The 44870-nt window shown below is 43.6% G+C and carries 40 protein-coding genes and 2 tRNA genes; 12 read left to right on the forward strand and 30 right to left on the reverse strand.

All coding sequences use genetic code 11. The annotated features are described in order from the left end of the window. Positions 1-240: 240 nt before the first annotated feature. Complete coding sequence (locus tag ACTQ53_RS11715) at positions 241-765, reverse strand: hypothetical protein (protein WP_441933112.1); 525 nt, start codon at positions 763-765, stop codon at positions 241-243. 331 nt (positions 766-1096) lie between these two features. Here ACTQ53_RS11715 and ACTQ53_RS11720 point away from each other — a divergent pair, with 331 nt between their 5' ends. The 3 genes from ACTQ53_RS11720 (at position 1097) to ACTQ53_RS11730 (ending at position 6589) form a co-directional block, all read left to right on the forward strand. After that, positions 1097-2170, forward strand: a complete 1074-nt coding sequence (locus ACTQ53_RS11720) for a metallophosphoesterase (RefSeq protein WP_441933113.1) — start codon at positions 1097-1099, stop codon at positions 2168-2170. Between the two features lie 142 nt (positions 2171-2312). Beyond that, entirely contained in the window at positions 2313-5144 is a 2832-nt protein-coding gene (locus tag ACTQ53_RS11725; RefSeq protein ID WP_441933114.1) for a TonB-dependent receptor domain-containing protein, read from the forward strand. A 50-nt stretch (positions 5145-5194) separates the two neighbouring features. Then, on the forward strand, positions 5195-6589 hold the full coding sequence (locus ACTQ53_RS11730) for a hypothetical protein (protein WP_441933115.1): 1395 nt from the start codon (positions 5195-5197) through the stop codon (positions 6587-6589). A gap of 302 nt (positions 6590-6891) precedes the next feature. On the opposite strand, the gene ACTQ53_RS11735 is transcribed toward ACTQ53_RS11730, so the two are convergent. Both ACTQ53_RS11735 and ACTQ53_RS11740 read right to left on the reverse strand, forming a co-directional pair. Beyond that, positions 6892-7755 carry an SDR family NAD(P)-dependent oxidoreductase gene (locus tag ACTQ53_RS11735; RefSeq protein WP_441933116.1) on the reverse strand — a complete coding sequence of 288 codons (864 nt, stop codon included), beginning with the start codon at positions 7753-7755 and terminating at the stop codon, positions 6892-6894. 99 nt (positions 7756-7854) lie between these two features. Further along, entirely contained in the window at positions 7855-8076 is a 222-nt protein-coding gene (locus tag ACTQ53_RS11740; protein WP_441933117.1) for a hypothetical protein, read from the reverse strand. Here ACTQ53_RS11740 and ACTQ53_RS11745 point away from each other — a divergent pair. Together ACTQ53_RS11745 and ACTQ53_RS11750 are read left to right on the forward strand one after the other, a co-directional pair. After that, complete coding sequence (locus tag ACTQ53_RS11745; RefSeq protein WP_441933137.1) at positions 8075-8782, forward strand: hypothetical protein; 708 nt, start codon at positions 8075-8077, stop codon at positions 8780-8782. The two genes, ACTQ53_RS11740 and ACTQ53_RS11745, sit on opposite strands and share 2 nt — an antisense overlap. Next, positions 8673-8900 carry a helix-turn-helix domain-containing protein gene (locus ACTQ53_RS11750; RefSeq protein ID WP_441933136.1) on the forward strand — a complete coding sequence of 76 codons (228 nt, stop codon included), beginning with the start codon at positions 8673-8675 and terminating at the stop codon, positions 8898-8900. The genes ACTQ53_RS11745 and ACTQ53_RS11750 overlap by 110 nt, the downstream gene beginning before the upstream one ends. Here ACTQ53_RS11750 and ACTQ53_RS11755 read toward each other — a convergent pair. Beyond that, a complete protein-coding gene (locus ACTQ53_RS11755; RefSeq protein WP_441933118.1) occupies positions 8857-11289 on the reverse strand; it encodes a hybrid sensor histidine kinase/response regulator in 2433 nt (810 codons plus the stop codon). The two genes, ACTQ53_RS11750 and ACTQ53_RS11755, sit on opposite strands and share 44 nt — an antisense overlap. Before the next feature lie 194 nt (positions 11290-11483). Between ACTQ53_RS11755 and ACTQ53_RS11760 the strand changes: the two genes are divergently transcribed. From ACTQ53_RS11760 to ACTQ53_RS11770, 3 genes are all read left to right on the forward strand, one after another. After that, a complete protein-coding gene (locus tag ACTQ53_RS11760; RefSeq protein ID WP_441933138.1) occupies positions 11484-11753 on the forward strand; it encodes a hypothetical protein in 270 nt (89 codons plus the stop codon). Positions 11754-12303: 550 nt separating this feature from the next. After that, positions 12304-14559 (forward strand): TonB-dependent receptor, encoded by a 2256-nt coding sequence (locus tag ACTQ53_RS11765; RefSeq protein ID WP_441933119.1) that lies wholly within the window; start codon positions 12304-12306, stop codon positions 14557-14559. Positions 14560-14572: 13 nt separating this feature from the next. Further along, positions 14573-17734: a glycoside hydrolase family 2 TIM barrel-domain containing protein gene (locus ACTQ53_RS11770; RefSeq protein WP_441933120.1), complete on the forward strand. Its 3162-nt coding sequence runs from the start codon at positions 14573-14575 to the stop codon at positions 17732-17734. Between the two features lie 418 nt (positions 17735-18152). On the opposite strand, the gene ACTQ53_RS11775 is transcribed toward ACTQ53_RS11770, so the two are convergent. Together ACTQ53_RS11775 and ACTQ53_RS11780 are read right to left on the reverse strand one after the other, a co-directional pair. Continuing rightward, positions 18153-18359: a hypothetical protein gene (locus tag ACTQ53_RS11775; protein WP_441933121.1), complete on the reverse strand. Its 207-nt coding sequence runs from the start codon at positions 18357-18359 to the stop codon at positions 18153-18155. A gap of 232 nt (positions 18360-18591) precedes the next feature. After that, the gene (locus tag ACTQ53_RS11780; protein WP_294970225.1) at positions 18592-19989 is read right to left on the reverse strand and encodes a sigma-54-dependent transcriptional regulator; all 1398 of its coding nucleotides are present in this window, start codon (positions 19987-19989) and stop codon (positions 18592-18594) included. Between the two features lie 375 nt (positions 19990-20364). Here ACTQ53_RS11780 and ACTQ53_RS11785 point away from each other — a divergent pair, with 375 nt between their 5' ends. Then, the gene (locus ACTQ53_RS11785) at positions 20365-20943 is read left to right on the forward strand and encodes a GNAT family N-acetyltransferase (RefSeq protein ID WP_295346196.1); all 579 of its coding nucleotides are present in this window, start codon (positions 20365-20367) and stop codon (positions 20941-20943) included. A gap of 242 nt (positions 20944-21185) precedes the next feature. Here ACTQ53_RS11785 and ACTQ53_RS11790 read toward each other — a convergent pair whose 3' ends face one another. From ACTQ53_RS11790 to ACTQ53_RS11800, 3 genes are all read right to left on the reverse strand, one after another. Beyond that, the gene (locus ACTQ53_RS11790; protein ID WP_294970219.1) at positions 21186-22568 is read right to left on the reverse strand and encodes an alanine/glycine:cation symporter family protein; all 1383 of its coding nucleotides are present in this window, start codon (positions 22566-22568) and stop codon (positions 21186-21188) included. Between the two features lie 128 nt (positions 22569-22696). After that, positions 22697-23275 (reverse strand): DUF4230 domain-containing protein, encoded by a 579-nt coding sequence (locus tag ACTQ53_RS11795; protein ID WP_218416505.1) that lies wholly within the window; start codon positions 23273-23275, stop codon positions 22697-22699. A 3-nt stretch (positions 23276-23278) separates the two neighbouring features. Next, positions 23279-24001: a DUF4230 domain-containing protein gene (locus ACTQ53_RS11800; RefSeq protein WP_441933122.1), complete on the reverse strand. Its 723-nt coding sequence runs from the start codon at positions 23999-24001 to the stop codon at positions 23279-23281. Between the two features lie 371 nt (positions 24002-24372). Here ACTQ53_RS11800 and ACTQ53_RS11805 point away from each other — a divergent pair, with 371 nt between their 5' ends. Next, positions 24373-24969 carry a DUF4738 domain-containing protein gene (locus ACTQ53_RS11805; protein WP_441933123.1) on the forward strand — a complete coding sequence of 199 codons (597 nt, stop codon included), beginning with the start codon at positions 24373-24375 and terminating at the stop codon, positions 24967-24969. Between the two features lie 63 nt (positions 24970-25032). Here the strand turns inward: ACTQ53_RS11805 and ACTQ53_RS11810 are convergent, their stop codons facing one another. The 3 genes from ACTQ53_RS11810 to ACTQ53_RS11820 are packed head-to-tail and all read right to left on the reverse strand — an operon-like array spanning position 25033 to position 26684. Beyond that, positions 25033-25413, reverse strand: a complete 381-nt coding sequence (locus tag ACTQ53_RS11810) for a DUF6557 family protein (RefSeq protein ID WP_441933124.1) — start codon at positions 25411-25413, stop codon at positions 25033-25035. A 53-nt stretch (positions 25414-25466) separates the two neighbouring features. Continuing rightward, positions 25467-25943 carry a 6,7-dimethyl-8-ribityllumazine synthase gene (ribH, locus tag ACTQ53_RS11815; protein ID WP_441933125.1) on the reverse strand — a complete coding sequence of 159 codons (477 nt, stop codon included), beginning with the start codon at positions 25941-25943 and terminating at the stop codon, positions 25467-25469. A gap of 45 nt (positions 25944-25988) precedes the next feature. Then, a complete protein-coding gene (locus tag ACTQ53_RS11820; protein WP_295347082.1) occupies positions 25989-26684 on the reverse strand; it encodes a tetratricopeptide repeat protein in 696 nt (231 codons plus the stop codon). 147 nt (positions 26685-26831) lie between these two features. On the opposite strand from ACTQ53_RS11820, the gene recF reads away from it, so the two are divergent. Both recF and ACTQ53_RS11830 read left to right on the forward strand, forming a co-directional pair. Further along, the gene (recF, locus tag ACTQ53_RS11825; protein ID WP_153122650.1) at positions 26832-27935 is read left to right on the forward strand and encodes a DNA replication/repair protein RecF; all 1104 of its coding nucleotides are present in this window, start codon (positions 26832-26834) and stop codon (positions 27933-27935) included. Positions 27936-27993: 58 nt separating this feature from the next. After that, positions 27994-28284, forward strand: a complete 291-nt coding sequence (locus ACTQ53_RS11830) for a DUF721 domain-containing protein (RefSeq protein WP_153122652.1) — start codon at positions 27994-27996, stop codon at positions 28282-28284. Positions 28285-28312: 28 nt separating this feature from the next. On the opposite strand, the gene ACTQ53_RS11835 is transcribed toward ACTQ53_RS11830, so the two are convergent. The 18 genes from ACTQ53_RS11835 to ACTQ53_RS11920 form a co-directional block, all read right to left on the reverse strand. Further along, a complete protein-coding gene (locus ACTQ53_RS11835) occupies positions 28313-28849 on the reverse strand; it encodes a 5-formyltetrahydrofolate cyclo-ligase (protein ID WP_441933126.1) in 537 nt (178 codons plus the stop codon). A 1-nt stretch (position 28850) separates the two neighbouring features. After that, on the reverse strand, positions 28851-30584 hold the full coding sequence (locus ACTQ53_RS11840) for a S41 family peptidase (protein WP_441933127.1): 1734 nt from the start codon (positions 30582-30584) through the stop codon (positions 28851-28853). A gap of 27 nt (positions 30585-30611) precedes the next feature. After that, positions 30612-31058 (reverse strand): deoxycytidylate deaminase, encoded by a 447-nt coding sequence (locus ACTQ53_RS11845; RefSeq protein WP_153122659.1) that lies wholly within the window; start codon positions 31056-31058, stop codon positions 30612-30614. Positions 31059-31105: 47 nt separating this feature from the next. Beyond that, positions 31106-33205 carry a M3 family metallopeptidase gene (locus tag ACTQ53_RS11850; RefSeq protein WP_441933128.1) on the reverse strand — a complete coding sequence of 700 codons (2100 nt, stop codon included), beginning with the start codon at positions 33203-33205 and terminating at the stop codon, positions 31106-31108. 47 nt (positions 33206-33252) lie between these two features. Further along, the gene (locus ACTQ53_RS11855; RefSeq protein WP_294970197.1) at positions 33253-33930 is read right to left on the reverse strand and encodes a Crp/Fnr family transcriptional regulator; all 678 of its coding nucleotides are present in this window, start codon (positions 33928-33930) and stop codon (positions 33253-33255) included. A 1-nt stretch (position 33931) separates the two neighbouring features. Next, positions 33932-34948 (reverse strand): FAD:protein FMN transferase, encoded by a 1017-nt coding sequence (locus tag ACTQ53_RS11860; protein WP_441933129.1) that lies wholly within the window; start codon positions 34946-34948, stop codon positions 33932-33934. Positions 34949-34951: 3 nt separating this feature from the next. Beyond that, positions 34952-35671 (reverse strand): DUF6048 family protein, encoded by a 720-nt coding sequence (locus tag ACTQ53_RS11865; protein ID WP_299400800.1) that lies wholly within the window; start codon positions 35669-35671, stop codon positions 34952-34954. Next, positions 35622-36104: a DUF6452 family protein gene (locus tag ACTQ53_RS11870; protein WP_441933130.1), complete on the reverse strand. Its 483-nt coding sequence runs from the start codon at positions 36102-36104 to the stop codon at positions 35622-35624. The genes ACTQ53_RS11865 and ACTQ53_RS11870 overlap by 50 nt, the downstream gene beginning before the upstream one ends. Then, positions 36092-37063 (reverse strand): glycosyltransferase, encoded by a 972-nt coding sequence (locus tag ACTQ53_RS11875; protein ID WP_153122669.1) that lies wholly within the window; start codon positions 37061-37063, stop codon positions 36092-36094. Before ACTQ53_RS11875 ends, ACTQ53_RS11870 begins: the two co-directional genes overlap by 13 nt. 39 nt (positions 37064-37102) lie before the next feature. Beyond that, complete coding sequence (locus tag ACTQ53_RS11880; protein WP_294970181.1) at positions 37103-37708, reverse strand: DUF4199 domain-containing protein; 606 nt, start codon at positions 37706-37708, stop codon at positions 37103-37105. Between the two features lie 240 nt (positions 37709-37948). Beyond that, positions 37949-38022, reverse strand: a tRNA-Thr gene (locus tag ACTQ53_RS11885). A 285-nt stretch (positions 38023-38307) separates the two neighbouring features. Continuing rightward, positions 38308-40890: an endonuclease MutS2 gene (locus ACTQ53_RS11890; RefSeq protein WP_295347101.1), complete on the reverse strand. Its 2583-nt coding sequence runs from the start codon at positions 40888-40890 to the stop codon at positions 38308-38310. A gap of 29 nt (positions 40891-40919) precedes the next feature. After that, complete coding sequence (locus tag ACTQ53_RS11895) at positions 40920-41600, reverse strand: thiamine phosphate synthase (protein WP_441933131.1); 681 nt, start codon at positions 41598-41600, stop codon at positions 40920-40922. Between the two features lie 16 nt (positions 41601-41616). Next, on the reverse strand, positions 41617-42438 hold the full coding sequence (thiD, locus tag ACTQ53_RS11900; RefSeq protein ID WP_441933132.1) for a bifunctional hydroxymethylpyrimidine kinase/phosphomethylpyrimidine kinase: 822 nt from the start codon (positions 42436-42438) through the stop codon (positions 41617-41619). A 69-nt stretch (positions 42439-42507) separates the two neighbouring features. Beyond that, complete coding sequence (locus ACTQ53_RS11905; protein ID WP_441933133.1) at positions 42508-43461, reverse strand: glycoside hydrolase family 5 protein; 954 nt, start codon at positions 43459-43461, stop codon at positions 42508-42510. 110 nt (positions 43462-43571) lie between these two features. Next, positions 43572-44444 (reverse strand): radical SAM/SPASM domain-containing protein, encoded by an 873-nt coding sequence (locus ACTQ53_RS11910; RefSeq protein WP_441933134.1) that lies wholly within the window; start codon positions 44442-44444, stop codon positions 43572-43574. 80 nt (positions 44445-44524) lie between these two features. Continuing rightward, positions 44525-44609, reverse strand: a tRNA-Ser gene (locus tag ACTQ53_RS11915). 32 nt (positions 44610-44641) lie between these two features. Beyond that, on the reverse strand, positions 44642-44870 hold a 229-nt coding region (locus tag ACTQ53_RS11920; RefSeq protein WP_441933135.1), incomplete at its 5' end, for a hypothetical protein.

The raw sequence follows: 44870 nt of genomic DNA on the forward strand, positions 1-44870 counted from the left end.
ACGCAACTGCTGAGCAGCTTTCTTGTAATCAATTTCTAAGTTGTCCATAATATAAAAACTGTGTTAAACTACTTTTATTGTAGCTTGACACAGTTTAGTTTACACTCTCAAGCCAGAGAATGATCTCTAGCTTGGATTTCTTCTGTTTTATCATCGAATGTTTGTCTTAATCTCATCTTAATCTCAATCATCAACCCAGTCTTAATCTCAATCATCGTCATCTTCATCATCGTCATCATCCTAATCTCTATCGTGCTTCCACTTCTTGTCGTGCTTGTGATGCTTGTCGTGCTTGTGATGCTTGCCCGGCTTTCCTGGTCCGTGAGTTTCATGGGTTCCGCCTGGCCATCCCGGTCTTCCGTAGCTGCACTCAGGGCGAGGGCGGCGCTTGTCGTGTCCCCAGTTATGCTTAGGATACTTGGTGTAAATATGGTGAACATACACATGATTCTCCCAGCCGATAGGGCGATAGAAATAGTAGGAGTTCTTGAATCTCTTCCATTGTCTGGCGGTCATCATGCGCTTGAGCTGCTTGTTGCGGTAATGCCAGCCGTAGGCATCAATGTCGCGATAGCTTCGGATGCCATTGAGATAATTGAGATTGATGTTCAGGATGCTGTTGCGCTGGGCGCTGCTCAATCCCAGTTCTACCACCATCTTATCTGTGATAAAACGGGCTTCTGCCTGAATATTTGTCAGTCTCTGAGCATTCATAGATGTAATCATCATCCATGCTGCTACGATTGTCATCATTATTCTTTTCATAACGATTTTCTCTTTAAAGGGTTATTACTGCATTTCTTTTTGTTTTCTTGATAGAAGAGGCTACTTGGTGCCGCTATCAACTTTTTGATGGTGCAAAGATAGGGAGAATAGCTGAAAACAACAAAGGGAAAACCATAATCTGATGTATGATTTTCCCTAAAAGCATCGGGGAGATTCCTGTAATAAAATTGTAGTATCTTTTATCTGCTAATTCAAATCCTTGTAACCTCATTGACACATAATACCCCTACCTTTGCACCCGAAATTTAACAGATACAACCCCGGAAGGGGAAAGGTATCATCATAATGTATTATAGTCAGATAAAGAAAAATGGAAAAGAAAGTATCGGGTAAGCATAGCTGCATGAATGGCTTTGCTATGATGAAAGGTAGAGTTGCTACTGTAGTTTTGGCTTCGGCTTTATTGTTGGGTGGAGGCTTGACTGCACAGGCTCAAAACGCAGCATTAACAACCTGTTCTCAGAGTGCAGCAACCGCAATTCCGCAGAATCCAAACTGGAAGGCGAATGCTGCCGAATGGCAGAAACTGAAGGGCGAAATCACCCTCTACATGACCAATGACATGGGCCGAAACGGCTACTACGACCAGAAGCCTATCGCCGAACTGATGGGCGAGATGGCGGGCACGGTAGATCCGGAATGCGTACTTGCCGTGGGCGACATCCACCATTTCAATGGCGTGGCTTCCACCCAGGACCCTCTGTGGCTTACCAATTACGAATATGTTTATTCTCATCCCGACCTGATGCTCGACTGGTTTCCGGTTTGTGGAAACCATGAGTATCGTGGTAATACTCAGGCTTTTATGGACTATGGTAAGGTGAGCCGCCGCTGGATGATGCCAGCCAAATATTACACCAAGGTGTTCGACCACAAGGGAACTGCCATCCGTGTCATCTTCCTCGACACCACACCTCTTATCGATTCTTACCGCAAGAATTCAGAAATCTATCCTGATGCCTGCAAGCAGGATGCTGAGGCTCAGCTTTCATGGCTCGACGAAACCCTGAAGAATGCCAAGGAAGACTGGGTCATCGTGGTAGGCCATCATCCTATCTACGCCTACACCACGAAGAAGGAGAATGAGCGCCTCGACATGCAGAAGCGCCTTCTGCCTATCCTCCATAAATATAATAATGTAGCGATTTATGCCTGCGGTCACATCCACAACTTCCAGCACATACAGAAGAAGGGCGACAACATCGACTACGTAGTCAATTCCTCTTCATCTCTGGCTCGTCCTGTGAAGCCTATTGATGGCACCGTGTTCTGCAGTTCTGCCGATGGCTTCTCTGTATTTACAGCAGATAAGAAGCAGCTCAGAATGTCGATGATTGACAAGGATGGAAAAATCATCCACACGGTTTTAAAGGTAAAAAAGTAAAAAGGTAAAAAAGTAAAAAGAGCTTTAACTCCTTTGCACCCCCGTTCCCAGCTATTCCATCGCTGGTCTCCAAGCTTTTATATTAAAGGTAAAAGAAGCTTTTTTGCGAAAAGAAACGAATGAAGAATCAATAGCGATATAGATGAAAAGATTTTTACTGAGTGCGGCGCTTCTTGCCGCTGCGACTACCGCCATCCAGGCACACACGCTGGATGGTATAGTCAAGGATAACAAAACGGGCGAGCCCCTCATCGGAACCGTAATCCGGGTAAAGGAGCTGCCCAACGTGAGTACCACCACCGGACTTGATGGTACTTTCACCCTGCATGAATTGCCTGATAAAGGCAAGGTGACCATCATCGTTTCCTACATGTCGTACAAGACCAGGGAGATGGTGGTGGATGTGGCTAAAGACTTCTCCAAAGATGGAAAAGAGGGAAAGGATGGACAGTTGACCATCGCCATGGAAGAAGACCTGAAGCAGTTGGGCGAAGTGGTGGTTACCGGTCATCGTGAATACCGTAGCGACCGCAGCGCCATAGAATCCGTGAAGAATGCCGGCAACGTGCTCAACGTGATGAGCCAGCAGAGCATCCAGCTTTCGCCTGACGTCAACGTGGCGAGCGTTCTGCAGCGTGTATCAGGTGTAACCATGGAGCGTGATGCATCGGGCGAGGCTTCCTACGCCATCCTCCGAGGTATGGACAAGCGCTACAACTACACCCTGGTGAACGGCGTGAAGATTCCTAGTCCGGATGATAAAAACCGTTACATCCCATTGAATATCTTCCCTTCAGATCTGATGGACCGCCTCGTGGTTTCCAAGTCTCTTACTGCTGATATGGAAGGTGATGCTGCCGGCGGCGTAGTGGATATGGTGATGAAGGATGCCCCATCCCGCTTCCAGATTCAGGCGAATGCAGCCATCGGAGCAAGTGATTATTTCTGGAAGGATGGCAGAGATTATCTTACCAGCAATCGCTCTGATTATACAAAGAAATCTCCTTACGAGGCTTTCGGAAAAGACTACAAGGCGCAGATGAGCGATTTCAAGAACGGTCCTGTTCAGTTGAAGAGCCATTCTCTTCCTGCTCCTAACTTCATAGGAGGTCTGAGCATCGGCAACCGCTTCTGGAACGATCGCCTGGGTGTGATGCTTGCCGGAAGTGTGCAGAATGTTTTCCGTGGCACCGAGCGCACCTATAATTCCGTAAAGATGGCATCGGGCGAGCAGGCCATGTACATTTCCAATCTGCAGCATCGCTACTACAGCATCCACGACCTTACTGCGGGTGCTCATGCCAAGATAGATTTAACCCTGCCTGGCCATAAACTGGAATGGTACAACATGTATGTGCACACCAATTCCAAGGGCATCAGATACAACAATAGCGTCAATACCGAATACATCGGATCCGACAGCTACACGCAGGACGATGAAGTGCGCTCTCTTACAACCACCCAGAGCATCTTCGCCACCAACCTGAAGGGTACGCATCATCTTGCCAAGGATTTTACCGTAGATTGGTCGGGCGTGTTCTCGCAGGCTAAGGAGGAAGATCCGGATAGAACTTACGTTACCCTGACGAATACCGTGAGCAGAAAAGCCGAGAATGGCGGCGATGCCGTTTCGGGTTCCATCTGGGAAGGCGACAAGAACATCACCAAAACCCTGCCTAAGAGTGCTGAGCGCCGATTCCAGCACAACAAGGATACCGACTGGGCGGGTTACATCAACCTCTCTTACGATACCCATTTCGCCAACTCTGTGGAGGCTCTCTGGAAGGCGGGTGCGCAGTATCGCAGAAAGGAGCGCAGCAACAGATATTATTCTTACATCTTCAATCCTGCCGACATCTCGCAGCGATTGGATGGTAACGGAATAGACCAGTTTGCTCACATCGATTGGGTTTGCAAGACTCCTTATTCTCAGGCTTCGCAGCTCAACTACGATTCCAAGGAGCACATCGGCGGAGCCTATGCCATGGTAACCCTGAAGAGCGAGGTGGGCGAACTGAATGCCGGTTTCCGTGCCGAGCACACCAACCAGATTTACACCATGCTCCAGCATTTCCGCAACATGGGACAGGTGGGCGAGCAGAGCTACTGGGATTATCTGCCATCGGCATCCATCAAGTGGACACCAACCAAGAAGATGAACGTGCGTCTCTCTTACTATCGCTCCATCAACCGTCCGGGCTTCTACGAGATAGTGCCTTATCAGATTCTGGGCGAGGAGTATCAGGAAAAGGGTAATCCAAACCTGAAGCGTGCCCGCATCGACAACATCGACCTGCGCTGGGAGTGGTTCCCAAGCAAGACCGAACAGATTCTTGCCGGCGTATTCTATAAGTATCTGAAAGACCCTATAGAGCAGGTGTTCGTAACATCGGATGGCAAGATTGGCGCCGGAACCGATGCCTATTACATGCCTGATAACCTGGGTAATGCCAAGAACATGGGCTTCGAAATCGACGTAATCAAGTACATCCGCCACTTCGGAGTGAAGGCGAATTATACTTACACCCATTCTGAAATCACCACCTCGAAGCGTGAGTACCAGGAGGGTAGTGCTGAGTATAAGACGGGCGTAACCCAGACCCGTCCGCTGGTTAACCAAGCTCCTCATACCGCCAACATCTCCTTATTATATAAGGATACGGAGCATGGCTGGAATGCGCAGCTGGCCTCTTCCTTTACGGGCACCAAGCTCGCCCTGGTTTCTCCCTTCAAGGATGCCGACCAGTGGGACAAGGCGATGTTCGGTCTCGACCTGAGTGCCGAGAAGCAATTCAAGAACGGCATCTCCATCTTCTTCAAGGCAAACAATCTGCTCGATGCCAAGCGCGAGAGATACTTGAAGACCGTGAACAAGAGCAACCTGGAGTATGAGGGCCAGAAGAGCGATAAGACCATCGTGGGAACTTATCAGTATGGCAGAACCTTCCTGCTGGGAGTAAGATATAAACTTTAAAAGGTAAAAAGGCTTTTAAAGGTAAAAAGGTAAAAAGGTAAAAAAAAGAAATGAAAAAGATAAGTACTTTTGCTGCTTTGCTGTTGATGGCAGCAGCTGCAATGTTCTCCACATCTTGCGAGAACGATAATATCAATCCATACGATTACGTGAATAATGGCAGTAATGGAAGTGATGGCAATGAGAACCAGGGTTCTAAGGATGTCATCACAACAAAGGTGGCAGAATATCCCGTAGGTTCTGTGGTTTGGACCAAGGATACTACCCTGAGCCAGAGCGTTGAGATTCCTGTAGGAGCATCGCTCTACATCGAGCCGGGCGTAACTGTTACCTGCAAATCTGAGGTTCAGGTGCCGGTAGAAATCGTGGTATTGGGCAATCTCTATTGTATGGGAACCGCCGAAAAACCGGTAGTCTTTACTTCTGATACCAGGAAGCCTGCTGATTGGGGCGGCATCATCTGCGGATATAATTCTGAGGAGGTAGTGCTCAATCACGTGGATGTGGCCTATGCCGGTGCTACTCCTACCGAGAGTTCAGCTTCTTTCCAGAACAAGCTTTTCAAGACCACCATCGATGGCGGTGTGCCAGCCTTTCACTTCTGTAATGTAAACGGCAAGTTTGTGATGACCAACAGTTTCTTCCATGACAACTACAACGACCAGACTTACTTTACCGGTGGTAACGGCGTGATTATCAACAATATCTTTGCCGATAGCGGAAATACAGCCGATGGTGGCGAGGCCATCAACGTAAAGGCAGGTTGCAAGCTCGATGTAGCCAACAACATCATCTACAACGCCTGCACCAACGCCTTCAAGCTTTCTAATGCCGGAAATAGCGAGGTAATCCCTCTCTCTGAGATGACCGTCTATAACAACACCATCATCAATTGCGGTTGGCGCCGTTCCAAAAACAAGAAGGGTGGTTCTGTCTGGGTAGAGAAGGCAGCGAAGCCAGTCTTCGTGAACAACCTCATCTACGATTCCCGTTTCGGACTGAAGCAGCCAAAGAAGGATGGTGCTGATATGGAGCACAGTCGTCTTACACCAAACTACTACTTTGCATCTACAGAGACAGGCGTAGCGCAGATGGCGAAGGATGCAGAGCTCGGCATCTGGTTTGATACCGATATCAAGAGCAGCGTGGCTGGTCAGCTCAATCCTCTCTTCAAGAGTTTCAAGCAGAGCGAGAAGATGAATATCAATTGCGAGATTGATGATGTAGCCCAAGGTGCTCCATTGGCATTCGACAAGGGTTGGAATTTCGATTATCAGGCAGGCAGTCCTGCCCTCTCAGGAGGTGTAACCGATTTTGTCCGTCTCTTCCCACAAGGTCTGCCATTCTTCGGCATGAAGCAGGTGAATTTTCTGGATAAGAATAACGACCAGAACTATTACTTCGCCGCCCCATTGCCAAGCGCAAGATTCGGAGCAAGATTGTAAACAGTAATTATAAAAAAGAAAAGCATGCAGGCTATAGAAATGTAGCTTGCACGCTTTTCTTTTCTTCATGTTTCTACTCTCCTTTTAATGTTGATCTTGGGAAAAGTTTAGGTTGTTACAGAAAAAGTATTGATTTTAACAGGAAAAGATTTTCTTTAATCCTTTTGAAATCTCCGTTCATAGACGTTGAATGTCGGTTCAGCGTCTTTGAACGGCGGTTCAACGTCTTTGAACGGACATTCAACGTCTTTGAACGGAGATTTTATCTAGGTATAAAATCAAATGCAAGTATAGTTTCTATATTATTTAATGGTAAGTCTTGTCCAAATCCATCTGGGAATCATTCGCCAGAGCGAAACGAGGATGCTGTATTTCCAGTCAATGGTTTTGACTGTTTTTCCCCGTTCTATAGCATTTACAATCTGCTGAGCCACTTCCTGAGGAGTTAATTGCAGGGGATAGTTGCTGCCAGCTATCAGGTCAGTCTTTACGAACCCCGGGCGGATATCTGTGATGGCGATAGGAAGATGGCGCATGTGAGCCTGCTGGGTAAGGCACTCCAGATAATGATTCTGGAAACGCTTGGTGGCAGAATAGGCAGGAGCAGCACCGAGCCCTTTCGTTCCGGCAATAGAGGTAATGCAGGCGATGCGGTAAGTATCATTGCCCTTTCCTTTATCTGATTTTTGCTCTAGTCTTAGCTCTTGCCCTTTATCTTGCTCTTGACTCTGTTGGGCAAACCAGTTGAAAGCCGTATCCACCATTCTTACAAATCCCAGCCCATTGGTCTCAACGGTCTTCATTTCCTTTTCAAAATCAAGTGAATAGTTTTGCCATCCGATTCCTGAACTATGGAAATATAAATCCATCCCACCGAGTTTTTCGATGAGTTTCTGAAGAAGAGTAGGGGCGTCAGCCGAAGTTACATCTATCTGCTGATAGCAGATGATTTCTCCCCTGGATGCTTTCACGCCTTCTGAAATGTTCCCCTTCTGAGATACTTTTGTTTTCTCAGAAATAATCTGGTTTGTATTTCTTTTTACTTCTTCAAGTCGCTCTACTCTTCTTCCGGCTATTCCCACCTGCCAACCTCTCTGCGCTAAGAGGCTGGCTACTTCCATTCCTATTCCTGAGGTTGCCCCCATCACAATCGCTTTCTTTGCCATAGTTTTTTCTTTGATGTTTTTCCTTATTCCTTTAAAAAAAGGAATATTTCATTTTGTTAAACTAAATGCAAAGATAATGTTTTTCTTTGAATGTGCGCATTATCTGCTTGCTTTTTTCATCTTTCTGCCTACAAAATTCCATGCTGGCATTTTCTTCAGGGTACTTCTTACCGGCAGAACATCCCATAGCAGGAAGATGAGCAATACGGCAAGACCGATGATACAAGTAATGCCATAGAGGTTCCGGATACTGAGCATCAGAAGATTGGTGGCATCGTAAGGCAATCCGCGCGACATGTTGCCTGCCATCGTCAATTCCATGAAGAGCAGTTATCAGAAAGCAAGCCTTTCCTGCTCTGGTTTGGAGGAATGGCAGGAGGGTCCGCAAGTATTGACTTACGGAGCAATATTGATTTGCCGGAAAGGAAAGGCGAGGCTGAATGTGAATTATAAGGATTGGGAACTTTATGAGGGGGCGGTGATTACGCTGTTCCCGAATGATGTAGTAGAATTGAAGATTGACGGGGATTTCAAATCCCCTCAAACAGAAAATGGGGATTGCAAATCCCCTGAAACTGAAAATGAGGATTGCAAATCCCCTGAAACTGAAAACGGGGATTGCAAATCTCTTCAAACAGCGAACTGCTTCCAAGCCGAAATCCTGAAATATAATCCTTCCTTGCTTCGTGAAGCAAGTCTGCAACTGGAACAGACGGTTTATTCTTCCTTACGGGAAGACAGATGCAGACAGGATACTCCCGTGGTGACAAACATCATCAATGGTATGTTTGCCCTATTAAAAGTTTATTTCGACCAATCGGAGTGTACTTGTATCTCCCAATTGGTATTGTGCCAGTTGAAGGCGTTCTTCATCGGTTTTCATGAGTATCTTCAGCGCAATCCGCAATACCGACCAGATGAATATCTCCTCGAAATATCTCACCAACATCGTGAACCAGGTGACGGGGCATACCCCCAAGACCATCATCGATCAATATGTGATTCTGCAGCTCAAGCTGCATCTTAAGCGAAGCACGCAAAGCATCAAGGAGATGGCTTGGGAGTTTCATTTTGCCGATGTCAGTTTCTTCTGTCGTTATTTCAAAAAGCATACAGGGCTGACGCCGCAGCAGATAAGGTCGTAATCACAACCTTCAGTTTTTCTCTGATCTCGGCTTCTTCTATCTCGCCGATGTGTTCTGGGGAGAGAACCTTGAGTTCTTCGAGGCATCCCATCTGCATCATAGTGGCGATAGGGAGGAGCTTATGTGCCGCCTTTCCTATGCGGTCGGTAGATAAGGATTCCTCTTCTACAGCCTCTTTCAGATTCTCAAGGTGTGCGGCAAGTTCCTGCTTCACGGTATCGAGAATCTCCTTTGCCGCCTCTTCATCGCCTCCGGCAAAAGCGAGGAGAGCATCCAGTTGAGGGTTGGATTTCTGCTGGGATGATAAATCTGGCTGGGATGGAGTTTCAGACTGGGCATCCAGTTGAGGCTGGGACTCTATTCCCAGGATATCAGACAGTTTCTCCATGCTGAATGGCTTGAACAGGCAATCGTCGAAGCCTGCTTTCTGGAGCTGTTCCAGGATGCTTGTGTCGTGAGCCGTCATAGCCACCACCATCATATTGGTATGGTTGATGTGGGCAATCATATCCATGCCGTTCATCTCGGGCATTTCGATATCCATCAGCATCAGGACTGGCTGCTCGTTATGCAGCGTGGTGAGGGCATCCATCACATGGTTGCAGGCGAAAACCTGCCAGGTATTGCCTACGATGCGGCGCAGCATTTCCTGGAGAAGCTGGAGCTGCAGCTTGTCATCATCCAGAATCAGAATCTTGTGGTTTGCAAATTCCGGTTTCTTCTTCTTTTCTACAGAAACCTGAGGGCTTACTGAATCATTTTCTTTCTCTTCCGGATTGGAATCTAGTGCCTTGTCATCGCCAACTCCAGTCTGTTTTTTATTCTGTATCTCTTTCTTTGGCGCAGGCTCTATAGGGATGGTGACGATGAAGGTGGACCCTTTTCCCTGGGTAGAGTGGAGAATGATTTCTCCGCCGAGCAGCGAAACCAGTTCCTGGGTGATGGACAATCCCAAACCGGTGCCTTCAATGCCTTGGGCACTCTTCAATCTTGTGAAAGCGTGGAACACCTTCTGTTTTTCCTCGCTGGTCATTCCCTTGCCCGTATCCTTTACGCTCAGGGTAAGCATCGGCTTGCCCATGACTTTCGAAACCTGTGCCTGGATGGTGACGCTGCCCTGGTCGGTATATTTGATGGCGTTGCTTACCAGGTTATCCAAAATCTGACGAATGCGGAAGGCATCGGCACGGAAGAATTCCTTCTTCATTGGAGAATCCGAAGTTCCCATTCCCTTCATCTTGCATTCGAATGAAATCTCCAATCCTTTCTCTTCAGCCCGCAATCTCATTCCCTCTACCGATTCTGCTACCAGTTGCGCTGGCGAGAACGAGGTAGGCTGCACTTTCATCAAGCCATTCTCCAACTGGTGATAATCGAGCAGGGAGGCAACGAGATGAGATAGATGTGCGGCAGAATTCTTGATGTTCTGGAGGCATTCGATGCCCTGAGGATTGCTGACGTAGTCTTTCATCAGGTCGATGAAGCCCGAGATGGAGGCTGCTGGTGCCTTGATATCGTGGGTGATGGTAAGGAGCAGGTGCTCGCGCTGGTTCATGATGCGCTGAATCTCCTCGTTGGCAGCCTCCAGGTTTTCCTGATAGATGCGCTCCTTCTTGGCATCGCGCCAGATGAGCCAGATCATGACAACGATGGCTAGGAAGGCTACGATGGCGAGTAATTCCATCTGCCACAACAGATGCTTTCTGGCTTCCATCGCCTTGCTTATGGATTCCTGCATAGCATCTTTCTCCCGCTGGTGTACATCGCTCAGGTGCTTGGCTGAGCGGAGGGCGAGTTTGGCGCTCACCATCTTCAGCTCTTCCATCTCCCTGTTGATGTGCTGCTTGTGGTCTTGCGTTTCCACTTTCTCCTTCTTGTCTATCTGTTCGAGGATGTTTGCCACGTTTCCTGCCACGTTCACTGGGGTGGTGACGGAATCGATGACAGCCCGGTTGCTGTCTTGTTTCACGCTCAGGGTCTCGGCGTGCTCTTTCTTGAAGGCATCGGCAAGTCGGCGGAAGAATCCTTTTCGGGTTTTCAATACTTCTACCGTTGTCTTCTTCGCCTCGTGGGTTTGTGGCGCCTTGGAGTGGACGAGGATGGAATCCTTGCCCGTATTCAGACTCTTTACCTTATCGTGCAGATAATTTTTGTTTGGTTTCCCCGCCATGGCATCGGATAGTTGCTTCAGGTTTTTCTGTTCCTCTTTGAGCAGAGAAGATATGGTGCTGTCGGCAGCACTTCTTTTCTGTATATAATCGCGCGATGCCTCATTGACGGCGATGATGCTCTTGGTGTTGCTATACACTAGACTGATGGCCAGAATCATAATGATGGCAATGGCACTATATCCGAGGGCTACCTTGATAGGAATGTTATTCTTGTGCATGAGAAATCTATTTTATTAATTACCTTATTTATTTTGCAAAGATACAACAAAAAGTTGAAAATCAGTAATAATTAAAGCAAAATAGTTGAAAATGACAGAATTATGTCGGTGAATGGTTTTTTCCATAAAGACATCAGAAGACAGGAAAATGCCAGTTTAAGACAGACTTTCACATTGGCAAACTGCTTCAAAGGGTGGCAAAAACGGAAAGGACAGATGGGGAATACAAGGAAATAGCTTCCAAGGTTTGGAAGAGAGAAGAAGAGCTGAAAAGTCTGAAAGCGGAACTGGCTGCATTGGACCGAAAAATACAGCTTGAACTTGCGCCGCAGGTTGAGAAAGAAAGCAGAGAAGAAAACAAAGAAGCAACAAATAACGTAAAAACAGATGTTACTTCTAAAGGGTTGCGGATTAAATATCCGTGCCAACAAGCAAGAATATATTGGAATCTGATAAACGCTTAGATTATTATTGTTAAAGTTTGATAATATTGTTTTTTTTTTTGATTTTTAAGATTTGAGTCTTATCTTTGCAATCGTTTTCACGCCTTACCTTAATTGACGAATGCCGAGTGAGAAAGACGGGAAGTACAAGCATATTGGAAATGGCGTTTACAAGCGCACTTGGTTGTACACACACTTGAATGCTATAATATCAAATCATGATCAGGATCAGGAATATACAAGGCAGTTACGGACTGCCCAATAGATTATTAAAATAGAAAACTTATTATTAGCTACACTAGAATAGTTCCATTAGTAGTATATAACGTATAGTAAAATTTCATAATTATCTTAGAGGTAACAAAGTGTATTCCACTACTGGCTTGTATAGGATGTTTTAGGAGTTCAGGACTGTTTGACTGAGTAGCTCGTACTGCACCAACACCGTTCCCCTTATGTATGTGTTCAGTAGTTTTTTGGGTCCGTATAGGTGCAACGGACATAAAGTGTAATTGCATGTATGGTTGAAATAAATCCATTATGTATTTAGCGTTTTTAATGTTTTAAAGTTATGAGAAGAGAACTTTTGCTCTTATCTTGTTGCGTGGTCATCCCAAGCATTTGTAGTGCTCAAGAGAAGTCAGACACTACAATGGTAGAAAAGAAAGCAGAACGCAATGTGATGCTCAATGCATCCGATGCCAATGCACCTCGTTACATTCAGATAGGTCTTCCAAGTGAAGATGTAAATGTGTACGAGAACGGATTACCTGTCGTTTATTCTTCTTACATCCATCCTCTATCTGCTCATTGGAGAAGTGACGGAAGCTTGGCTGAAGTAGGATTGATGAACCCGCAGGAATCAGCCATAGCTACAGGAAACATTGCTTATTCAGTAAACAGTTTCAGCGACTTAGGCAGTAATACGTTCAAGGGTATTTTGAATTACAAAGGCAACCATTATGGTATGCATCAGTTTGATTTGAACGTTTCAGGACCTCTGGCTAAAGGCTGGACTTATGCCTTGAATATGTATCAGAACTTTGATCCGGGAACCTTTGACTTGAAGTTTACCAACTATAATGACCGTACCCAGATTTATAAGGGTGCCCTGGCAAAGCATTGGGGAAACAGAGGTCAGTTGTCTTTTCTCTACAAGTTCTCAAACAGTCAGCGTATGGGTACCGTAACCTGTTTTGCACCATTTATCTATCACACTGATGGTAATGTGACAGAATTGGATGGCTTTAAATTGGGTACATCTTCATACGTTCCAGCTTCTCAGAACTTCATGTACCGTGATATGAAGACAGGTGAAGTGAAAAACACTACTATCAATGATTGGAACAAGAACAAATCTCACGAATTTGCTGTATTATTCAAATGGGATTTAGGTAATGCATGGAACTTGGATACAAAGGCTAAATATACCTGGGTTGATGCTAACTATGCCGACTTTGGCGGCAGTTCTATCATGAATGTCAAAGATGGAAAGGTTGAGGGTAATACGAATACGTATTATGACAAGAATGGAAAGCTTTATACAGGTATGATGGATGGTCGAAGAATCTGGTTTCATACTGCAAAGGCAAAATCTTTCCTTCTCACCTCTGAGGTGATGAGAAACTATGGCCAGCATAATCTTAAAATAGGTCTCAACGAGTGGAACTTTGACTTAAACTACTGGTCTGCGTCAACACAATGGGATGCCAGTGTAAAGGAGTATCCAGAGTTTCTATCACATTCCACGGTTTCAGACCCGACTGCAAGAACAACTTATTATGGGTTCAATGAGATTTCTACAGACTATGCTATCGGTAATGAGAATAAGTTAGCAGGATATTTTACAGACGAATGGCGTCCTATTGAAAGCCTTCGTTTCTTCTATGGCGCACGCTTAGAGTGGTGTCGTATGTCTGTTGACCAGTTGCCTTATGCACGATTTGCAGACATGTATGTCGGTGCAACCAATGCAGACGGTGTAACCATTACACCACAGCACAGAACAAAGAATAAGCTCAATTATGCATTTACAGTTTCGGCTACATGGTCCTTTTATAAAGGTATGGGACTCACCGCTGACTTCACTCAAATGGAACGCTCTCCTCGCATGACAGATTATGCCAATATGGGACCACAGGACCTGCGTCTCCGCATTCCATTGCTCCGTGGCGGTATATACTATCGCAATAAGTGGATTGATGTCACATCAATGATTACCTGGATTCAGAAGACGAACAATACTGATCAGCAGGATATAACCAAACCTGGTACCAATATTTCAAAAACAACGTCTTTGAATTACAGCATCCAGACAGTGGGATGGACAACCAATGTGGAACTTGATCCATTCAAGGGTGCGCATCTTCATGCCCTCTTTACCTATCAGAAGCCAACATATAAGGACTATTCTGTGACAGTAAAGTTTGATGATGGTGAGACCGCAGACTTAAATGCCACTGGTAACATTGTCAAGGAAATACCACAGATACTGATTGAGCTTGACCCAAGTTATACCTTTTACAAGGATAAGATGACTGTATGGGGCAGTTTCAGATATTTTGGAAAAACGTATGCTAACCTTTCAAATGCCCTTTGGTTTAACGGCCATTGGGAAACTTTCGCAGGTGTGAAATGGAATGCTACCAACAAATTATCATTCAACCTTGGTGTAGTCAACTTCCTGAACCAAAAAGGTGCCAGCGGTACAATATCCGGCTCAGAGCTTATTGGTCCGGAAGAAGCCAAGCGATTCAATGGCTACGTAATGTCCGGACGCTATCTTCGTCCTTTCACTGTTGAGTTTGGAGCAAGTATCAAACTATAAATACCAATTGATTATGAATAAATTATGCAATTTTATGGTACTTTTTATGGCTTTGTCAGGTAATGTATATGCCCAGAAGACAGAACCATGGAATGACCCTTTGGTGAACAACATCAATCGTAACGAGCCTGTTTCTGATTTCTTCGGCTATGAGAATAAGGAACTGTCTGACAGAAATGACAAGACGCTTTCAAAGAGATTCTTGTCTATTGAAGGAAATTGGAAATTCAATTGGGTGCAGAATGCCAATGAGCGTCCTTTAGATTTCTATTCTCTCAATCTTGATGATTCTAATTGGGGTAAGATGCCAATTCCTGGATGTTGGGAGTTGAATGGCTATGGCGTGCCAGTCTATACCAACATAAAATATGAGTGGGAAAATGAATGGGAATCAAATCCTCCTTATGTGCAGGATCTTGGCAACTACGTCGGATCTTACCGACGTAAGATTGTAATTCCTGAGAATTGGAATGGTGACAATATAATACTGCACATCGGCGAATTTTCCAGCAATATCAACCTATATGTAAATGGAAAGTTTGTTGGCTATGCTGAAGACAATAAGGTTGCTGCGGAATTTGACATCACTAAATATGTAGAACCAGGAAAAGAGAATCTGATAGCCATGCAGCTGATGAGATGGTGCGATGGCTCTTATTTTGAGGATCAGGACTATTGGAGACTTCGCGGTATTGCCAGAGAGAACTATATCTATGCTCAGCCGAAGTCACATATTAACGACTTGAACGTAACCTCTTCCTTGTCCGATAATTATAAAGACGGTATCTTTGCCATTCATTTTTCTACAGAATCATGTGATGGAAAGAATGTTCTGGTAGAATTGATAGACAAGAAAACTGGCAATACGGTTTTTGAAAGAAAGCAACAGTTACAGGGTGGCAGTTCAACAGTAGAGTCAACCATTCAGAATGTAGCCAAATGGACAGCAGAAACACCGAATTTGTACACACTCAGAGCGACACTGATGGATGGAGATAAAGTATTGGAAGTCATTCGCCAGAATGTCGGTTTTAGAAAGATCGAGATCAAGGGAAAACAGCTCTTGGTAAATGGACAGCCTGTTCTTATCAAGGGTGTGAACCGTCATGAGATAGATCCTGATGGAGGATATGTTGTCAGTGTTAAGAACATGATTCGTGACATAAAGGTTGCCAAGCAATTAAACATCAATGCTATACGCACCAGCCACTATCCAAATGACCCACGCTGGTATGATTTGTGTGATGAATATGGTATTTATGTCATGGCTGAGGCAAATCTGGAAAGCCACGGAATGGGATTTGGTAAAGAGACTCTGGCTAAAAATGAGTTGTTCAACAAGACACACATTGAGCGTAACATGCACAATGTGAAGGTTCTCAAAAACCATCCTTGTATCATTATGTGGAGTCTTGGTAACGAAGCAGGTTATGGCAAGAACTTTGAGGATGCCTACGATTGGGTAAAGGCGTATGATAGTTCTCGTCCAGTACAATACGAAATGGCATGTTCAACAGGCAAGCATGATGAAACCCGTCCTGTTGAGTCATACGAGTTGGCTGGTCTGAAGGCTGGCAAGACTGACATTTTCTGTCCTATGTATGCTGATTACGACAGTTGTAGAGCATATCTGGAAAAGGACTATTGTGACAAACCACTTCTTCAGCAGGAGTATGCCCATGCCATGGGTAATTCTATGGGTGGATTCAAGCAGTATTGGGATTTGGTCCGTCAGTATCCTCAGTATCAGGGTGGTTTTATCTGGGATTTTGTTGATCAGGGTCTGCGCGACAAGAGCAAGATAACTGGTAATCAGATCTATGCCTATGGCGGTGATTATGGTCGTTTCCCTATGTCTGACGAGAACTTCAACAACAATGGCTTGGTTAGTCCGGACAGAAGACCAAATCCTCATGCTTACGAAGTGAAATACTTCCATCAGAACATCTGGAGCAAACTTGAGAACAAGGTCAAGGGTACTGTCTCTGTATTCAACGAGAACTTCTTTGTTCCATTGAATAACGTAAATCTCGTATATTCAATAGAGGTAGAGGGAAAAAGTATGGCAAACGGTTTAATCAACCTTGGCAAATACAATATTCTTCCTCAGACAAGCAAGACCATTGCAATTCCTGGATATGCAAAGATAGTTGCAGACAAGAAGTACAGAGGAAAGGAAAAGACACTGACTCTTTCGTACAAATTGAACAGTGATTCACTTCTTCTAAGTAAGGATGAAGAAATCGCCCACCAGCAGTTTGTGATTAGCGACTATAAGTTCCCTGTATTGAATTCCTCTGAAATAGCCAAAGTCAAGGCTGTAGATCATGCCAAGTATCTCGTTCTTTCTGCCAATGGTGTGGATGTTACCATCAGTAAGGCAACAGGACTTGTTTCTTATTTGGATGTTGACAAAACACCTATGCTTGTAAGAGGATTTGATTTGACTCCAGACTTCTGGAGAGCATGCACAGACAACGATTTTGGTTCACATATGCCTACATTAAGTGCAGCATGGAATAAGCCAAGTATGGAACTGAAGAATTTTACCCGTAAGGAGAATGGTTCTGTTGTTGCCGAGTTGTATCTCAAAGAAACAGAATCTACACTGACTCTTACCTATACATTGAATAATAATGGAGAACTGACTGTTGAACAAGATCTGAAGGTAAATCCTGATGCGGAGAACAAGCCAAATCTTCTGCGCTATGGAATGGAATTGCAGATGCCTAAGGAGTTTGATAGAGTTGAATTCTACGGAAAGGGTCCTAACGAGAATTATGCAGACCGTAACAATTCCGACAGATTGGGCATTTTTACCCAGTTGGTAAAGGATCAGTATTATCCATACGTCCGTCCACAGGAGTCTGGCAACAAGACGCAGGTAAGATATTGGAAGGTTCTGACAAAAGACAATAAAGGTCTGGAGTTTTTCTCCAATGAGCCAATGGAGTGTTCAAGTCTGAACTATCTGACTTCAGATCTTTACCGCGGACCGGTAAAGAACCAAGAACATTCTGGAGACCTTGTACCACGAGACTTTACCTCTGTACACATTAGTCAGAGACAGATGGGATTGGGATGTATCAATACATGGGGCGCATTACCTATTGAGAAATATATGCTTCCTTATCAGGACTATGCATTCAAATTCGTGATTCGTCCTGTAAGATAACCAAATAGTCCTCACTCTGAGAAATCAGAGTGAGAACGCAATCTATAACATCATTAAATATCAAATTTGAAAAAACGTGAATAGACTTAATGTCTGTCCACGTTTTTTTGGCGTTATCAAATAAATACCATATCTTTGCAAGCGCAAGAGTTGTTTGAACCATTATGCAAAGTAAAGCAGGCAGAAGTAGTCTGACTTTCGCTAAATCGTTACCATAAATAAAACAGTCGAAACAACTATGCTGATTATTAGACTGATACAACAAAAAAATGATTCCAAGAAAAGAAAGGGCTAAAAACAAGTCAGGAGACCAATGAATTTTATCATTAGTCTCCTGCCTAATTGAAAGCGAAGCGTAATTACTGATATTTAATGTCTTTCTATTTCTTCTGTTTATTACTGTTTTTTGAAGGTGATATTACTTAGCTACAGTTGTATCTGTTGTTGAATCAGCTGGAGTCTCTGCTGGAGTTGTCTTCTCTACTGTTGTGTCTGCTGGTTCTGCAGGAGCAACTGTGTCTACTGGAGCTACTGATGAAATACTTGCCATCTTGTTGTTGGCGAATACATTACTAACTGATACCATTACCATGGCAGCGATAGCTGCGAATACGAACTTTTTCATAATCTTTTTATTTTTTATTGTGAATATTATTTTTACTTTAATGAACCGTCTTACTTGCATTGTTGCTTGTTTGCGAGTTCACAATCTAATATCACAATCTGCGTGCCAAAAGATTCCTCCTTTTAGTAAATGATTGATAATCAGTTAATATGCATTTTTGTGCCAAATCTTAACTTTGTGGAAGTTGTGGAACAAGTGTGGAATTTTTCCCCAAAATATTGGGGAAAGTTCCTCAGATGCCGTACTTCTTCATCTTGTTATACAGCGTCTTTCTATCCACAGCAAGCAATTGTGCAGCTTTACTCTTGTTACCTCCTGCCGCTTTTAGTGCTGCTTCTATACGCTGCAGTTCTGTTTCCTCATCATGCAGGGTGGTAGGAGCTTGTGGTTGAATATGAGCCATACTCTGTTCCAGTTCTGTTACTCCAATATATCTGCCTGTGGCAAGAAGAGTGGCACGTTTCATCACATTGTTCAATTCGCGCAGGTTTCCTGGCCAGTTATAAGAGGCGATTCTCTCCTTCGCCTTACCATCGAGTCCTTCCACGTTTCTATTGAGTTCTTTGTTGGCATGTTTGATAAAGAGATCAGCAAAGAGGAAGAGATCGGCACCACGGTCTTTCAACTCCGGCATGTAGATGGTAAACTCGTTGATGCGGTGGTATAGGTCTTCGCGGAAGTTTCCCTCTGCTACACGCTGTGCCAGATTTTCGTTGGTGGCGCAAACCAGTCGGATGTCGATGTCGATTTCCTTGTTGCTGCCCAATGGACGAATTTTTCGCTCCTGAAGGGCACGAAGCAGTTGCACTTGCACTTCATAGTTCAGGTTCCCCATTTCGTCCAGGAAGAGTGTACCGCCATTTGCTATTTCGAAAGCTCCCTTTTTGTCTTGGTCTGCTCCCGTAAAGGCTCCCTTGCTGTGACCGAAGAATTCTGATGCTGCCACATCCTTAGGAATGGCTCCACAGTCGAGTGCAAAGAAAGGTTTCCCTGCCCGCTGGCTTAATTCATGAATGCGACGAGCCACATATTCCTTACCCGTTCCGCTTGCACCTAGAATGAGAACCGACATAGGAGTAGGAGCAACCAGAGATACAAAACTATAGAGTTTTCTTGAAGCCTCACTTTCACCTTCAAGATATTTAGGAACATCTACATTTCCTTTAGATTCCGTATTTCCTGATACTTTTTTATTATCTATTGGCTCCTGATTTCCTGTTGCCTCCCTCTGCTCTATATTTTTCTCTGATAGAGAGCTTGTATTGTGATTTTTTATGGCTTCCTTAATCTTTTCCAGGAGGATGTCCGGATGAAAAGGTTTGGCTACGTAATCTGTAGCACCCGACTTCATGGCGAGTACTACGTTCTGAATCTCTGCATAGCTGGTCATGACGATGAAAGGTACTTGCACGCCGTGCTTTCTCATCCATTGCAATAAGAAAATACCATCATGGTCTGGAAGACGAAGGTCGGATAGCACCAGATCAAATCCACTTTCCAACTTCTCCCACGCCTGTATAGCTGCTTTCACCGAAGTCGTTTTTTCAACTTCGAATCCTTTCTTCCTGAGCCATGTCTGAATCATGGTTCCAAATGCGATGTCGTCTTCAACTATTAGTATTTTTTCCATATCATTACAATCTTTCTGTCTCTTTGTCTTCTCAAGATAAAACAAATTCGTGCGCAAAGTTAGCATTATTATTTGGAATCAGCAAAGAAAAAGTCTTTAATTGTCAGTTTTTACAAAAGATTATAATAATAATGAAGGTCTCTACCCAAACATGAAGGATAGAGATCTTATATTATCAATTGATTTTTGATAGCTTTTTACTCTGGGAAATTGATGTTGTGACAATCTGGTAGCCTCTATCTTAACATTTGTTATTGAATTATGGGGCAAAGATATAAAATCTTTGTGAAACAAAAGTAAAGAAAAAGAAAAAGTTTTGTTTATCTCGTTAATTATTATTATCTTTGCATTCGTAATTGTAAAAACTAAACGAAAATGAAGATACATATCGAACAAGCAACCCCAGATAAAGCTTCGCATATAGCATCGCTCATTATGGAAGCGATGAATACGGAATGTTGTCAGAATTTTGCCGGACCTCGTCATACATTGGCTGATTTTCATCAGTTGATGGAACGTCTGGTAAAGATGGAGGATAGCCAGTATAGTTACCGAAATGTGTTGATGGCTATGACTGCTGATGGCGTGGTTGCTGGCATCTTGGTGGCTTATGATGGAGCTCAACTTAAGACTTTGCGCAAAAGATTTGTAGATGAGGCTCTTGATACCTTTGGAATTGATTATTCGGGTATGGATGCTGAGACTCAAGAAGGTGAATACTATCTCGACAGTTTGGCTGTTTCCAGTAGCTATAGAGGTAAGGGAATTGCAAAGCTTTTGTTGAATGCTGCCATACAACGTGGTAAGGAACTTGGTATTCCGAAGGTTGGATTATTGGTTGATAAAGGCAATCCAAGAGCTGAAAGCCTTTATACTCGTATGGGATTCCAATTCGTCAATTATACAACGTGGGGTGGACACGGAATGAAGCATTTGCAGATAAATGCTGAATAAGAAGTAAAAATTCTTGTTGATGATTACAGAATATAAGTGAATAGAGCATATAAAACAAAAAGCCCAGGATAGCATCACTGCTGCCTGGGCATTTTTTTAATCAACAAAAACTAATAAAATCTCTTTTAACCTATATTTTCTATAAAGTTACCTTTTCTGCTGCAAAGGTACAAAAGAAAATGGTAGGATGAATCAAAAACATATAGTTTTCTGCTATTTCTTCAGGACAATCGTTTGCACGATTATTTGTCTTCTACTTCCTGTAATTCGCTTTCCTCCATATCCTGATCTAGACGGTGGCGCCAAAGATACTTTCTTGTTTCATGCACAATAATTCCACTAAGACATAGTAAAGAGACGAGATTTGGAATAGCCATAAGAGCATTCATGCAATCAGCTATGTTCCATACCAGACCGAGACTGATGACACTTCCTGCAAATATACTGGCAATGTAGAGGATGCGATAGCAAAGCATCCATTTCTTTCCCTTCAGGTATTCTACGCAACGTTCGCCATAATAACTCCAACCTAGTGTAGTACTAAAAGCAAAGGTGGTCAGACCAAATGTTAGTAATGGAGCTCCAATATATGGTATTTTACTAAAAGCAGCTTTGGTAAGTGCTGCTCCATCATGATAGTCTATATCTGGATAGGCTATGATACTGCTGGTGATTACCAGTCCTGTTAGAGCGCAGATGATGACCGTATCCCAGAATGTTCCTGTTGATGAAACTAATGCCTGTCGAACGGGATTGCGGGTTTGAGCAGCTGCGGCAACAATTGGCGCAGAACCAAGTCCACTCTCATTAGAGAAAAGACCACGGGCAATACCATAACGGGCTGCAAGCATCAGTGTGCTACCTGCAAAACCACCACCAGCAGCTTTTGTTGTAAAAGCTGATTCGCAGATAATCTGTAGGGCAGGGAGAATGTAGGCATGATTTACAATGAGAATATAAATACAGCCCAATACATAGAATAGGGCCATGAAAGGTACAAGCATTCCACAAACCTTAGAGATTGTCTTTACACCACCAATGATTACGGCTGCTCCTAAAATGGTAACTATCGAGCCAGTAATGAAAGGAGAAATGCCATATTGATTCTCTACAAGGGTTGAGATGGCATTAGCTTGAACTGTGCTGCCAATACCAAAAGAAGCAAGGGCGGCAAAGGTTGCGAAGAGGATGGCAAGCCATTTCCAGCCCAATCCCTTTTCTAGAGCATACATCGGACCTCCCAGCATCTTTCCTCGTGTTGTCTTAACTCGATATTTTACGGCAAGAAGTCCCTCTGCATACTTGGTAGAAATACCGAAAACACCGGTGAGCCAGCACCAAAGGACAGCACCTGGTCCACCTAATGCTATGGCTGTAGCCACACCGATGATGTTACCCGTACCGATGGTAGCTGCCAAGGCAGTGGCTAGTGCTCCGAATTGAGAAACATCCCCCGTTGCCTTCTTGTCTTTCTTGACAGACAATTTGATAGCCTGGAATATCTTGCGCTGTGGAAAGCGCAGGCGGATGGTTAGAAAAATATGAGTTCCCAACAATAAAATAATCATAGGCCATCCCCAAAGGAATGAACTAAAGGCTGTGAAAAAATCATTGATAGCATCCATCTCTCTTATGTTTTAATTTAAAAATGATAATTAATAATTAGGCTTGCGCCCTGATAACTCTCTTGTCTTTTTATGAACGGAATATGTTTAGTTACTTCCGTTTTGGGAGACTGAAGGTAATTCTATCCTCAGTCTTCGAATTCTATTCTAACGTTAGTGAATCCCATTGTCTTGAACATGTCTTTGAATTGCTGCTTGGCATTTCTTCTTGCCGTCTGATAATTCACAGGTGTCAAGCAACGCTTTTTCATCATAACGTAAGCTCTGTCGTACATAGCCTGTCGGTCAGCGCCAGTCCATTTTCCTTCTTCAAAGAAACTTTTAGTCTTTGCCTCGTCTATGAAATTGTTGTCGAGGAGTCGTATTGGGGGAAGGGTGCAGACTATGGAATCTTTCTTTTCATCCGTCTGTATCCATCCTTCCTTTACGTCTTTCATGTCAATGCCGAGACGCAGGGTACCATAATAGATACGTACCAATTGATCGTCACCAAAGAAGCCATGTCGGGTTGTATCAACGAGTTCCTCATCGTTGATGGCAAGAAATTCCCATTGCCCGATAGCCTCAATACTTTCTACTTGGGTTGGTGAAAGGGTGGTCTTTTCTTCCGTTGCCACGTTCATTGTATTGTCTTTATTAAGCCAATAGAGTGCTCCACCTATTATTATAATAAGGAATAAAATGATAATGATTCCATATTTCTTCATATCTTAGTCCTCTTTATTTGATGCCTGGCTAGAGGCTGTTCTCTTTTCTATTGTTTTATTGTCATTCAATCCATTTGAAATGAATTCCTTCAAGTCGTGGATTGTGAATTTCTTACGGAAGCTAATCTTGATGTTTTCTTCCTTGAATCCCATGTCCTTGAGCATCGGAATCAGAGTATTTGCGGCACTGAGCCTAGCTTGTTCCATGAGGTCAAGATTCGGAATATCATTGATGATGCTTTGTCTGCCTTGCTGCTCTAGTTGGGTGAGTTCTGCATCACTGAAATTGCTGCGGGCAATGGAAACATATTGTTTTACCGCATTGTGGTCTATCTTACTGCTCGTGAGTGTCAGCTTTGGGTCTGGCAGAATAATTTCTATCTTGTCACCTTTGCGTAACACATTTTGATTGGAAAACCCTTGGAAGTCTACGGAAGCCTTGATGGTTGCATTCATAGGGATTGCAACTTTCCTGTTTGAACCAGGTACATGAATGTTGAAGTTCTTTCTGAAAAAAGAACCTTTCAGATTCAGTTGATCATCGTGGGTGATAATTTTGTGAACATGGGCTTCTGCCGTATATAGTCGGTTGCATTTTTGTATTTGCATCACCATCATTGGAATAGTGTCGATGACTTGCTCCTTTTCTTGCGTTTGCTCTTTCTGAAAGCAAGAAGAAAAGGTGAAAATGCAGGCAGTTATTATGAATAATAGAATCTTTTTCATACAAAATGTTTCTTTTTGTCTGCAAAGATACGACAAAATGTTTAATTCTCAAAATAAAAAGGGTAAATTTGCTTTAAAAAGGAGAAAAGAAGCATTTTTAAGAGAGAAAAAACATTTAATGAAGAAAAAATGCATTTTTTTTAGACTTGCATTAAACCTTTTCTTCGTGATGACGTCAAACTACTGATTAGAATTCATAAACTGAACTTTTATTATATCGTGTAAGATTCAATAGGAAATTTATTAGTTAGTATTTAGGTAGATTCGGAGCATCGGCTTGTGAAAGTCGATGCTTTTTTTCTTTTTTAACGGGTAACCCGTGTTTATTTCGTTTTTTTTTACTACTTTTGTAGCATTAAAATAAAAAAGCAATGAAACGAATCAATTACTTATTTTTCATGGCTCTGGCTATAGGTATAATGGCTTCGTGTGCTGAGAAAAAGAAAAGCAACATCATTATAGCTCCTAAACCTGTTGTCAAAGTTAAAAAGCAAACACTCAAGATGAGTGAGTATGAGCAGTCTAGAAGCATTGAATGGTTGGGCGCTACATACAAAGTGGTGGTAAAACGAGAACCAGATGACAGTTTGCCGCTCGTTAAGGTAGATGAAAATACTAAGTATCACGATAATAAGATTACTGTTCGGATTATAAGAAGCGACGGTTCTGAATTCTTCAAACGTAGTTTTACCAAAGCTGCCTTTGAAAAATACTTGGATTCTCATACCAAGGCCTCTGGTGGATTACTGGGTATTGTCTATGTAAAAACTGAAGGTAACAATCTTTGTTTTGCAGCCAGTGTTGGTTCACCTGATGTGATGAGTGATGAATATTTGCCTTTGGTGGTAAAAGTCTCTAAGATGGGGGAGGTGAGTATCAGTAAAGATCAATTACTGGATACTGAAGGAAATGACAGTTCTCCATCGGGCAATTCTTCTGTTGATGAAGACGATGATGAGGGTGTATAAATAAAGGAAGGACCTCTTGAAATACTCAGATTTCGAGAGGTCCTTTTTTTGTAATTCCTATGATTATTTGAAGAGTTTCTTATAATCTTTTTCGAAACTTTGAGGATGACGACCTATGAAGAGGATATTAAGCAGACAATTGGCTACTATTTCCACATCGTTAAGGTCGGCGCCTTTCCCTTTCTTTATTTCTTTGCCGAGACATACATCCCAAGTTGTTTGAAAACAGCTGTCGTTGGCTCCAACAAACATATCGCTAGAGTTTGGATCCTCCATCAGTTCGAAACGGATTACTTTCTTGGAACTGATAGGTTGAATGTCGCAAAGCATGTTGAATGCTTTTCCAAAGACGTCTCTATGCAACTGTGCGTTGGGAAACATCACGTTGACTGTTGGGAAAATCTCCTCAAATTCGTATGACTGTAATAATTGGTAGAGCTTCATTTTATTTACCTTATTATATAGTAATTGTTTTGAAAGACTCAATGTCTGTGTTTTTAGAATTTAGCCATTTTGATGGCATCAATAGCACATTCATCGCCCTTGTTGCCCAATTTGCCACCGCTACGGTCCTTTGCCTGTTGCAGGTCGTTTGTAGTCAAGAGTCCATAAATGACAGGAATCTCTTGTGTGGCATTGAGACGGGCAATACCATAGGTTACTCCCTCGCAGATATAATCGAAGTGAGGAGTTTCACCACGAATTACGCTTCCCAAGATAATAACAGCGTCATAGCCGCCATTAAGTACCATCTGATGTGCGCCATAGATGAGTTCGAAACTGCCAGGAACAGTCTTAACATGTATGTTCTCTGTTAAGGCTCCATGTTTTTCGAGCGTCTTGACAGCACCGTCCAGCAGGGCACCTGTTATTCCTGGGTTCCATTCAGCTACAACGATACCAAAGCACATGTTGCTGGCATCAGGTACTTTGCTAAGGTCATATTCTGATAAATTATGAAGAGCTGTTGCCATAATTATCTATTAAACTTGTTCTAAGATGTTACTCGTAAGATGTTATTAATTGGATGCGCGCTCAATGTACTTGTCAATCTCACCGCTCTGAACAAGCATAGAGTTAACATACTTCTTCTTGATATCCTGATAGATATTCAATGCATCCTGCTTCTTGTTCTGGCTCTCGAGAACTTCACCAGCCTTAATCAGGAATGCAGGAGAGAGACTGTTGTTAGTGTCGTCTTCTGCTTTGCTGTCAGCCATGGAAGCAGCCTTCTTGAATGCTTCGACAGCCTTGTCCAACTGGTTCAAGTGAGCGTAAACATCACCGAGCGCAGCTTCAGCTGCTGGGCTGATCATCTGGTCATCCTTTGAAGAGAATGCATCCAAACTCTTTTCTGCTTCTGCCCATTTGCCAAGGTTAGCATAGCAAAGACCTGCATAGAGGTTTGCCAAGTTACCAGCGTCAGTGCTGCTATATTCGTCTGCAATTTTCTTGAAGCCAACGTAACCAGCACCGTCTCCGTTAAGTGCTTGTTCGAACATCTCGTTGTTGAAGTAAGTCTGACCCTTGCCAAGCATTGTGCTAGCCTTGTCCTCACGTGGACCAGAGATCTGAGATACATAACCGAATACACCAGCAATGATAACTACAATAGCTACCACAGCGATAATAATAGCCTTCTTGTTCTTCATGAAGAAGGCCTCACGAATGTTGAGGCTCTCTATTTCCTGAGCCTGTACTTTGTTGTTTGCCATTTTGTATTTTTGTTTTTTATTATTCTAATATTGCTAAACTTCTGCAAAAATACGGAATTTTATTCAGATATTGAAATTTCTAGCCTACTTTTTTCGTTTTTTGGGCTTTTTCTGTTAACTTTGCACTCAATAATCAGTAAAGAGTCTATGATTTTAAAGAATATTTCCATTATTAACTATAAAAATATCAAGAGCGCCAATATTGAATTGTCGCCCAAAATTAACTGTCTTATCGGTCATAACGGCATGGGTAAGACCAACTTTTTGGATGCAATTTATTACCTCTCGTTTTGCAGAAGTGCCAATAATCCGATTGATTCGCAAATCATTTTGCACGATGAGGCCTTTTTTATGTTGGAAGGTAATTATGAGAATGATAATGGGGATTTGGAGAACATTTATTGCGGGATGAAGCGTGGAACCAAAAAACATTTTAAGCGTAATAAGAAAGAATATAAGCGCTTGTCTCAACATATTGGACTCATTCCGCTTGTCTTTGTTTCTCCTTCTGATGTTTCCCTCATTGAGGGTGGAAGTGATGAGCGTAGAAAACTGATGGATGTTGTTATCTCTCAGTATGATAATACATATATCGAGGCTCTTTCTAACTACAACAAAGCCTTGCAGCAGCGTAATGCTCTCTTGAAGATGGAGGCGGAACCGGATGTAACTCTTATGGAGCTTTGGGAACAGCAGATGGCTATGAATGGAGAACTGCTCTTTGCTAAGCGCCAGGCTTTTGTAAACGAATTAATACCTTTGTTTCAGCAGATTTATCAGCATATTTCCGGTGATAAGGAACGGGTAGGCCTGCATTATATTTCGCACTGTCAAAGGGGACCGTTATTGGAGGTTATCCAGCGTGATAGATTCAAGGATCGTGCCGTTGGTTATTCGCTTCATGGAGTTCATCGTGACGACTTGGAGTTTACGATTGGTGACTATCAGATGAAGCGTGAGGGAAGTCAGGGACAGAACAAGAGTTATGTCATTGCCTTGAAGTTGGCGCAGTTTAGTTTCTTGAAGCGAACCTGCTCTAATACCACTCCTTTACTCTTGTTGGATGATATTTTTGATAAGCTTGATGCTCAGCGGGTTGAAGCGATAGTTCAGTTAGTCTCGAATGATAATTTTGGACAGATCTTTATAACGGATACCAATCGTGATCATCTTGACCAAATCCTTCATCGTTTACGTGGCGACTATAAGATTTTCTCTGTCGAAAATGGAGAACTGCATGTAAGAGATTAGATACTGAATGTCAGGGTAGAGTTGACGATTTGTAGTACATTATTTATTGGGTATAATTATGTTTAGAAAAAAGGTTCGTTCTATAGCAGAACTTTTGCCGGAGTTTTTGAGAAACGAGGGATTGGAGACGCCTTTGCAGCAAAAGCGTCTCTTGGATAGTTGGGACACCGTTGTTGGTGCCTCTATTTCTGTTTATTGTGCTGATAAATTTATCAAGAATCAAACCCTTTATGTTAAGATTCTAAATCCTGCTCTCAGGGCAGATCTTACCATGCATCGTTCAATCTTGGTAAGAAGATTGAACGAGCAGGTAGGGGCATTGGTGATTTCAGATATCCGTTTCTATTGATAGAATTTGCCTCTTTTTCCAGAACTCTTTATATGATGCAATCCATTCTGATATCCGTTTCTTCTGTTGGGATGGTATCTGTCTTTTGAAAGTCGAAACAGATGCCTATCTTGAACAGGGTTGGTACTTTTTTCAGAAATCTGTCATAATATCCTTTTCCTCGTCCCAGACGGTTGCCTTTTTCATCAAAACTCATACCAGGAATGACACCGACGTCTATTTCCCCATATCTTTCTGGTGGAAAGAGCTTGCCGATAGGCTCCATAATATGAAAGGAACCTTCTGTGAGATCTTTTCTGCCAGAGTATTCTCTGATTTCCATATTTTCTGAATCCTTTACTACAGGTAAAAGAACAGTTTTCCCTAAAGCTGTCATCTCATCAATAAAGGTATGAGTGTTGACTTCATCAGGGAGAGAATAATACATTAAAATGATTTTAGCCTTGCGGAAAGATTCTTGACCTGCAAGTCGGGATAAGACAGAAAGCGACAGTTCCTCAAGTTGGCTTGAGGAATACTGTCGCTTTCTGTCTTTTATGATTTTTCTAAGTTCTTTCTTATTCATCTTATGCGTTTGCCATCATCATATTTCTGCAATGTAGTGAACTGTAATTGTATGGTATGCCAGACATTGCTACTTTCTGCTTCTTGCTTTTGAATTTGGCTGTTGGCTCAGGTTTCTTTGGGAACGCCTCGTGCTTTTCGAAGACTTCGAGGGTCTTCTTAATCACTGGGTCGTCCTGGTTGATATACTGAGTCCAGGCTTGTTCATCAAGCATGTTATAGATGATACGGCTGTCGATGACTCTATCCAGCAACTTATGTGACTTCTTGATAAGAAGGTTACGGCGCTTCAATCCATGCTTGTCTGCATAGTTGACAAACTGTTCCACCATGTTCTGACTGTCAAGATAATCGGCAAGTTCCATCATCTCCTTGAAGTTGTTCAACTTAGGACGATTATCATCAGTATAGGTAAATGCAAACTGTAGGATCAAGCCGCTCAAACTAGCCTCTTTGAAGTAGGAAGTCATACCGAGCGTATCTTCTGGAACAAAGATGTCTGGCGTGATACCACCTCCACCATAAACTACACGTCCAATGCCTGTGTGGTATGCAGGACCCGTATGCTTGATGCTGTCTTGTGAGAAAAATTCTCCATGCTGGTAGCGATCCAGAAGATCCTGTTCATAATCCTTGTCATCACCCATCGTATAAGGTTTTTGGATACATCTTCCAGAAGGAGTATAGTATCTGGCAATGGTGAGACGGATAAGGCTATGGTCTGGGAATTCTATTTGCTGTTGTACCAATCCCTTTCCGAATGAACGGCGACCGATGATGGTTGCACGGTCATTATCCTGCATGGCACCTGCAAAGATTTCAGCAGAAGAAGCCGAACCCTCATTGATGAGTACAACCATAGGTATCTTTTGATAAGAACCCTTGCCGTCGCTCAAATAATCTTGGCGAGGAGACTTTCGTCCTTGTGTATAGAGAATCAGTTTCTTTTCTGGTAAGAACTCGTTTGCCATATTTACTGCAGCTGTGAGATAGCCTCCAGAGTTGTCGCGTAAGTCAATGCAGAGATTAGAGAATCCCTGTTGAGACAGTTTGGCTAAGGCGATAAGCATCTCTGGATAAGTGTTCTCACCGAAGTTCTTGATGCGGATGTAGCCTGTATTGTCATTGAGCATGTAGGCTGCAGTTATACTCTTGGTTGGGATTTCTCCTCGTGTTACCGTGAAGCTCTGTACCTTGTTGCTGCCATAGCGGATTACGCCGATTTTTACTTTCGTGTCTTTAGGACCCTTTAAGCGGTGCATGGCTTCCTGATTGGTCACGATTTTGCCCACGAAAGGTTTCCCATCCACAGCAACAATCTTATCTCCTGCAAGAAGACCTGCTTTTTCGGCAGGACCGTTTTGGATTACATTTTGCACATGAATGGTGTCCTGGCGGATCACGAACTCAATACCTACACCCGAGAATGAACCTTTGAGGTCGTCATTAGCCTGAGCTGCATCTTTGGCACTGATGTAGACCGAGTGAGGATCCAGTTCCGCAAGAATTTGTGGAATGGCTTTATCTACTAGCGAATCTATGTTGACAGAATCCACATATTGGTCATCAATGAGATGGAGCAAGTTGTTTAAGCGGTTGCTTCCACTATTGATGACGTTGAGTCGGTTTCCGGCAAAATGATTCGAAAAGAATGTGCCGATGACAATGCCTAGCACTACGCAGAGTGCCATGATGAACGGCATAAACCTGTTGGTCTTATTCTTGTTCTTATTCATAACTTACTAATTTACATTATACTAACGTTATTCTAAACTGATATTTTCATCAGGATTCATATATTCTACTTTTACTCCGGCTCTTTCCAATAGTTCCACACCATCAGTAAGTCTGTATTTCTCGGCATATACAACTCGTTTGATGCCTGCTTGAATGATGAGCTTGGAGCATTCGATGCAAGGAGAAGCAGTGACATAAAGTGTGCTTCCCTCGCTGTTGTTGCTGCTGCGGGCCAACTTGGTTATGGCGTTGGCTTCTGCATGGAGGACATAGGGCTTGGTTACATTGTTATCCTCGCAGATATTTTCAAATCCGCTTGGTGTACCATTGTAACCATCGCTGATAATCATCTTGTCTTTTACTACTAAAGCACCTACCTGTCGGCGTTTGCAATAGCTGTTTTCTGCCCAGATGCGAGCCATGCGAAGGTATCGCAAATCAAGCTTTTTCTGTTTTAAAAGGTTGTCCCCCATTGATCTGTTATTTATATTGTGTCATTTATAATTACTTGCCTAAACTGTTAACTCTTCTTGATTTCGTTGCGTTCCAGTAGGGCGTCTATGGTTGGCTCTTGTCCACGGAATCGTTTATAGAGTGTCATCGGATGTTCGGTGCCTCCCTTTGAGAGTATGTTGTCACGGAAGCTCTGGGCGGTAGTTCGGTCGAAAATACCGTTTTTCTTGAATACGCTGAATGCATCAGCGTCCAGAACTTCAGCCCATTTGTAACTGTAGTAGCCGGCTGCGTAACCTCCTGCCATAATGTGCGAGAACTGTACGGTCATGCAAGTGTCAGGCAACTGTGGCAGAATCATGGCTTCTTTCCATGCTTCTTTCTCAAATGGGATGATGTCAGCTGTAAAGACATCCTTTTTGGTGTAATATGCCATATCCAGAAGTCCGAAACTTACTTGGCGCAGGCAGGCGTATGCTGCCATGAAGTTGCGGCTTTTTACGATACGTTCGATGAGCTCGTCCGGCAATGGTTCACCTGTTTCATAATGGAAAGCAAAGGTGCGCAGGAATTCCTTTTCTATGGCATAGTTCTCCATAAATTGGGATGGCAACTCTACGAAATCCCACCATACATTGGTACCCGAAAGACTTTCGAACCGGGTGTTGGCGAACATTCCGTGAAGGCTGTGACCAAACTCATGCAGGAAGGTCTCTACCTCTCCCAAGGTCAGGAGGGCAGGTTTTTCTTCTGTAGGCTTGGTGAAGTTCATCACTACGCTCACGTGTGGACGAATGTTGTTGCCTTTATGGTCTATCCATTGTCCTTGGAATTCTGTCATCCAGGCACCTCCCTGTTTGCCCTTGCGTGGGAAGAAGTCTGCATAGAACACAGCCAGATAACTGCCGTCTTTATCGAATACTTCGTATGCCTTCACGTCAGGATGGTATACTGGAATCTCTTTGTTTTCCTTGAAGGTAATACCATACAGTTTGTTGGCTAATCCGAAGACGCCCTTTATCACCTTGTCAAGTTGGAAGTATGGACGGAGCATCTCTGCATCCAGATTGTATTTTTCCATCTGGAGCTTGTGGGAATAGAATCCGAAGTCCCATGGCTCCATTTTGAAGTCTTCGCCTTCCAGCTTCTTGGCTAGGGCTTCTACTTCTTTCACTTCGTTTTCTGCTGTTGGCTTATAAGCCTCAATCAGATCATTGAGAAGTTTATAGACATTCTCTACATTACTTGCCATTCGATGACGTAATACATAGTCTGCATAGGTCTCGAAGCCAAGAAGTTGAGCGAGTTCTCTACGTAAATTGACCAATCGCTTGCAGATTTCAATGTTGTTCTGCTCGTTCTCATGGGTACAGACCGTATTGCGTGCCATATACATCTGTTTGCGGAGTTCACGCTGAGTAGAGTAGGTCATGAATGGAGAGTAACTTGGATAGTCGAGTGTGAAAATCCAGCCTTCTTCATTCTTCTCTTTGGCAGTATGAGCTGCTGCAGCCTTTGCTGTTTCTGGAAGTCCGTCAAGTTGAGTCTCGTCTGTGATATGGAGGGTAAATGCCTTGTCTTCCTTCAGGAGATTCTGTGAGAACTGGAGGGTGAGAATACTTGCTTCCTCTGTAAGTTTGCGAAGCTTGTCTTTTCCTTCCTCATCAAGAAGAGCACCACTACGTACAAAACCATCATAACTGGTTTCCAAAAGCATCTGTTCTTCTGGGGTTAACTCTCTGTTAGGGTGGTCATGAACATATTTAATACGCTCAAAGAGTTTCTTGTTGAGTGTAATGTCGTTGGCATGTTTGGTGAGGATAGGACTCATCTTTTGTGCCAGTTCCTCCATCTCGTCGCATGTCTCTGCACTCATCATGCATGAGAATACATTGGAAACACGACTTAAAAGGTCGTAATAATGTTCGCCTTTTTCTGTATCCACACGGGCGATAGTATTCTCGAATGTAGGCTCAGCCGGGTCGTTGATGACCTTGTTTGTCGCTTCTTTGTCACGGCGAATACCCTCCATGAAGGCAGGCTCGTAGTCTTCCAGCAGGATACGGTTGAAAGGCACAGTATCGTGCGGTGTGTGATAGGGAACAAAGAATGGATTCTCTCGATTCTCTGTATTTCTGATATGATTCTGATCTTTTATATCTTGCATGATAGTGATTTTTTATTTGTTTGCTTTACTCTATGACAGTTCTCTTTTTATTTATTCACAATCAGCTTTTCTAATTGTGGAATATAGATTCTTCCTCTTTCCAGATGCATGAGCTTTTGCTTCTGCAGTTCATTCAGCACGTTGGAGACATAGATTCTCTTGACATTCATTTCTGCGGCAAGTCTTTCCATCTTGATGTGGAATAATTTTTCGCCGGCAGGTTTGAGACATCGGCTTTCAAAGAACTGGATGATACGTTCTGAGAGCGTTTTGGGAGGAACCCGATACAGGCGCCGGTTGTTCTTTTGGGTTTGAGTAGAAATGAGATTGAACATGTTGATTCTGAAAATCTCGTATCTATCAGATAGTTTCTGCATCTCCTGCTTGCTGATACTCATCACGCTACATTCTTTCTTTGCGATATAGGTGTGAGTGAAGTATTGGTTATATCCGTAGATGCATTCCATTTGAAACGCTTCTGGGGCTTTGATGTCTTCTTCGATGCGGTAGCCATGATCGTCTGCCTCTGTGACAACGTTGAGTTCGCCGGTAAGAAGAAAGTACAGACGTTTGCAGGGCTCTCCTTCCTTGACGATGGTGAGTCCCTTTTCTGCCTTTTGGAAATCGAACTTTGTATGACCGGCTACTTCCAGCAAATCGTTACGGCTCATTCCCAGGAATAGAGGCAGATTTAAAAGATTGTCATATACTCTGTCTTCTTGCATTCTATTTCAATATTTTCTTCTTGAGCTCTGGCGAATACCATATCCTGTTATTTCCCTTTTCATCGGAATAGATGAGATAGGCGTCAAGTTCAGGATGTTTTTCCAGTACTTTCCTTGCTCCATCCAGTCCCATTACCATGAAGGATGTGGCATAGGCATCGGCTGTGGCACAATTCTTGGCTAGGACGGTGGCTGACAGAATATTGTGCTGCACGGGATAGCCTGTCTTCGGGTCTATTGTGTGAGCATATTTCTTGCCGTTCTTATAGTAGAAATTCCGATAGTTTCCACTTGTTGCCATTGCTATGTCTGTCACATTGATTACGTCTTGTAATTCCTGATTCGTATTGAGAGAATCGTCTGTTGGCTTGTTGATGCCTACCCGCCAAGGCACTTGCTTGTCGCTGTTTCCATTCACCACAATTTCGCCACCAATCTCTACCATAAAGTTTCGGATGCCTTTTTTCTTTAGAAACCTTGCGACGATATCGCTTCCGTATCCTTTGGCAATGGCTGAGCAGTCGAGCATGATATGAGGATTCTGTTTCTTGACGTGCTCTTCCTTTAATGTTACTTTCTGGAATCCGACGATAGCGCGAAGACTGTCTACTGTTTGTTGGGTAGGAGGGTTCCCGGTCTTGAATCCGAATCCCCAGGCATTTACCATGGGGGCTACAGTGATGTCAAATGCTCCTTCTGTTTCTTTGGATATTTTTTCTGCGAGTTGGAAAACCTCAGCAAACATGTTGTCTACCTTCACGTCTTCATTACGGTTGATACGCGAAATGATGGATGTCTTGTTGAATGGAGAAAGAGAATTGTCTACTTTCTGCAGTTCAGCCTCGATTTCTTTTTGGTAATTGACGTCACTTTGGTAAGTGATGTGATAGATAGTACCAAAGATGAAACCTTCATCCCTCTGGTAAGGAGTATTTTGCTGTTGGCGAATGACATAAATACTGCCAAAAATCAAGAGAAGCAGAAACGGTATCTGCCAAATGAGTCTTTTATTCTTCATTGTTTATATTTCAAATGTTACATTGAACGTACCGCCAAGTCGGGAACCACCTTGCTTGCCGAAGCCTGGTACATAATAGGTGTTGCCCATGTCGCCATCATTATGGGCAACACGACGCTTGTATCTGAAACTCCATCCCATGCGGATTGGTCCCCATATCTTTGCATCTATTCCTATTACACCTTCCAGCCAGTGATAGTTAGCGGATACGCCTTCTGCTCCGTAAGGTGCATCACCTCCCCAGACTGGATCTTTGATGGGTGGTGAAGAGATGTCGTATTTATAGTAGGTGAAACCGTAACGGAATCCACCAAACAGGCGGTAGTCATCGTGCTTGTTTTTGAGCAGGTTCCAGTCTACACCCAGACGGGCGTATGGTGCACTTGTCTTATAAGTAATCTGGGTACTCTCATCGAAGGCATCTGCTTTGCCGTAACCCAATTCAAAGATAGGGTAATACTTGTCTTTTAAGTTCACTCGCAGAGAAGCTTCATATTGTCCGTAATCACTTACCATCAATTGGGCTGGTCCTATTAAATCCACACTCACCGCCATTCCGTTAAACCATGGAATCGTATCTTTTTCTACCGTTGCTACTTTTTTTAGACGGTTTTGTGCGTTCGCCCATCCTCCACCTAAGAGTAGGAGAAGACTCAGGACGGTTACCGCTTTTTTAGTAACGGGTACCGAAATATATGTAGAAATGCGCTTTAGATGCATCATAATTAACCTCTTTATTGTTGATAACTATTGAGTCGATATAGTTGTGGGTTGTCTTCACTTCTGTTATTTTGTGGAAGTAGGCTGCACCGCAATCTACAGACTCGAAATGTGGATAGTCCTCTTTCTTGACGGTTACTGTATCTTTCCATACCTGATTGTCTGCATTCTGAATTTCAAAAAAGAACACATCCTCAGGCTGGTGGTAACTCATCGGAAGGATGAAGCTATCCACGTTCTCATCCTTATTGATAAGTACGCTGTCTTCTCCTTCCTGTTTGGTGGTCGAGATGGTTAAGGTGGCGTTGAGTGTCTTTACGTTGCCCATCAACTTATACTTAGTGTAAGTGGTGTTGTTGAGCGGGCAGTTGAGACTAGTGCAGCTAGCCACCATGAGTACCAGCATCAAGAAAACCAATGGTATTATTTTTTGCATCTTATTTCCTTTTCTATTTGATAATCGTTACGATTAGGGTTCTGACGACTGATAAGGTCACCCAGGAATCCGGCTAGGAAGAACTGACTGCCCAATACCATCGCAATGAGAGCGATGAAGAAGTATGGGGAATCGGTGATGAGGTGTCCGTAGATGCCACGATGTAAGTCTATGGCTTTATCGATGCCAAGTCCGATAAGCGAGAGAAAGGCAATGAAGAACACCACACTTCCTAAGAATCCAAAAACATGCATTGGCTTCTTGCCGAAGTTGCTCAGGAACCAGAGTGTCATCAGGTCCAGATAGCCGTTCACGAAACGGTTCCAGCCCATGAACTTGGAAGTACCAAACTTTCTTGCCTGATGGTGAACAGGTTTTTCGCCAATCTTTGCGAAGCCTGCATTCTTGGCAAGGTATGGAATGTAGCGATGCATCTCACCGTATACTTCGATGTTCTTTACTACGTCGCGGCGGTAAGCCTTGAGTCCGCAGTTAAAGTCATGCAGATTGTGGATGCCGCTCACCTTGCGGGCTGTGGCATTGAAAAGTTTGGTTGGAATCGTTTTGCTCAGAGGGTCTCCCTGCTTGCGGTTCTGCTTATAACCCGATACAAGATCGAAACCATCTTTCTTTATCATTTCGTAGAGACCTGGTATCTCGTCTGGTGAATCCTGCAAGTCGGCATCCATAGTGATGACTACATCACCTTGTGCCTCTTTGAATCCACAGTAGAGGGCAGGACTCTTTCCGTAGTTGCGGCGGAATTTGATTCCTTTTACCTGCTCGTTTTTCTCGGCAAGTTCTTCTATGACGTTCCATGAACGGTCGGTAGAACCGTCGTTCACAAAGATAACTTCGTAAGTGAAATCGTTGGCATCCATCACCCGTTTGATCCAGGCGAAGAGTTCTGGCAGCGACTCTTCCTCATTGAACAGAGGAACGATAACTGAAATATCCATTTTATCTGATGTTTTGAGAATTTATTTTTTATCTGAAACCTAATTGGCTATTTTCTTTTTGGCGAATATGGCAGCAAGTATCGGACTGAGTATTGCTCCAGCAACCAGGTCGGTAATCATAAACATGGATGCCCATGCTATTGGTTTCATCATAGAGATGGCATCGAAGAGAGCTTTTGTTTCCTCTGCAGTCAACTGATAAACCTGTGCTATCATCTGGTAGTTGGTTTGAAGCTGAGTCATAAACATGCCTGTATCCATGAATCGGAACCAGAGATACTGCACGATGGTGAGCAGTAGGGTAGCATAGAAGAATGTCTGGATGCAATAATATAATCCGTGTCTGAAAGAAATATGTCCCTCTCTTACGAAGTCACGGAAATACTTCAATCTCTTTGCTACCACGAATGGGGTAGAGATAATCAGAATGTTGGATATTAACCCCAGCATCTGGTACTTTGGTTCTACTGCCATCATGGTGCAGACGAAGCTGGCTATCCATACGATGCCAAGAATTGCTCCATCTTGTCGGGCAAACGCTTTGGTTTGTTTGATCTTACCCGTATCGATGATGTAGATCTTAACCTTTTGCGTCTGCTCGTCTGTCTTCTTCTCTTCTTGATTTTCGTTATTTTCTGTATTCATTGTTATAATGTATTTCTGCGAATGTAATATATCAATTTGCAAAAATACAACTTTTTTATTATATAAGGTGTAAAGGGTGAAAATATTTATATATAATTAAAGATAAAACGCCTTGAAAGATAGAAAAATATATGTTTCTGTTTGTTTTGTACACTTCAAAGCGTCGGGAAACTTTTGTTTCGGTTGTGCCAAACTTAGATAAAATAAAAAAGGAACCTTCTGAAAGAAGATTCCTTTTTGAGCCTCTTGTCGGATTCGAACCAACGACCCCGAGATTACAAATCACGTGCTCTGGCCAACTGAGCTAAAGAGGCGGGTGGACAAGCGATTCATATCGCACCGCTACAACCAAGTACCCTTGCTATGTTCCCATCCTGGGGGATTCCGAGGGAGCTGGTCGTATGAGACTTGTCCGTCTCATAAACTTGAAAGCGGTTATTGCTTTTAAGCGAGTGCAAAGGTACTGCTTTTTTCTTATCCTGCCAAATGTTTTGCAGAAAAAGTTTTGCTTGTTAACGTTTATTTAGAAAAAGGAGGCAAATCTTGCCTCCTTTTCCATACTTCACCTTATTATATTAAGAGGAAGAAGCATTCTTCACTTAAAAGTCTACCACCGTGATTCCTGCACCGCCAAACTGTACATGCTCATCTGCATAATGGGTCACATTAGGGACGCTGCTCAAATATTGGCGGATGAGTTGTCTGAGGATGCCGTTGCCCTTTCCATGAAGGATGCGGACACGTGGCATACCTACCAGGATGGCATCATCTATAAAATACTGTACAGCATTCAATGCTTCATCACCACGCATGCCTCTTACATCCAAATCCTGATGGAAGTTGGTCTTGTGGGCATCAATGGTTTTTCTGGTTTCCTTGCTGATACCGTAAGAGGCAAGGTTTTCCTTGCGTTCCTCGGTCTTGTCCACATTCTCTACTGTAGCCGTAGCATGCTCCAGTCTGTTCAGACGCATTTTGGTTCTCATACCTCCGAATACGGCAGTAGCGGTATCACCGTTGATGCTTTCCACTTTTCCGATAGTTGTCAATCCTTTGATACGAACCGTATCACCGGCTTTTATCTCCCGTTTGCTTTCAGCCTGAGCCTTGTGCTGTGCATTACGCAGGGCTGCCGCAGCCTTCTCCTGGGTCTCCTTCTTTTCAGCCTGTCGCTTGGCATGCCGCTCCTTGCGCTGCTGAATCTGGGCTATCTTGCGGGCTATCTTGTCATCCGATTCCTTGGTGTCAATCTCCTGAACCTCCTGTTTGAAGGCATCGAGTTCCTGACGGATGCGGCGGGTTTCCTCCTTCTCTGCCTGACTCTCTCGAATCTCTCTGATGGCATTCTCAATCTTCTTGTTACTTTCCTTCAGGAGTTCTGCAGCTTCTTCCTTGGCTTTCTTGAGAATAGCTTTTCTGCTTCGTTCGATATCCTCAATATCACTTTCATACTTGGAGATGGTTTTTTCCATATCCTTCTCTCGCTGGTGGATATTCTGGCGTTTGTTCTCCCAGTACCGCTTGTCGCGTACAATGTCCTGGAGGTATTTGTCGCTCTGGATATATTCAGAACCTACGATGTCTGAAGCTTCTTTGATAACCTCTTCTGGCAATCCGATCTTTCTTGCTATTTCGATGGCAAAAGAAGAGCCTGGACGGCCAATGGCTAACTGGAAGAGTGCTTTCATCTCATGACGGTCGTAGAGCATGGCACCATTAACCACACCTTCATGACTGTCTGCAAAATGTTTCAGGTTCTGATAGTGGGTCGTGATGACTCCATAAGCCTGTTGCTTGCAGAATTTATCGAGTACTGCCTCTGCGATGGCTCCTCCGATACCCGGTTCTGTACCGGTACCAAACTCATCTATCAATATGATGGTGTCGCTATTGGCGGCTTTCATCATATTTTTCATGTTCAGAAGGTGGGATGAATACGTACTGAGGTCGTTCTCCAGGCTCTGTTCGTCACCAATATCAATCATGATGTTTTTGAATACACCTGTCTTTGATCTCTCACTTACGGGGATACTCAGTCCGCATTGCAGCATATATTGGAGCAGTCCCACAGTCTTTAAGCATACGGATTTACCTCCGGCATTCGGACCGGAAATGATCAGGATACGCTTTTCCTTGGTCAGTGTGATGTCTAAAGGTACTACCTTTTCATTTTTCTTCTGTAATGACTGCTGGAGCAGAGGGTGGATAGCTCGGATCCAGTCTACGTGCGGATGGTCTTCTACCTCAGGCTCGATAGCTTTGAAGGTATCTGCCAGCTTTTGTTTCGCCTGAATCAGGTCGATGATGGCAAGGAAGCGGTAACTGTCAAGAATCTCTTTTGAGAAAGGACGAACCTTGTTGGTGAAATCGGTAAGGATGCGGATAATCTCCTTTCTTTCTTCACCTTCCAGTTCACGCACACGGTTGTTGGCTTCTACCACTTCGGTCGGTTCGATGAAGACGGTTTTACCCGTAGCACTCTCGTCGTGTACGATACCTTTGATCTTTCTTTTCAAGGTAGGGATAACCGGTATTACCAGTCTGCCGTCACGGAGGGTAGGAGTCACGTCTTTCTCAACAACACCTTCACTTTGGGCTGTTCGTAATATACTATATAATGTACGGGAGATACTACCTTCAGTCTTTGCCAGTTCTCTTCTGATCTGTAGGAGTTCCGGGGTCGCATTATCTCGTATCTTTCCAAATTTGTCAAGGATTTGGTCTATTCTCTGAATCAGCTGAGGAAAGGTCATCACGTTTTGTGACAGTCGGTGTAGGGCAGGGTAAGGGTATTTCTTTTCTCTGCGCCAGCCGTCTTCCGGTTCTGCGTGCCCGTCGTCTTCATCACTATGATTCAGAATCTTCACCATGCCTGCGATGGTTGCAAGCGAACGTCTCAAATCGAAAAGCTCGTCTTCTTCCAAGTGGGTGTTTTCTACTCGGATGCGGAGGATACTTTCTCTGACGTCATAGAAATACTGCAGGGGAAAGTCTTCTACTTCCTCCATCAGTCTGCGGAACTCACGCACCTGCATGAGCCATTCGTTTACTTCTTCAGCTTCATCGCTGAATGCCATCTTGTCCACTTGTTCTTTACCAAGTGGAGAGAGGCATCTTTCGCGTAACATCTTGCGGATTTCGTTGAATCCTATCTTGTTTTCAAAATTATCTGGATAAATCATGGGTGCAAAAGTACAATTATTTTGGCTAACTACCAAATATTTGAACCATTAAGTGTGTTCTTTGCCTTTGAAGGTGTAAGCCTTTTTTGGATGTTGTTCAGATAATCGGGCCAATCGTATTTGTGCCGCTCGTTCCATACTGCCCCCAGGAATGCCGCTCCACCAAAGTTCCAGGCTCTCAATTGCGGGATAAACTCGGGGATGACTCCTCCTAATGCTATAACTTTTTCGTTGATGATGCCATTGTAGGCTGCGTCTTCCAGATCCTTGTTGGTAAAGGAGTGGCGGTAGTCTTTCTTCGAGATGCTGTCAAAGATTGGACTTAGGAACACATAGTCGTAGATAGACTTGGATGCAGGAGCGTTTCCTTCGGGATCTTCCTTGTTGGGTATGTTTAGTGCAGCCGTTACTTCCTGGAAGTTATGGCATGAACGGGAAATGTGTCCTTTATAATCTTTGGGAATCCCGGAATTGCGCTTGTTGAGATGAATTCCATGAAGATGATATTTCTCGCAGAGTTCAAAATGTTCATGTATGACTATCTGCGGATACCATTTGGCATCGATCTGCTGTATCAGATTCTCATAATCCTCCAGGCTGGCTTCGGGTTTACGGAGATGTAGAAGATCGATACCGCTTTCAAATAACTGTTCTATGTAGCCTGCTTCGTTTCTGATGAATTCAGGCAAGGTGATAACTATCCATTTCATGTCATTTGCTTTTTATCTATTTGGTAGAAAGTGTCTTGGGTTCGTAGAAATGGTTTACCGGACCGTTTCCATCTCCTATTTTTACGTCTTTTCCGGCGAGAATGGCTCCAGACAGGTAAGTCTTAGCCATGGCAATGGCGGTATTCATGTCCATTTCCTTTGTCAGATAAGATGTGATGGCAGATGACAGGGTGCAGCCGGTACCGTGGGTATTGCGGGTGTTGATGCTGAGACCCCGATAGCTGGTGATGAGTTTTCCTTCTTCGAAGAGATAGTCTATCTTTTCTTTTCCGTCGAAGTGACCACCTTTGATAAGTACGAATTTGCATCCCAGTTTGCTGATGGCTGAGGCTGCGGTCTTGATGTCTTCTGCATTCTGGATTTTCATTTCTGCCAGAATCTCTGCTTCGGGAATGTTGGGTGTCAGTAATGTGGCAAGAGGCAGAAGCTCTGAGATGAAGATATCCAGGGCATCCTCCTGCATGAGTCGGCATCCGCTGGTAGATACCATTACCGGGTCAATAACGAGATGCTGGTATTTTCCCTGATACTTCTTGAGGGTATTGGCAATGGCTTTGATGGTGTCACGGTCATTGACCATTCCTATCTTGATGGCATCCGGTTGGATGTCGTCCATCACGGCTTCTATCTGTCCTTTCACGATTTCCGGCTCTACGTTCTGTATGCCATATACACCCTTGGTGTTCTGTACGGTGATGGCTGTAATGGCAGAAGCTGCGTATACGCCTAAGGCTGACATGGTCTTGATGTCTGCCTGGATGCCAGCTCCTCCACAACTGTCAGAACCGGCTATTGTTAATGCTGTGTAGTATTTCATTTCTTACTTCTGTTGGTTGAATATAAAAAAACTTGGTACACTCTTGCTTGACAGGAGTGTACCAAGTGGCTAATTATTGTATTTTGTCAATGCTTCCTTTACCATTTTGCCCCATGGCTTGATAAGGTCTGGAGTCCAGTTGCCTGTAGCCTTGGCACGAGGTAGGAGCATGGAGCAGGTTTCGTCTTTGTCGCTTACCGACCAGTTTACCCAACTCACCTTGTTCTTCTCCATGACATCGAGCCATTTCTGGTATTCCTCTGGAGCCAGAGGACCGTTGCCGGATGCTTCCATCCCGGCGCATTCTGATACGAATACAGGAAGTCCGCTCTTTACGGCTGCTTCTAGCTTGTCGCGCAGATAGTCCTTGTGTGTTGCTGCATAGAAATGCAGGGTATACATCACATTGCTTACACCGTCGATAGGACTTTTAGCAACAAGATCGATGTCCTGATCCCAATGTGGGCAACCCATCAGTATGATGTTGTCTGGATCATATTTCCTGATTTCGGTAATGATGGTCTTGGCGTAGACCTTCAGGTCTTCCCATTTGTCCTCTACGGGTTCGTTGTAGAGTTCATAGAGTACGTTTGGATACTTACCGTATTTCTGTGCCATCTTGCCGAAGAAGGCTTTGGCTTCCTCTGTGTGCATTTTGTGTGCGTGCCAGTCGATGATTACGTATGTGCCGTTCTTGATGGCGGCATCTACTACCTGTGTGATGCATTTCATGGCAAAGTCAGGGTTCTCCAGATAGTTGTCTTCTATCTGAATGCCCATCGCTGCACGGATGATATTGGCATGCCAGTCAGTGGTGAGCCATTTTACGGCTTGCTTGTTGTAGAATCGGGGCCAGATGTTGTGCCATCCCAGGCTCACGCCTCTCAATACTACAGGGTTTCCACTCTGGTCGCATAGTTGCGCTCCCTTTACTTGCAGTTGTCCCCATTGTTTTACTGGACTGACTGCATACAATTGTGCCATACAGAAGATGGCAACAATAATGGTCATTAGTTTTTTCATTATGTTCTATTATTGTTAAAAATATACTGTCGTTTCTTGCGACATAAAATCGTTGCAAATGTACGATTTATATTTGAAATAACCAAATATTTTTGCGATAAAGTTTCATGTCAGCTTCTTGCCTTGCCTCGAAAACTGTTTTTTACCAATGCCGACTCGCAGTTTTCGCAGAGGGCTTCGGTTGCCGTATGGTGCTTGAACCCCTCTGTCATAGCTTGGGCTCTTTCTGAAGAAAGAATCTCTTCCAGGGATTGATGCAGGAGATTTCCCAGTGCAACATCTCCGTTATGGTCCAGACAGCAAGGCACCAGGGTGCCGTCTGCAAGTACGCCAATCTGTTTGATTAAAGCCTTGCAGAAAACTTCCCGTTTCTTTTCTTCTTCGTTCTTGCTGTTCCTGATATCGTTTTCGAAGTTGGGCCATTCGAATTTTCTGTCGAATTCCAGATAAAGGTTGTCGCAGAGGCGGTAACCGTCTGGGCGTTCCTTCCAGGGTTTAGGAGCATATTTTTCGATGAGTCTCATTATTTCTTCGTTTTCCTTGTCTCTTCCGCCCTGGTTCCAAAGTCTTAGTACGATGCAGGTTCCCTTTGCAGCAGCTTGTGTAGAGAAGGTCATCACCTCGTCCATATAGCTGGACAGTTCCCCCTTGGCGTTGCTTTCGTGCGAATGTAGCGAGAGTTGTATTTTGTGGGGAAGTGTATCGAGAAGTTCCATGGCACGATGCAGCAGGGTTCCGTTCGATGTCAGTACAGTCTTGAATCCCTTTTCTCTTGCCGTCGTGATAAACTGTGGCAGGAGAGGGTGGAGCAGTGGTTCTCCCATCAGGTGGAAATAAAGGAAGCATACCTTGCCTTTGAGCTTGTCTGTGAGCTGGTTGAATTCCTCTGCGGTCAACTGTCTCTTTTCCCTGCTATGTTTAGGGCAGAAGTGGCAGTTGAGATTGCATGTATTGGTTATTTCTATGTAACAGCGATCTATCATTATTTCTTTTTATATGGTATTCTGTATTGTATAGCTAAATACTAAAAAAGCCTTCTGAAATTTCTTTCAGAAGGCTCTTGCGGAGAGAGAGGGATTCGAACCCCCGGTACCTCTCGGTACGACGGTTTTCAAGACCGTTGTAATCGACCACTCTACCATCTCTCCAAATTCGGTCGGATGACTATAGCTTGGTTTTCTTAAGCGGGTGCAAAGGTACGATATTTTTTTGATTCCACCAAATATTTCGGCAACTTTTTTTGATTCTTACTGCTAAAAGTGAAAAGTAAGGGAGAATGATAAGGGGATATAGAAAAGAAAAAGCCTTCTGAAATTTCTTTCAGAAGGCTCTTGCGGAGAGAGAGGGATTCGAACCCCCGGTACCTCTCGGTACGACGGTTTTCAAGACCGTTGTAATCGACCACTCTA

The organism is Prevotella sp. Sow4_E9_plate (assembly GCF_052116205.1).
In the GTDB taxonomy this organism is placed as follows: domain Bacteria; phylum Bacteroidota; class Bacteroidia; order Bacteroidales; family Bacteroidaceae; genus Prevotella.

What these genes read in the sequence shown, in the direction of transcription:
- ACTQ53_RS11780 (WP_294970225.1), bottom strand. Translation starts at nt 19,989, where the DNA reads ATGGAAAAAATACTAATAGTTGAAGACGACATCGCATTTGGAACCATG.
- ribH (WP_441933125.1), bottom strand. Translation starts at nt 25,943, where the DNA reads ATGGCAACAGCTCTTCATAATTTATCAGAATATGACCTTAGCAAAGTA.
- ACTQ53_RS11860 (WP_441933129.1), bottom strand. Translation starts at nt 34,948, where the DNA reads ATGAAGAATAAAAGACTCATTTGGCAGATACCGTTTCTGCTTCTCTTG.
- ACTQ53_RS11850 (WP_441933128.1), bottom strand. Translation starts at nt 33,205, where the DNA reads ATGCAAGATATAAAAGATCAGAATCATATCAGAAATACAGAGAATCGA.
- ACTQ53_RS11910 (WP_441933134.1), bottom strand. Translation starts at nt 44,444, where the DNA reads ATGATAGATCGCTGTTACATAGAAATAACCAATACATGCAATCTCAAC.
- ACTQ53_RS11770 (WP_441933120.1), top strand. Translation starts at nt 14,573, where the DNA reads ATGAATAAATTATGCAATTTTATGGTACTTTTTATGGCTTTGTCAGGT.
- ACTQ53_RS11835 (WP_441933126.1), bottom strand. Translation starts at nt 28,849, where the DNA reads ATGAATAAGAAAGAACTTAGAAAAATCATAAAAGACAGAAAGCGACAG.
- ACTQ53_RS11745 (WP_441933137.1), top strand. Translation starts at nt 8,075, where the DNA reads ATGAAGAGCAGTTATCAGAAAGCAAGCCTTTCCTGCTCTGGTTTGGAG.
- recF (WP_153122650.1), top strand. Translation starts at nt 26,832, where the DNA reads ATGATTTTAAAGAATATTTCCATTATTAACTATAAAAATATCAAGAGC.
- thiD (WP_441933132.1), bottom strand. Translation starts at nt 42,438, where the DNA reads ATGAAATACTACACAGCATTAACAATAGCCGGTTCTGACAGTTGTGGA.
- ACTQ53_RS11790 (WP_294970219.1), bottom strand. Translation starts at nt 22,568, where the DNA reads ATGGATGCTATCAATGATTTTTTCACAGCCTTTAGTTCATTCCTTTGG.
- ACTQ53_RS11720 (WP_441933113.1), top strand. Translation starts at nt 1,097, where the DNA reads ATGGAAAAGAAAGTATCGGGTAAGCATAGCTGCATGAATGGCTTTGCT.
- ACTQ53_RS11870 (WP_441933130.1), bottom strand. Translation starts at nt 36,104, where the DNA reads ATGCAAAAAATAATACCATTGGTTTTCTTGATGCTGGTACTCATGGTG.
- ACTQ53_RS11880 (WP_294970181.1), bottom strand. Translation starts at nt 37,708, where the DNA reads ATGAATACAGAAAATAACGAAAATCAAGAAGAGAAGAAGACAGACGAG.
- ACTQ53_RS11735 (WP_441933116.1), bottom strand. Translation starts at nt 7,755, where the DNA reads ATGGCAAAGAAAGCGATTGTGATGGGGGCAACCTCAGGAATAGGAATG.
- ACTQ53_RS11905 (WP_441933133.1), bottom strand. Translation starts at nt 43,461, where the DNA reads ATGAAAAAACTAATGACCATTATTGTTGCCATCTTCTGTATGGCACAA.
- ACTQ53_RS11840 (WP_441933127.1), bottom strand. Translation starts at nt 30,584, where the DNA reads ATGAATAAGAACAAGAATAAGACCAACAGGTTTATGCCGTTCATCATG.
- ACTQ53_RS11775 (WP_441933121.1), bottom strand. Translation starts at nt 18,359, where the DNA reads ATGAAAAAGTTCGTATTCGCAGCTATCGCTGCCATGGTAATGGTATCA.
- ACTQ53_RS11740 (WP_441933117.1), bottom strand. Translation starts at nt 8,076, where the DNA reads ATGGAATTGACGATGGCAGGCAACATGTCGCGCGGATTGCCTTACGAT.
- ACTQ53_RS11725 (WP_441933114.1), top strand. Translation starts at nt 2,313, where the DNA reads ATGAAAAGATTTTTACTGAGTGCGGCGCTTCTTGCCGCTGCGACTACC.
- ACTQ53_RS11795 (WP_218416505.1), bottom strand. Translation starts at nt 23,275, where the DNA reads ATGAAGAAATATGGAATCATTATCATTTTATTCCTTATTATAATAATA.
- ACTQ53_RS11855 (WP_294970197.1), bottom strand. Translation starts at nt 33,930, where the DNA reads ATGCAAGAAGACAGAGTATATGACAATCTTTTAAATCTGCCTCTATTC.
- ACTQ53_RS11715 (WP_441933112.1), bottom strand. Translation starts at nt 765, where the DNA reads ATGAAAAGAATAATGATGACAATCGTAGCAGCATGGATGATGATTACA.
- ACTQ53_RS11820 (WP_295347082.1), bottom strand. Translation starts at nt 26,684, where the DNA reads ATGGCAAACAACAAAGTACAGGCTCAGGAAATAGAGAGCCTCAACATT.
- ACTQ53_RS11895 (WP_441933131.1), bottom strand. Translation starts at nt 41,600, where the DNA reads ATGAAATGGATAGTTATCACCTTGCCTGAATTCATCAGAAACGAAGCA.
- ACTQ53_RS11755 (WP_441933118.1), bottom strand. Translation starts at nt 11,289, where the DNA reads ATGCACAAGAATAACATTCCTATCAAGGTAGCCCTCGGATATAGTGCC.
- ACTQ53_RS11750 (WP_441933136.1), top strand. Translation starts at nt 8,673, where the DNA reads ATGAATATCTCCTCGAAATATCTCACCAACATCGTGAACCAGGTGACG.
- ACTQ53_RS11800 (WP_441933122.1), bottom strand. Translation starts at nt 24,001, where the DNA reads ATGAAAAAGATTCTATTATTCATAATAACTGCCTGCATTTTCACCTTT.
- ACTQ53_RS11875 (WP_153122669.1), bottom strand. Translation starts at nt 37,063, where the DNA reads ATGGATATTTCAGTTATCGTTCCTCTGTTCAATGAGGAAGAGTCGCTG.
- ACTQ53_RS11805 (WP_441933123.1), top strand. Translation starts at nt 24,373, where the DNA reads ATGAAACGAATCAATTACTTATTTTTCATGGCTCTGGCTATAGGTATA.
- ACTQ53_RS11730 (WP_441933115.1), top strand. Translation starts at nt 5,195, where the DNA reads ATGAAAAAGATAAGTACTTTTGCTGCTTTGCTGTTGATGGCAGCAGCT.
- ACTQ53_RS11765 (WP_441933119.1), top strand. Translation starts at nt 12,304, where the DNA reads ATGAGAAGAGAACTTTTGCTCTTATCTTGTTGCGTGGTCATCCCAAGC.
- ACTQ53_RS11785 (WP_295346196.1), top strand. Translation starts at nt 20,365, where the DNA reads ATGAAGATACATATCGAACAAGCAACCCCAGATAAAGCTTCGCATATA.
- ACTQ53_RS11890 (WP_295347101.1), bottom strand. Translation starts at nt 40,890, where the DNA reads ATGATTTATCCAGATAATTTTGAAAACAAGATAGGATTCAACGAAATC.
- ACTQ53_RS11845 (WP_153122659.1), bottom strand. Translation starts at nt 31,058, where the DNA reads ATGGGGGACAACCTTTTAAAACAGAAAAAGCTTGATTTGCGATACCTT.
- ACTQ53_RS11865 (WP_299400800.1), bottom strand. Translation starts at nt 35,671, where the DNA reads ATGATGCATCTAAAGCGCATTTCTACATATATTTCGGTACCCGTTACT.
- ACTQ53_RS11810 (WP_441933124.1), bottom strand. Translation starts at nt 25,413, where the DNA reads ATGAAGCTCTACCAATTATTACAGTCATACGAATTTGAGGAGATTTTC.
- ACTQ53_RS11830 (WP_153122652.1), top strand. Translation starts at nt 27,994, where the DNA reads ATGTTTAGAAAAAAGGTTCGTTCTATAGCAGAACTTTTGCCGGAGTTT.